44 protein-coding genes, 3 rRNA genes and 1 pseudogene (1 of these 48 only partly in view) are annotated in these 57,671 nt (G+C 57.7%); 28 read left to right on the top strand and 20 right to left on the bottom strand.

The genetic code is table 11. From position 1 onward, the window contains the following. Positions 1–890 carry the 3' portion of an AMP-binding protein gene (locus AB3G35_RS19270; protein ID WP_369781949.1) on the top strand. Its footprint begins 793 nt before the window's first position, so only the last 890 of its 1,683 coding nucleotides appear in the window; its start codon lies off the left edge, out of view; the stop codon is at positions 888–890. Between the two features lie 648 nt (positions 891–1,538). On the opposite strand, the gene AB3G35_RS19265 is transcribed toward AB3G35_RS19270, so the two are convergent. The 3 genes from AB3G35_RS19265 to AB3G35_RS19255 form a co-directional block, all read right to left on the bottom strand. Further along, on the bottom strand, positions 1,539–2,435 hold the full coding sequence (locus tag AB3G35_RS19265) for a hydroxymethylglutaryl-CoA lyase (RefSeq protein WP_169909661.1): 897 nt from the start codon (positions 2,433–2,435) through the stop codon (positions 1,539–1,541). Between the two features lie 134 nt (positions 2,436–2,569). Beyond that, positions 2,570–2,980, bottom strand: coding sequence for a MerR family DNA-binding transcriptional regulator (locus AB3G35_RS19260; RefSeq protein WP_016782358.1), 411 nt, complete (start codon positions 2,978–2,980; stop codon positions 2,570–2,572). A 26-nt stretch (positions 2,981–3,006) separates the two neighbouring features. Beyond that, positions 3,007–3,960, bottom strand: a complete 954-nt coding sequence (locus AB3G35_RS19255; protein WP_106116088.1) for a LysR family transcriptional regulator — start codon at positions 3,958–3,960, stop codon at positions 3,007–3,009. 156 nt (positions 3,961–4,116) lie between these two features. Here AB3G35_RS19255 and AB3G35_RS19250 point away from each other — a divergent pair, with 156 nt between their 5' ends. After that, complete coding sequence (locus tag AB3G35_RS19250; RefSeq protein WP_134050085.1) at positions 4,117–5,316, top strand: acyl-CoA dehydrogenase; 1,200 nt, start codon at positions 4,117–4,119, stop codon at positions 5,314–5,316. Positions 5,317–5,429: 113 nt separating this feature from the next. Here AB3G35_RS19250 and AB3G35_RS19245 read toward each other — a convergent pair whose 3' ends face one another. Together AB3G35_RS19245 and xthA are read right to left on the bottom strand one after the other, a co-directional pair. Continuing rightward, entirely contained in the window at positions 5,430–6,737 is a 1,308-nt protein-coding gene (locus tag AB3G35_RS19245; protein WP_134050087.1) for a substrate-binding domain-containing protein, read from the bottom strand. A 184-nt stretch (positions 6,738–6,921) separates the two neighbouring features. After that, positions 6,922–7,734 (bottom strand): exodeoxyribonuclease III, encoded by an 813-nt coding sequence (gene xthA, locus AB3G35_RS19240; RefSeq protein ID WP_016782361.1) that lies wholly within the window; start codon positions 7,732–7,734, stop codon positions 6,922–6,924. Between the two features lie 183 nt (positions 7,735–7,917). On the opposite strand from xthA, the gene AB3G35_RS19235 reads away from it, so the two are divergent. The 5 genes from AB3G35_RS19235 to AB3G35_RS19215 all read left to right on the top strand — a co-directional run bounded on the left by AB3G35_RS19235 (position 7,918) and on the right by AB3G35_RS19215 (position 15,545). Then, positions 7,918–8,568 carry a GNAT family N-acetyltransferase gene (locus AB3G35_RS19235; protein WP_029611591.1) on the top strand — a complete coding sequence of 217 codons (651 nt, stop codon included), beginning with the start codon at positions 7,918–7,920 and terminating at the stop codon, positions 8,566–8,568. A 64-nt stretch (positions 8,569–8,632) separates the two neighbouring features. After that, positions 8,633–10,360, top strand: coding sequence for an autotransporter assembly complex family protein (locus AB3G35_RS19230; RefSeq protein ID WP_369781948.1), 1,728 nt, complete (start codon positions 8,633–8,635; stop codon positions 10,358–10,360). Next, positions 10,357–14,031 carry a translocation/assembly module TamB domain-containing protein gene (locus tag AB3G35_RS19225; RefSeq protein WP_369781946.1) on the top strand — a complete coding sequence of 1,225 codons (3,675 nt, stop codon included), beginning with the start codon at positions 10,357–10,359 and terminating at the stop codon, positions 14,029–14,031. The genes AB3G35_RS19230 and AB3G35_RS19225 overlap by 4 nt, the downstream gene beginning before the upstream one ends. Before the next feature lie 297 nt (positions 14,032–14,328). After that, positions 14,329–15,246 carry a LysR family transcriptional regulator gene (locus tag AB3G35_RS19220; RefSeq protein WP_086798077.1) on the top strand — a complete coding sequence of 306 codons (918 nt, stop codon included), beginning with the start codon at positions 14,329–14,331 and terminating at the stop codon, positions 15,244–15,246. A 110-nt stretch (positions 15,247–15,356) separates the two neighbouring features. Further along, positions 15,357–15,545 carry a hypothetical protein gene (locus tag AB3G35_RS19215; protein WP_016782366.1) on the top strand — a complete coding sequence of 63 codons (189 nt, stop codon included), beginning with the start codon at positions 15,357–15,359 and terminating at the stop codon, positions 15,543–15,545. Here the strand turns inward: AB3G35_RS19215 and AB3G35_RS19210 are convergent. Beyond that, the gene (locus AB3G35_RS19210; RefSeq protein WP_016782367.1) at positions 15,542–15,928 is read right to left on the bottom strand and encodes a hypothetical protein; all 387 of its coding nucleotides are present in this window, start codon (positions 15,926–15,928) and stop codon (positions 15,542–15,544) included. The two genes, AB3G35_RS19215 and AB3G35_RS19210, sit on opposite strands and share 4 nt — an antisense overlap. 202 nt (positions 15,929–16,130) lie before the next feature. Then, positions 16,131–17,132: a FecR family protein gene (locus AB3G35_RS19205; RefSeq protein ID WP_203304212.1), complete on the bottom strand. Its 1,002-nt coding sequence runs from the start codon at positions 17,130–17,132 to the stop codon at positions 16,131–16,133. 164 nt (positions 17,133–17,296) lie between these two features. Between AB3G35_RS19205 and AB3G35_RS19200 the strand changes: the two genes are divergently transcribed. Then, the gene (locus tag AB3G35_RS19200) at positions 17,297–17,572 is read left to right on the top strand and encodes a PepSY domain-containing protein (protein ID WP_016782369.1); all 276 of its coding nucleotides are present in this window, start codon (positions 17,297–17,299) and stop codon (positions 17,570–17,572) included. Positions 17,573–17,657: 85 nt separating this feature from the next. On the opposite strand, the gene AB3G35_RS19195 is transcribed toward AB3G35_RS19200, so the two are convergent. The 3 genes from AB3G35_RS19195 to AB3G35_RS19185 form a co-directional block, all read right to left on the bottom strand. After that, complete coding sequence (locus AB3G35_RS19195) at positions 17,658–18,209, bottom strand: GNAT family N-acetyltransferase (protein WP_369781944.1); 552 nt, start codon at positions 18,207–18,209, stop codon at positions 17,658–17,660. Between the two features lie 112 nt (positions 18,210–18,321). Continuing rightward, the gene (locus AB3G35_RS19190) at positions 18,322–18,582 is read right to left on the bottom strand and encodes a DUF2790 domain-containing protein (protein ID WP_016782371.1); all 261 of its coding nucleotides are present in this window, start codon (positions 18,580–18,582) and stop codon (positions 18,322–18,324) included. Between the two features lie 286 nt (positions 18,583–18,868). Beyond that, a complete protein-coding gene (locus AB3G35_RS19185) occupies positions 18,869–19,123 on the bottom strand; it encodes a DUF2790 domain-containing protein (protein WP_369781943.1) in 255 nt (84 codons plus the stop codon). 304 nt (positions 19,124–19,427) lie between these two features. Between AB3G35_RS19185 and zapE the strand changes: the two genes are divergently transcribed. After that, positions 19,428–20,543 (top strand): cell division protein ZapE, encoded by a 1,116-nt coding sequence (zapE, locus tag AB3G35_RS19180; protein ID WP_169886202.1) that lies wholly within the window; start codon positions 19,428–19,430, stop codon positions 20,541–20,543. A gap of 180 nt (positions 20,544–20,723) precedes the next feature. Here zapE and dkgB read toward each other — a convergent pair whose 3' ends face one another. Beyond that, on the bottom strand, positions 20,724–21,527 hold the full coding sequence (gene dkgB, locus AB3G35_RS19175) for a 2,5-didehydrogluconate reductase DkgB (RefSeq protein ID WP_369781942.1): 804 nt from the start codon (positions 21,525–21,527) through the stop codon (positions 20,724–20,726). 296 nt (positions 21,528–21,823) lie between these two features. Here dkgB and AB3G35_RS19170 point away from each other — a divergent pair, with 296 nt between their 5' ends. The 6 genes from AB3G35_RS19170 to AB3G35_RS19145 all read left to right on the top strand — a co-directional run bounded on the left by AB3G35_RS19170 (position 21,824) and on the right by AB3G35_RS19145 (position 30,621). Then, positions 21,824–22,303 (top strand): sigma-70 family RNA polymerase sigma factor, encoded by a 480-nt coding sequence (locus AB3G35_RS19170; RefSeq protein WP_016782375.1) that lies wholly within the window; start codon positions 21,824–21,826, stop codon positions 22,301–22,303. A gap of 348 nt (positions 22,304–22,651) precedes the next feature. Continuing rightward, entirely contained in the window at positions 22,652–25,414 is a 2,763-nt protein-coding gene (gene mgtA, locus AB3G35_RS19165) for a magnesium-translocating P-type ATPase (protein WP_369781940.1), read from the top strand. A gap of 397 nt (positions 25,415–25,811) precedes the next feature. Continuing rightward, a complete protein-coding gene (locus AB3G35_RS19160) occupies positions 25,812–26,435 on the top strand; it encodes a response regulator transcription factor (RefSeq protein ID WP_016782377.1) in 624 nt (207 codons plus the stop codon). 18 nt (positions 26,436–26,453) lie between these two features. Beyond that, a complete protein-coding gene (locus AB3G35_RS19155; protein ID WP_369781938.1) occupies positions 26,454–29,702 on the top strand; it encodes a transporter substrate-binding domain-containing protein in 3,249 nt (1,082 codons plus the stop codon). Positions 29,703–29,712: 10 nt separating this feature from the next. Further along, positions 29,713–30,042, top strand: a complete 330-nt coding sequence (locus AB3G35_RS19150) for a hypothetical protein (protein WP_016782379.1) — start codon at positions 29,713–29,715, stop codon at positions 30,040–30,042. Between the two features lie 93 nt (positions 30,043–30,135). Beyond that, on the top strand, positions 30,136–30,621 hold the full coding sequence (locus AB3G35_RS19145) for a GNAT family N-acetyltransferase (RefSeq protein WP_016782380.1): 486 nt from the start codon (positions 30,136–30,138) through the stop codon (positions 30,619–30,621). Positions 30,622–30,803: 182 nt separating this feature from the next. Here AB3G35_RS19145 and AB3G35_RS19140 read toward each other — a convergent pair whose 3' ends face one another. Both AB3G35_RS19140 and AB3G35_RS19135 read right to left on the bottom strand, forming a co-directional pair. Continuing rightward, a complete protein-coding gene (locus AB3G35_RS19140; RefSeq protein WP_169909679.1) occupies positions 30,804–33,041 on the bottom strand; it encodes a TonB-dependent siderophore receptor in 2,238 nt (745 codons plus the stop codon). A 139-nt stretch (positions 33,042–33,180) separates the two neighbouring features. After that, positions 33,181–34,923: a phosphoethanolamine transferase CptA gene (locus AB3G35_RS19135; protein ID WP_134050099.1), complete on the bottom strand. Its 1,743-nt coding sequence runs from the start codon at positions 34,921–34,923 to the stop codon at positions 33,181–33,183. Between the two features lie 361 nt (positions 34,924–35,284). Between AB3G35_RS19135 and gnd the strand changes: the two genes are divergently transcribed. From gnd to nudC, 5 genes are all read left to right on the top strand, one after another. Next, on the top strand, positions 35,285–36,265 hold the full coding sequence (gene gnd, locus AB3G35_RS19130; protein WP_016782382.1) for a phosphogluconate dehydrogenase (NAD(+)-dependent, decarboxylating): 981 nt from the start codon (positions 35,285–35,287) through the stop codon (positions 36,263–36,265). Continuing rightward, positions 36,262–37,785: a glucose-6-phosphate dehydrogenase gene (zwf, locus tag AB3G35_RS19125; protein ID WP_134050103.1), complete on the top strand. Its 1,524-nt coding sequence runs from the start codon at positions 36,262–36,264 to the stop codon at positions 37,783–37,785. The genes gnd and zwf overlap by 4 nt, the downstream gene beginning before the upstream one ends. Next, positions 37,782–38,600 carry a Cof-type HAD-IIB family hydrolase gene (locus tag AB3G35_RS19120; RefSeq protein WP_369781937.1) on the top strand — a complete coding sequence of 273 codons (819 nt, stop codon included), beginning with the start codon at positions 37,782–37,784 and terminating at the stop codon, positions 38,598–38,600. Before zwf ends, AB3G35_RS19120 begins: the two co-directional genes overlap by 4 nt. 124 nt (positions 38,601–38,724) lie before the next feature. After that, positions 38,725–39,537 carry a crotonase/enoyl-CoA hydratase family protein gene (locus AB3G35_RS19115; protein WP_016782385.1) on the top strand — a complete coding sequence of 271 codons (813 nt, stop codon included), beginning with the start codon at positions 38,725–38,727 and terminating at the stop codon, positions 39,535–39,537. A 30-nt stretch (positions 39,538–39,567) separates the two neighbouring features. After that, positions 39,568–40,398, top strand: coding sequence for an NAD(+) diphosphatase (nudC, locus tag AB3G35_RS19110; protein WP_203304209.1), 831 nt, complete (start codon positions 39,568–39,570; stop codon positions 40,396–40,398). Here nudC and AB3G35_RS19105 read toward each other — a convergent pair. Both AB3G35_RS19105 and AB3G35_RS19100 read right to left on the bottom strand, forming a co-directional pair. Further along, positions 40,366–41,145 carry a TSUP family transporter gene (locus tag AB3G35_RS19105; protein ID WP_016782387.1) on the bottom strand — a complete coding sequence of 260 codons (780 nt, stop codon included), beginning with the start codon at positions 41,143–41,145 and terminating at the stop codon, positions 40,366–40,368. The two genes, nudC and AB3G35_RS19105, sit on opposite strands and share 33 nt — an antisense overlap. Positions 41,146–41,312: 167 nt before the next feature. Further along, the gene (locus tag AB3G35_RS19100; RefSeq protein ID WP_016782388.1) at positions 41,313–42,398 is read right to left on the bottom strand and encodes a sigma-54-dependent Fis family transcriptional regulator; all 1,086 of its coding nucleotides are present in this window, start codon (positions 42,396–42,398) and stop codon (positions 41,313–41,315) included. 329 nt (positions 42,399–42,727) lie between these two features. On the opposite strand from AB3G35_RS19100, the gene AB3G35_RS19095 reads away from it, so the two are divergent. Together AB3G35_RS19095 and AB3G35_RS19090 are read left to right on the top strand one after the other, a co-directional pair. Next, entirely contained in the window at positions 42,728–43,900 is a 1,173-nt protein-coding gene (locus AB3G35_RS19095; protein WP_086798051.1) for an aminotransferase class V-fold PLP-dependent enzyme, read from the top strand. 56 nt (positions 43,901–43,956) lie between these two features. Further along, entirely contained in the window at positions 43,957–45,774 is a 1,818-nt protein-coding gene (locus AB3G35_RS19090; protein WP_016782390.1) for an aminopeptidase P family protein, read from the top strand. 52 nt (positions 45,775–45,826) lie between these two features. Here the strand turns inward: AB3G35_RS19090 and AB3G35_RS19085 are convergent, their stop codons facing one another. Both AB3G35_RS19085 and rhtA read right to left on the bottom strand, forming a co-directional pair. Then, positions 45,827–46,108, bottom strand: a complete 282-nt coding sequence (locus AB3G35_RS19085) for a hypothetical protein (protein WP_029611594.1) — start codon at positions 46,106–46,108, stop codon at positions 45,827–45,829. 134 nt (positions 46,109–46,242) lie between these two features. After that, complete coding sequence (gene rhtA, locus AB3G35_RS19080) at positions 46,243–47,160, bottom strand: threonine/homoserine exporter RhtA (RefSeq protein WP_016782392.1); 918 nt, start codon at positions 47,158–47,160, stop codon at positions 46,243–46,245. Positions 47,161–47,761: 601 nt separating this feature from the next. Here rhtA and AB3G35_RS19075 point away from each other — a divergent pair. From AB3G35_RS19075 to rrf, 3 genes are all read left to right on the top strand, one after another. Next, positions 47,762–49,298, top strand: a 16S ribosomal RNA gene (locus AB3G35_RS19075). Between the two features lie 312 nt (positions 49,299–49,610). Then, a 23S ribosomal RNA gene (locus tag AB3G35_RS19070) occupies positions 49,611–52,504 on the top strand. 147 nt (positions 52,505–52,651) lie between these two features. After that, a 5S ribosomal RNA gene (gene rrf, locus AB3G35_RS19065) occupies positions 52,652–52,767 on the top strand. The 16S, 23S and 5S rRNA genes sit together here, the layout of an rRNA operon. Positions 52,768–52,922: 155 nt before the next feature. On the opposite strand, the gene queD is transcribed toward rrf, so the two are convergent. Continuing rightward, the gene (gene queD, locus AB3G35_RS19060; RefSeq protein ID WP_016781692.1) at positions 52,923–53,279 is read right to left on the bottom strand and encodes a 6-carboxytetrahydropterin synthase QueD; all 357 of its coding nucleotides are present in this window, start codon (positions 53,277–53,279) and stop codon (positions 52,923–52,925) included. Between the two features lie 196 nt (positions 53,280–53,475). On the opposite strand from queD, the gene AB3G35_RS19055 reads away from it, so the two are divergent. The 3 genes from AB3G35_RS19055 to AB3G35_RS19045 are packed head-to-tail and all read left to right on the top strand — an operon-like array spanning position 53,476 to position 55,789. Further along, the gene (locus tag AB3G35_RS19055; protein ID WP_095041150.1) at positions 53,476–53,790 is read left to right on the top strand and encodes a PepSY domain-containing protein; all 315 of its coding nucleotides are present in this window, start codon (positions 53,476–53,478) and stop codon (positions 53,788–53,790) included. Continuing rightward, positions 53,790–54,458, top strand: coding sequence for a response regulator transcription factor (locus AB3G35_RS19050; protein WP_095041151.1), 669 nt, complete (start codon positions 53,790–53,792; stop codon positions 54,456–54,458). Before AB3G35_RS19055 ends, AB3G35_RS19050 begins: the two co-directional genes overlap by 1 nt. Then, positions 54,455–55,789: a sensor histidine kinase gene (locus AB3G35_RS19045; RefSeq protein ID WP_369781935.1), complete on the top strand. Its 1,335-nt coding sequence runs from the start codon at positions 54,455–54,457 to the stop codon at positions 55,787–55,789. The genes AB3G35_RS19050 and AB3G35_RS19045 overlap by 4 nt, the downstream gene beginning before the upstream one ends. Before the next feature lie 20 nt (positions 55,790–55,809). On the opposite strand, the gene AB3G35_RS19040 is transcribed toward AB3G35_RS19045, so the two are convergent. Continuing rightward, entirely contained in the window at positions 55,810–56,565 is a 756-nt protein-coding gene (locus AB3G35_RS19040) for a methyl-accepting chemotaxis protein (protein WP_369782757.1), read from the bottom strand. Positions 56,566–56,667: 102 nt separating this feature from the next. Further along, positions 56,668–57,057: pseudogene (locus AB3G35_RS19035) on the bottom strand (HAMP domain-containing protein); the annotation flags it as partial. Positions 57,058–57,671: the final 614 nt, after the last annotated feature.

Below are 57,671 nucleotides of genomic sequence, written 5' to 3'. Positions count from 1 at the left end.
TGGGCTGTGTCACCCATGGCACCACCATGATTTACCCTGCAGAGGCCTTTGACCCGGGCCTGACGCTGCAAGCGGTGGCCGAGGAACGGGCTACCGGGCTGTACGGTGTACCGACCATGTTTATCGCCATGCTCGACCACCCGCAGCGTGCCGCGTTTGATCTGTCGAGCCTGCGCACGGGGATCATGGCCGGGGCCACCTGCCCGATCGAGGTCATGCGCCGGGTGATCAGTGAAATGCACATGGGCGAAGTACAAATTGCCTATGGCATGACTGAAACCAGTCCGGTATCAATTCAGACAGGTCCTGCGGATGAACTGGAAGTGCGTGTTACCACGGTAGGGCGCACCCAGCCACAGTTGGAGAGCAAGCTGATCGATGCTGCAGGCAATACCGTCGCACGGGGTGAGATTGGCGAGTTGTGCACCCGTGGCTACAGCGTGATGCTCGGTTACTGGAACAACCCGCAGGCCACCGCGGATGCCATCGACGGCGAAGGCTGGATGCACACCGGGGACCTGGCGCAGATGGATGAGCAGGGGTATGTGCGGATTGTGGGGCGCAACAAGGACATGATCATTCGCGGTGGTGAGAATATTTACCCGCGCGAGTTGGAGGAGTTCTTTTTCACCCATCCGGCCGTGGCCGATGTGCAGATTGTGGGCATTCCCGATGCCAGATACGGCGAGGAGATCGTGGCCTGGATCAAGTTTCATCCCGGCCATACGGCCAATGAGCTGGAGCTGCAAACCTGGTGCAAGGCGCGTATTGCGCACTTTAAAACGCCGCGATTTTTCAAGTTTGTCGATGTATTCCCGATGACCGTGACCGGCAAGATCCAGAAATTCAAGATGCGCGAGATCAGTATTCAGGAATGCCAACAGAAATAACCGAACCCTGTGGGAGCGGGCTTGCTCGCGATGGTAGCGACGCGGTTTGACTGGCTCACCGCAGCGCCTGTATCGCGAGCAAGCCCGCTCCCACAACAAACCCCAGACAACACAAAGGGGAGCCGAGGCTCCCCTTTAATATGTCGTTGCGTGCTCTTTTTTTATTATTGAAGGGCGGTTTATTGTTGTTTTTGGAACTCACCCTTTTGCTGCGTTTTTTTGCGATCCCCATCCGGGATCAAGAGCAAACGTATTTTTTTGAGCGCTGATCCACTTTTATCACTGGCTATCAAACCCGTGATCCAACCTGTGCATGTGCTACCTGAAGGTAGTTTTATTGTTCTCTGCCCGGTTGCGAGTGGCTTTTAGGCCCTCGGAAAAGCAAACCTTCTCCAAAAAAATCTGTTAGCTGCGTCTCTGCCGTGTTGTTTTTGTTATGTCAGAGTCGTTTCGTATTGTTTTTATTATGTTGCTGCGGTTTTTATTCTTGTTATGCCATAGAGATAGCAGGAGCCGTGCCAACTTTTAAAAAGCCTTATAAATCAATGGCTTATAAATTCAGGCAATAAAAAACCGGCCCTGGGCAGGGCCGGTTTGTTTCCGTGTTACTCGTTTGTGTGGCGGTGAGGTAACACCCCGGAACACTTTTTAGCCCTGGCGGGCCTTGGCCACCCGCGATCCGGTAACACGGCCCAGGACCTTGCAGATGTGCGCACCGGCCAGTAACAGCTTGTCCATATCGACGCCGGTCTGGATGCCCATGCCGTTGAGCATGTACAGCACGTCTTCCGTGGCCACATTACCGCTGGCGCCCTTGGCATAAGGACAACCGCCGAGCCCGGCAATTGAACTGTCGAATACCGCGATACCTTCCTGCAGGCTGGCGTAGATATTCACCAGCGCCTGGCCGTAGGTATCGTGGAAGTGCCCGGCGAGTTTCTCTCGTGGCACGAGTGCCGTGACGGCTTCGAACAAGCTGCGTGTGGCTGTGGGGGTGCCGGTACCGATGGTGTCGCCCAGTGACACTTCGTAACAGCCCATGGCGTATAGCTCCTGCGCGACCTGTGCCACTTGCTGCGGGCTGACCTGGCCTTCATAAGGGCAGCCGAGCACACAGGACACATAACCGCGCACGCTGATGCCGTGCTGTTTGGCCGCTTCGATGATGGGTACAAAGCGCACCAGGCTTTCGCTGATCGAACAATTGATATTGCGTTGCGAGAACGCTTCAGAAGCGGCGGCAAATACCGCGACTTCTTTTACCCCGGCGGCCACGGCATCTTCAAAGCCGCGCAGGTTCGGTGCCAGCGCGCCGTACACCACCCCCGGCTCGCGCCGGATTTGTGCAAAAACTTCGGCAGAGCCGGCCATTTGCGGCACCCACTTGGGCGAGACAAAACTGCCGACTTCGATATAGCCCAACCCGGCATCGGTCAGGGCGTCGACCAGTTGCACCTTGTCGGCGACGCTGATGGGTTGCGCCTCATTTTGCAAACCGTCGCGCGGGCCGACTTCGATCAGGCGCACATGGGTTGGAAATGTCATGGGGGGTCACCCTGTCTGTTGAAATATGTGTCTTGCCAAGCCCTCACCCCAACCCTCTCCCAAAGGGAGAGGGGGCAAATTGGTGGAGTTCTTGAGTTCGTATGCGGTCCGTTCCCTCTCCCTTTGGGAGAGGGCTAGGGTGAGGGGCTTTTAGTCGTTTGTTTTTTTATGGTCTGTTCCAGCGCCTGGAGGCACCGCTCTTCGGCGGTGTCGAGCTCCAGCTGCATCTGCTGGATATCGAGCAATTGCTGCTCCAGCTGTTCGCGGCGCTCGGCGATCTTGGCCAGCATGCTGTTGAGTTGTTTCTGGTTGCCGCTGGTGGGGTCGTAAAGCTCGATCAGTTCGCGGCATTCGGCCAGCGAAAAACCGATGCGCTTGCCGCGCAGGATCAGTTTCAGGCTGACCTTGTCCCGCGCCGAATACACCCGTTCCTGGCCGCGGCGTTCGGGGGCGAGCAGGCCTTGCTCTTCATAGAAGCGAATGGCGCGGGTGGTGATGTCCAGCTCGCGGGCAAGGTCGGAAATACTGTACGTCTGGCTGCTCATGGGCGGGCTCTGGAGGAATCGTATGACTAAACTAATCCGTGGTTGACGTATACGTCAAGCAAGCTGGCCTGTTCGGTTTTCTGTTGTTGCTGGCACAGCTCAATCAGTTGCTCGCGCATCCAGCGATTGGCCGGGTCTTGCTCGGTACTTTCGTGCCAGTACAGATGGGTTTCCACATTGGGCAGTTCAGTGAGGGGCAGGGGCACAAAGTGCAGGCCGTGGCGGCGGGCAAAACGCTCGGGCACGGTCATTGCCATGTCGGTCTGTTGCAGCACATTGGAGGCCATCAGGTAATGCTGCGAACGCAGGGTGATCTTGCGTTGCAGGCCCATTTTGCCCAGCGCCAGGTCCACTTCGCCCAAGCCATTGCGCCGGGTCGAGATATGGATATGGGTCAGTGCCAGGTAATCCTCAAGGCTCAGGGCGGCCTTGGCGGCCAACGGGTGGCCCTGGCGCATGGCGCACACATAACGGTCTTCCATCAATTTGACATGCCGCACCTGGGGGTCGGTATTGAGCGGGGCGTCCACGGCAAAATCCAGGCGTCCTGCGGCCAGATCACTGGTGGTCTCACGCCGATGGGAGAGAAAACTCTCGACCACCACCGATGGCGCCTGACGCCGTAGCCGCTGGAACAGCGGCGGCAGAATCACCGCTTCCGACAGGTCGGTCATGCTGATGCGGTAGGTCTTGTTGGCTTGCAGGGGGTTGAAGGTGCGGCTTTCCTGCACGGATACACGCAACAGTGCCAGGGCGCTGCGCACCGGGCTGATGATGTTCTGCGCCATCGGAGTGGGCACCATGCCCTGGGCAGTACGCACGAACAGCGGGTCGTTGAAGCTCTCGCGCAACCGCGCCAGGGCATTGGACACTGCCGGCTGGGTGATGCCGATAATCTGCCCGGCGCGGGTCAGGTTGGCTTCGGTGTAGATGGCGTCAAAGACGATAAACAGATTCAAATCGACCTTGTTCAGGTTCATGGCGCGGTGGCTCTTGTTGTTGGAAGGGGTGACGCGGCCCGATCATATATTGCTTATGAATGGTAATACACGTCGTTAATAGGTGGCGCAAATAAAGGGGGGCTGATCTAGCATCGGGTATCACTTTTCAGCATTCCCGGTAGAAGGTAGCCACTTATGGATTTCGCTTATTCCCCGAAAGTTCAGGCACTGCGCGAGCGTGTGACAGCGTTTATGGACGCCCATGTGTACCCGGCGGAGGCGATTTTTGATCAGCAAGTGGCTGAAGGCGACCGCTGGCAGCCGACGGCGATCATGGAAGAGCTGAAGCTCAAGGCCAGGGCTGAAGGCCTGTGGAATCTGTTTTTGCCCGAGTCCGAACTGGGGGCCGGGCTGAGCAACCTTGAATACGCGCCGCTGGCAGAAATCATGGGGCGCTCGATGCTGGGCTCCGAGCCTTTCAACTGTTCTGCACCGGATACCGGCAACATGGAAGTCCTGGTGCGCTACGCCAGCACGGCGCAAAAACAGCGGTGGCTGGAGCCGCTGCTGCGCGGTGAGATTCGCTCGGCGTTTGCCATGACCGAACCGGACGTTGCTTCGGCGGATGCCACCAATATGGCTGCCCGCGCCGTGCGTGACGGTGATGAGTGGCTGATCAACGGTCGCAAGTGGTGGACGTCCGGGGCCTGTGACCCGCGCTGCAAGATCATGATTTTCATGGGCTTGAGCAACCCTGAAAACCCGCGCCATCAGCAACACTCGATGATCCTGGTGCCGGTGGACACACCGGGGGTAACAATCGTGCGACCACTGCCGGTGTTCGGCTACGACGATGCACCTCATGGTCACGCCGAAGTGCTGTTCGACAATGTGCGTGTGCCTTATGAAAACGTCTTGTTGGGTGAGGGCCGGGGCTTCGAGATTGCCCAGGGGCGTCTTGGGCCGGGGCGGATTCACCACTGCATGCGCTCGATCGGCATGGCCGAGCGGGCCTTGGAATTAATGTGCAAACGATCGCTGGCGCGTACTGCGTTCGGCAAACCGCTGGCACGTCTGGGGGGCAATATCGACAAGATCGCCGACTCGCGCATGGAGATCGACATGGCGCGGCTGTTGACCCTCAAGGCAGCCTATATGATGGATACAGTAGGTAACAAAGTGGCGAAAAGCGAAATCGCCCAGATCAAGGTTGTCGCCCCCAACGTTGCCTTGAAGGTAATTGACCGGGCCATTCAGATGCATGGCGGGGCAGGGGTTTCGGGGGATTTTCCGCTGGCTTATATGTATGCCATGCAGCGCACGCTGCGCCTGGCGGATGGCCCGGATGAAGTGCACCGGGCGGCGGTGGGCAAGTTTGAGCTGGACAAGTGGTAGCGGGTTTGTGTGGGAGCGGGCTTGCTCGCGATGCGGTCAATGCGGTGTATCAGTAGTGCCGGGTCGATACTATCGCGAGCAAGCCCGCTCCCACAGGTTGATACGCTGCTGCTTCAATACACCCACACCTCAACCCGGCGATTCTTCAGGCGGCCTTCATCTTCGGTGTTGGCTGCCACCGGCATTTGCGCACCGTAACCGCGGATTTCCCTGAGTACCACGCCACTTTTCACCAGCTCGCGGCGCACCGCCATTGCCCGTAACCGGGACAGCAGTTGTGCCCGCTGCGGGTCATCCTTGGCATCGCCGAAACCCACCAGCGTGACCTGCTTGTCGAGCTTGCCGTGGGCGCTCAGGTAGTCGACCACGCGCAGCAAGTCCTGACGCGCCTTGTTGTCCAGCGAAGCGCTGCCTTCCTCAAAGCGAAAATTTACCGACAGGCGCTGCGCCTCGCGGGTCAGCGCCTGATACTGCTCCGGCATATGTGCCCCCGGCATCACGTTGTCCGCCTGGACGCTTTGCGCGACAAAGCCGTTTTGCCCGACGATGGCCTGGCCCTGCGGGCTTTGGGTAAAGGCCACCAACGCCTTGGCCCAGGGATTGTTCGTGGCCGGGGGCAAGTACAGGAACAGGCGGCGCGACAAGGGGTAATCTTCGCTGGCAATCAAGCTGGTAAGCGGCAACATCGGTTGCGATGCGCCGTCGACAATGGCCACGGCCTTGGCCTCACGGATATACGGCAGACCGATAAAGCCGATGGCTTGTGGGTCATGGCTGACTGCGTCGGACAGCTGCTCGCTGGATTCGAAGCGTTGCGCCGTACTGCTCAAGGGCTGCCCGTTGCGGTTCAATACCAGCTCCTTGAAGGTTTCCCAGGTGCCGGACTGGTCGTCGCGTGCATACAAGTGAATGGCCCCGCCGGTGCCGCCCAACTGTTCCCAGCGGCTGATCTGGCCGCTGAAAATCTGTGCCAGTTGCTCGGTGTTGAGCTGGTTAAGGGGGTTGTGCGGATGCAGGATGATTGCCAGGCCATCGATGGCGATGACTTGCTCGGCGTCGGGGCTTTTCAGGTCGCCCAGGGGCTCAAGGTCAACCAGTTCGCGGTCCTTGATGGGCCGTGATGAAGCCACCAGATCCGCAAGCCCTGCGGCCAGCGCAGTAAAACCGGTGCCCGAACCGTGGGCGGCGACATCCACGCGGATCTGCTGGCCCTGGGCCGTGGTGCCGACAATGCTGTGCTCGTTGGGCGGGATGACCGGGACGCTGTGGATATCATGCAGGCCCTGTTCGGCGAGCATGGCGCTGACCAGTGCCGGGCCCAGGTTGGCGCCGATGGTGTTGGAGCCCTGGATACGCAGGTCGGCCGCCGTCGCCAGGCCGGTGATGGCGCATAACAGGGTCAACGACAAAAAGCGCAGCATGGGAAGGCACCTTCCTGGGGCCGTAGAAAGGTCTGCAATTTAAGTCAGAAAGGTTTCAAGCCGATGACAGACCCCTCCGGTGTGGGAGCGGGCTTGCTCGCGATGCGGGCCACGCGGTCTGTCAGAAAACCGAGGTGAGGCCATCGCGAGCAAGCCCGCTCCCACAGCAAGCAAGCTCTCTTGCTCAGCTCAACTCCAACCAGATCGGCGCATGATCGGACGGTTTTTCCATGCCGCGCAGGTCGTAGTCCACGCCCGCTGCCTTGATGCGTGGCACCAGCCCCTGGGAGGCAAGGATCACGTCAATGCGCAGGCCACGCTTGGGCTCGTCTTCAAAACCGCGGCTGCGGTAGTCGAACCAGCTGAAACGGTCCGCCACGTCCGGGTGCAGGTAGCGGAAGCTGTCCACCAGGCCCCAGTTCTTGAGGCGCTCCAGCCACTCGCGCTCTTCCGGCAAAAAGCTGCACTTGCCGGTTTTCAGCCAGCGCTTGGCGTTGTCCGGGCCGATACCGATGTCGCAGTCCTGCGGCGAGATATTGATGTCGCCCATCACCACCAGCGGTTGTTCATTGCTGAACCGGCTTTCCAGCAACTGTTGCAGGTCGCTGTAGAAGCGTTGCTTGGCCGGGAACTTGGTAGGGTGGTCGCGGTTTTCGCCCTGTGGGAAGTAACCATTCATGATGGTCACCGGCTGGCCGTTTTCGTCTGCGAAAGTGCCCCAGATAAACCGGCGCTGGGCGTCTTCTTCATCGCTGGCAAAGCCCTTGTGCAGTTCCAGGGGGGGCTGGCGCGAAAGCAGGGCGACACCGTAATGGCCTTTTTGACCATGAAAGTGCACGTGATAGCCCAGGGCTTCGATGTCGGCGAGGGGGAACTGGTCATCATGGACCTTGGTTTCCTGCAGGCCGATTACGTCAGGCTGATGTTTCTCGATCAGCGCTGCCAGCTGATGCGGCCGAGCGCGCAGGCCATTGATGTTGAATGAAACGATTTTCATGGGCGGGCAGTCCTGAACAAAACTGCGATGCTAGCGGACTGACGCCCCGGCTGCCAGCGTGCAGTGGGCCGAATGCACTGCTAACGTAGGATGCATTCGGCCATGATTGAACTGTCATGGCCCTCGGGGGTTCGTACCCATTAGAAGCGCTGCTATCCAGGCCGCGCCCGGGAGGTTGATCGCATGACGCAAACGCCGAACGCTACCAGTGAGATCCGATTGCTCGACAGTGGCTATTCAAGAGAGGCGCGTTCGTTGCTGTACCAGGCTTATCGCCATGAGCCGACGTTTCGTTTTCTGTTCAACGCCGAGCGCAGCGGCTACGAGCAACGGGTCAGGGCCACGGTACGCGAACTGGTCAAGCAGCATTTTTTGCAGGATTTGCCAGCGCTGGGCCTGCTGGTCAATGACCGGTTGCTGGGCATTGCCCTGATCGCGCCGCCGCAACGGCGCCTGGGCATTACCGAGAGCTGGGCCTGGCAGTTGCGCATGGTGCTCAGCACCGGTTTGAGCTGCACGCGGCGCTATCTGGCCTATCACCAGGCGGTGCAGGCCTGCGTGCCGGGAGATGCGGTGCATATGCTGCCGCTGCTGGGTATTCACCCCGAATTCCAGGGCCAGCATTACGGCGAGCAGTTGCTTGAGGCGGTGCACAACTGGTGCGCCGAAGATGAGCATTCCGAAGGCGTGGTGCTCGATACCGGCAACCCGCATTACCTGGACTTCTACAAGCGCCAGGGTTATGTGGAGATCGGTGAAGTGGCCATCGGGCCGGTTGTGGAACATGTGTTTTTCCATGCCAATCCGCAGGTGTTACATACTGCAACGGCTTGAAGACGAACTTTTTGCCCTTTGGCGCGCTCTATGAGCCCCCCAGCCCGTGATAGCATCCGCGCCTATGACGTTCCCAGGAAGATTTACCAGTGGTGTTGTCCTGCTGCTCAGCAGTTTTGCGGCGTTTGCCCAAAGCGAGTTGGTGGTCAAGGTCAAACCGGCAAACGACGCCCTCAAGGCCAACGTGGAAGGCTATATAGGCAGCCTCGGCGACCGTGACGAGAAAGCGCTTTTGCGTTTTCAACGTGGCGCGCAGGAGCAGGCCTTAAAGGCTTCCCAGGCCTTGGGTTACTACCAGCCCTCCATAGAAACCGAGGTCAAGCCCGGCGATCCGCCGCGTCTGGTGTTGAGTATCGATCCCGGCGAGCCGGTGCATCTGCGCAACGTCAACGTGCGTATCGAAGGCCCGGCCGCTTCGCTCAAGGCCTTTCAGATACCGGCCAGCGATGACCTCAAACCCGGCGCGGTGCTCAACCAGGGCAATTACGAAGACGCCAAGCGTCTGATCCAGAACCGTGCCCTGCGTTACGGCTTTTTCAACGGCAAATTCACTCAGCACGAACTGCTGGTCGACCCGAAAGGCGGGTATGCCGATATCAATCTGGTCTACGAAAGCGGACCGCGTTTTTTACTGGGCAAAGTCAGCTTTGCCGGCGATGCTCCCTTCGACCAGACCTTGCTGCAACGCATGGTGCCGTTTACCCCCGATACCCCTTATGACTCGGAACTGGTCGCCGAGCTCAATCAGAATCTGCAAAGCAGCGGCTACTTTGAAATCGTGCGCGTGGATGCCGCGCCGAGCACGGCGGTGGGGCAGGTGATCCCGGTCGACGTCGACCTGGAAACCCGCAAGCCGCGCACCATGACCCTGGGCCTGGGTTATTCCACCGACACCGGAGCCCGCGGCAAGGCCAGCTGGATGCGCCACTGGGGCAACCCGCGTGGCGACAGCTACGGTTTTGAATCGGAAATTTCCCAGCCCAAGCAAAACGTCGGTGCCTGGTATGACATCCCGCTGAACCCGCCGCTGACCGACAAATTGCGTCTCGCCGCCGGTTATCAAAATGAAGAAATCGCCAACACCGACACCTTGAGCAAGCTGCTTACGGTCGGCCCCGAGTGGCACAGCAAGCTGGACAACGGCTGGACGCGCATTATCTCGCTCAGGTGGCAGCACGAAGAATATCGCCTGGGCGATGACTCGGGCCTGAGCACCCTGCTGATGCCAGGCGTCAGCTACTCGGTATTGCGCAGTGACAACCGCATCGACCCCAGCCACGGTTACAGCGTGAGCACGGACATGCAGGTGGCCAAGCAAGGGCTGATGTCCGACACCAACCTGTTCCATGGCGACGTGAAATTCAAGGCGCTGACCACCCTGTGGGAAAAACACCGCTTTTTGGGCCGCATTCAGTTTGGCGGCAGTGCCACCAATGGCTACAAGTCGATTCCACCGTCCTTGCGCTTTTTCGCCGGTGGCGACCAGAGCGTGCGCGGCTATGACTACCAGAGCCTGTCGCCGAAAAACTCCGACGGTGATCGCATCGGCGGGCGCTATATGCTCGCCGGCAGCCTGGAGTATCAATATCAGTTCGCCGAAAAATGGCGCTGGGCGACGTTTGTCGATCAGGGCAACGCCTTCAACACACTGGACTTCCCGAGTTTGAAAACCGGGGTCGGCGTGGGTATCCGCTGGATCTCGCCGGTTGGCCCGATACGTCTGGATCTGGCCCATGCGCTGGACGATGACGGCGGTGTCCGTTTGCACTTTTCGATGGGGCCAGAACTGTGATTCGTGGTTTGAAAATAGCCGGGCTGGTGCTGCTGGCATTGGTGCTGCTGGTGGTTGTCAGCGTCGGCGTGATTCTGGGTACGCAAGCGGGCAGCCGCTGGGTGCTGGGGCAAGTGCCGGGCTTGCAGGTTGATAATTTTGCCGGGCGCCTGGGCGGCCAGTGGGGCGCCGATCATTTGTTATGGGAGCAGGGCACCAGTCGGGTTGAGGTAAGCCGGCCGATCTTCGCCTGGTCACCGGGCTGCCTGACCCGCATGACGTTGTGTATCGATCAATTGCAGGCTGAGCAGATCAGCCTGCAGTTCCCGCCGAGCGAAGACAGCAGCAGCGGGCCGATCAGCCTGCCGGAGCTGAAATTGCCGCTGGCGATTGAAGTGGGCGTGGTCAAGGTCGGCAATGTGCTGTTCAACGGCATCGAGCAGCTCAAGGGCATGCAGCTGTCGGCACAGTGGACGGCCAAGGGCTTGCAGCTCGACTCGGTGCAGGTCGAGCGTGAAGACCTCAATGTGGAACTGTCCGGCCTGCTGCAGCCCAATGGCGACTGGCCGCTAACGGTGCAAGGCAATGTCAGCCTGCCAGCGCCGGATGGCAAACCCCTGGCTATCGCGCTAAAGGTTGATGGCAATTTGCGAACCAGCCTGAACCTGGCAGCCGACACCACGGGTTACATTAATGCGCACCTGACGGGCGAGCTTCAGCCCCTGGCCGACAACTTGCCGGCCCAGTTGAAAATCACCGCCGAGCCGTTCAAGGCCAGCCCCGATCTGCCAGATACCCTACAGCTTAATCAACTGCTGCTGACGGCCAAGGGCGATCTTAAAAGCGGCTATGAGTTGAATGGCAGCGCCACCTTGCCCGCCGAGAAAGAGCCGGTGAACCTGTTGCTCAAGGGCCGGGTGGATGCCAAGGGCGCGCAGATCGCCGCGCTGGATCTGAGCGCCAACCCGCAGCAGCGCCTGAAGCTGTCGGGGCAGGTGGACTGGCACGAAGGCTTGAGCGCCGAGGCCAAAATCGATTGGCTGGAATTTCCCTGGCACAACCTGTATCCGGTGATCGACAAGCCGGATGTGGATTTGCGCAAGTTTGTGGGGGAAGTGTCCTACCGTGACGGTAACTATCTGGGCAACTTCACGGCGGACCTCGATGGTCCGGCGGGCAAGTTCAGTCTCAGCAGCCCGTTCAGTGGTGACCTGGGCAAGATCTTTCTGCCGCAGTTGAAGCTGGTGGCCGGGCAGGGCAAGGCCGAAGGTCACGTCAATGTGCAGTTCGCCGATGGCGTGGTGTGGGACACGGCGCTGGACTTGAGTGCGCTCAACCCGGCGTACTGGGTGGCCGAATTGCCGGGTACGCTGGCAGGCCCGTTGCGCAGCAAGGGTTCGTTCAAAAACGAGCGCCTGGAACTGGATGCCAACCTTGACCTCAAGGGCCGTTTGCGCGGCCTGCCTGCGGTGCTGCAAGCCAAGGCCAACGGTGCGGGTGAAGCCTGGACGGTCAGTGCGCTGGATATTCGCCTGGGCGATAACCGCATCAATGGCACCGCCAGTTTGCAGGAGCAAATCAAGGCCCAACTTGATCTCAATATGCCGCGTCTGGGCCAGCTGTGGCCCGAACTGCGCGGTCAGCTCAAGGGCCGTGTCGATGTAGGCGGAACACTCAAGGCACCGCAAGGCAAAGTCGCGCTTAATGGCCAGCAATTGGCATTTGCCGACAATAATCTGCAAAACCTGACCCTGGATGCCAGCCTCGACCGCAACCAGCGCGGCCGCATCGACCTCAAGGGCAGTGGCATCCGCGCCGGTGACACAGAGCTGGGTGTACTGACTGCCAACGGCAGTGGCGATATCAAGCGCCAGCAGCTCAAACTGGATTTGCAAGGGCCCATGTTGCAACTGGCTTTGGCTCTGGATGGCGGGTTGGACAAGGACAACTGGCGCGGGCGCCTGGTCAGTGGTGACGTCAAGGCCGGCGGTCAGGCCTGGGTGCTGCAAAACCCGGCGCGTCTGGAGCGGCTGGCCGATGGCCGGCTCAACCTCGGGGCGCAATGCTGGCTCTCCGGCCCGGCGAGTTTGTGCAGCGAAGAACAACGCCTGGTGCCGGATCCGAAACTGCGTTTGCACCTCAAACAGTTCCCCCTCGACAGCCTGGCCGAATGGTTTCCCAAGGACTTCCAGTGGCAGGGGCAACTCAATGCCGACCTGACCCTGGACTTGCCTGCCAGCGGGCCCAAGGGCCAGGTCGTTGTGGACGCCAGTGGCGGCACGTTGCGCTTCAGAGACAAAGGTCAGTGGCTGGACTTCCCGTATCAGGCCTTCAAGCTGACCAGCAACCTGACCCCTAACCGGGTTGAATCGCGCCTTGATTTCGACGGTGGCAAGCTGGGGCAGTTGATGCTGGCAGCGCGGATCAATCCGCTGCCCAAGAGCAAGCCCATTACCGGCGAGTTCCGCCTCACCGGGCTGGATGTGTCGATGATTCGTCCGTTCGCGCCGATGGTGGAAAAATTCACCGGCCAGCTCAACGGCTCCGGCACGATCTCGGGTGCTTTGCTGTCGCCCCATGTCAACGGCACTGTGGCGCTGACCGGCGGTGAGATTTCGGGGCCGGAGTTGCCGACCAACTTTGAAAATGTGCAGCTTTCGCTGGCCATCAACGGTGAAACGGCGCTGATCAATGGCGGCTGGACCAGCGGTGACAAAGGCCAGGGCAGCGTCAGCGGCAATGTGGCCTGGGGCCAGGCGGTGGCGGTCAATGTGCTGGTCAAGGGCAACAATTTGCCGGTGACGGTCGAACCCTATGCCAAGTTGGAAGTGGCCCCTGACCTGAAAATCTCCCTCAATCCGGATAACACCCTGTTGATCGCCGGTACGGTGAACGTGCCCAAGGGCGAAATCGTGGTGCGTGAATTGCCGCCGTCGACGGTCAAGGTCTCGGATGACACGGTTATCGTGGGCCAGCAGGCAGCGGATGAAGCAGCGCCGATGCAGGTCGACATGGATATCAACGTGGTGGTGGGGCAGGAGCTGCTGACCTTCTCCGGCTTTGGCCTGAACGCCGATCTGGCGGGGCAGGTGCATATCGGCAACAACATGGACACCCGTGGCGAACTGCGCCTGAACAACGGCCGCTACCGGGCCTATGGCCAGAAGCTGACGATTCGCCGGGCGCGCCTGCTGTTTGCCGGGCCGATCGACCAGCCGTACCTGGACATCGAAGCCGTGCGCCAGACCGATGATGTGATTGCCGGGATTCGCCTCACCGGCAGTGCGGAGCAACCCACCACGCAAATCTTCTCGGAGCCGGCCATGAGCCAGGAACAGGCGTTGTCCTACCTGATTCTGGGGCGTCCGCTGACGGGTACCGGAGAGGATGAGAATCTGTTGGCGCAAGCGGCCCTGGGCCTGGGGTTGATGGGCAGTTCGGGGATTACCACCAGCCTGGCCAACCACCTGGGCCTCAAGGAGTTCGAGCTGGATACCGAAGGTACCGGCAACAGCACGGCAGTGGTGGCCAGTGGCAAGATCAACGAGCGTTTAAGCGTGCGTTACGGTGTCGGTGTGTTTGAACCGGCCAGCACCATTGCCCTGCGCTACAAGTTGAGCAAACGCGTGTATGTGGAAGTGGCCAGCGGCTTTGCCAGCTCGCTGGATATTTTCTACAAACGGGACTTCTGACCCACTGTCCCCCTGACTCTGTGGGAGCGGGCTTGCTCGCGATAGCCTCGGTGCGGTTGCCCTGAGGCACCGCGTCGATCCAGTCGCGAGCAAGCCCGCTGCCACAGGTTGCTACAGCCCCGGCACTTGCTTTTCCAGCCACTTGTGTCGCCTGGTGCGCTGGCCTGCGGGCCATTGATACCGAGCTGGCGCAGTGCTGCTGAGAGGGTGCAGGTCTATGCTTAAATCTGGACAGTGGCAAGATGAACCGGGTAAAAGCGCCATCACTGTTCAGATTTTCTTAACAATGGAGGGGCTATGGACCGTTTCAACGCGATGCTGGTGTTTACCCGTATCGTTGAGCTGGGCGGTTTTGCCAGGGCCGCGGACAGCCTGCAATTGCCTCGCGCGTCGGTCACGGTAATGATCAAGCAACTGGAAGCACACCTGGGCGTGCAACTGCTGCACCGCACCACGCGCCAGGTCAGCCCGACCCTGGACGGTGCCGCGTATTACCAGCGTTGCGTCAGCCTGCTGGCTGATCTGGAAGAAGCCGAGGGGGTATTCAGGAGCCGCCAGCCCAAGGGTACCCTGCGGGTCGAGATGCCGGCGGCAGTGGGGCGCCTGGTGGTGTTGCCGGCGCTGCCAGAATTCACCGATAGTTACCCTCAGCTCGAGCTGGAAATCGGCCTCAATGACCGCCCGGTAGACCTGATTCGTGACGGGGTGGATTGTGTGGTTCGTGCCGGCCTGACCGTTGACGATTCGCTGGTGGCACGCCCCCTGGTGCAGATGGATCAGGTGACGTGCGCCAGCCCCGCCTATTTGCAGGCCCACGGCGTGCCGCAATCGCTCGACGACTTGGGCGGGCATCAGGTAGTGGAGTATTTTTCCAGCGCGTCGGGCAAGCGCTACGGGCTGGAGTTCCAGATCGGTGACCAGGTGCATCTGCCCGACTTGCCCAAACGGCTTGCGGTCAACAGTGCAGAAGGTTACCTGGCGGCGTGTGTGGCGGGGTACGGGCTGGTGCAAGCGCCCCATTACCATGTTGCGCAACTGCTGCGTGAGGGGCGTTTGCAGGAAGTGCTCAGTGACTGCTTGCCACCGCGTCTGGCGCTCACCGCCCTGTACCCGCAGCATCGGCAGTTGTCGCCACGGGTGCGGGTGTTTGTGGACTGGCTGGTGGACCTTTGCGCGCGACCCGCAAGCGGGTTTCGTCGACCCGTGGGCAGCTAAAACCCGTTTGCAGTGTAATATGGCCCGCGGTTCAAGGCGGGCCAGCTCGCCATCTCGAAATATTGACTACATTTTTCGAAATGTTTTTGCCCTACTTTCAGGAACAGGTTATGACCCCTTCGCAGCGCTTGAAATACTCGATTTTGATTTCACTGGTAGTTCTTGGAATCATGTTTGGTCTTTCGTACATGCAAAACGCCGGCATGATCACCGAGAAAATGTTCCAGTACATTGCCATCGGCGTGGCCGTGATCGTGGTCGTGATCAATGGCGTGATGCGCCGCAAAACCAAGATCTAAGCCTCGATCTTGCCGGTCAAAACGGCTTCAGCCTGTGGATGCAGGCTGTAGCTCTTGTCACTGTTGAGCACCACCACCCCTTCGCTGCACAAGCGCTTGAGCACCTCGCGCACACTCAGGAACGACAGCGGTATATCCAGCGCCTGCAGGTGGCTGTGCATGCCGCGCACCCCCAGCCTGCGATCGTTGCCGGCAGCCGTCAGCAGCGCATCGATGACCTTGAGCCGCACCAGGCTGGTACGCAGCCCGAAACACTTGAGCAAGTGGCGGATCCGCTCGTTGCCTTGCAAGGGCGCGAGCGCTTCCAGCAGCCCGGGATCGGGCTGAAAAGCGGCTTCGCGATGCGGGTTTCTACCATCCGTTGGTATTTGCTGGTTATGCATGCAAAAAACTCCTTTTCAGAGCCTGATCAGGAAAAGAAAAAAATGCTCTTACTTAACTAGACGAATGAGCGACAGAAATCATGAACATTCAAATGTAGAAATTTTGTCGTGAATTAGTCTCAATCGCGTTCGCGATCAGTGTGGCCGGGGGTTTTAGGCGATTATTAAATTTTTTTAATCGTCACGGCCGTACCCTGTTGTTCTACAGGGCCGGGCGGGTGCCCAGCACCGTTCGACCTTCGGCATTGCGGCTCAGGTAAACCGGCAGCACTTTGGGCAGGGAGCTCACCAGACGGTCGATTTGCCGGGTGTTGAACACGCCGCCAATACGCAGTTTGCCGGTGGCGCTGTCTGCCAGGGAGAGAGGGGAATCAAGGTAGCGGTTGATCAGGGGCAGGGCGTCGGCCAGTGCCAGGTTGTCCAGCACCAGCTTGCCGTTGCGCCAGGCCAGTTCGGAACTGACAGCCGCGGTCGGGTTGATTTGCGCGGCGTAATCGCCCGCTTTGTAACGCGCCTGCATGCCAGGCTCCAGTCGCAGGCCGTCGCCACTCAGGCGCTTGTTGCTGGTGACCAGCACCGAGCCTTCGAGCAGCGTGACCCGCACCTGGTCTTCGTACATCCACACATTGAACTGGGTGCCTGTAACGCGAACCTGACCTTCTGCCGCCTGCACCAGAAACGGGTGCGATGCATCGTGGCTGACCTTGAAAAACGCTTCGCCCTTGCCCAGGGTCACCCGGCGCTGATCCTTGTAATTACTGAAGGTCAGCTGGCTGCCCAGGTTGAGTTCGACCTGGCTGCCATCGGGCAGGGTCACCGTTCTGGCGCTGGCGTCAGCGCTGTAGCGTTCATGGGCATTGGGCACCCAGCCCAGTTGCCAGCCGCTGTAGGCCGCCACGGGGAGAGCGAGCAGGGTAACGGCGGCGGCCACGGCAAAACGCTGCCAGGTGCGGCGACGCGTGGCAGAAGGTAGTGCCACCCCCCGGGCTGCAGCAGGGGCCGGGCGTGCCAGATGCTCGCTGACCCCCCAGATCTCCAGCATCGCATCATATTCCAGCGCGTGCAGGGGATTGGCGTTCAGCCACACAGCAAAAGCTTCACGTTCCTGACGGGTGCAGTCGGGCTCGTGCAAACGCATGCACCACTGAGCCGCAGCTTCGGTGATGGCATCGTTTTGGGCTTCTGTGAGGCGTGCTTGACTCATTGGTTATTCCTGGTTTTGCGCATTCTAACCCCGCGCCAGACCTAACGAGAACATGAGCCATGTCAAAAGCCTGTCATTTAGCCCGATGGCCTGGATTTTCTCTGCTACGGTTGTTCCAGTCACATTGAGTACCAGACGCAACATCAATTAATGGAGTTAAGACAATGTTGAAGAAAACCTTTGCTGCTGTGATCACTACTGCTGCTTTGTTGAGTGCCGGTGCAGCGATGGCTCAGCCTGTTGATCCGAACTGGGCATTCTCCAAGGAATTGGTCGAAGTTCTCAAGAACAAGAACGGCTACACCGTGATCAAGAAAATCGAAGCCCAGGACCCGGCTGCCGGCATCTGGAAAGCCGAAGGCATCAAGAAGGTCGACGGCCTGGAATACGAAATTATTTTCGATTCGACCGGTAAGGTAATTTCCGAGAAGAAAGACTGATTCTCGGTACCTGAAACGAATCGTGCACTGAGCGTTTCTACCCGGCCCTGATCGGTTTTTTTGACAGGGTCGGGTGTTTTTCACCTTAGATTTTCTGCCGGGTCAACCATTGCTCGCGGGTAATTTCCCACAGGTCGCATACAAACCTGCCGCTGACAAAGTCTTTCTCCTCGCTGCTGATCAAGCGCATCCCGCCCCGCTCCGAAATACGTCGTGAACCCGTATTGGGCGCTGCTTTAGGCACGCGCATGCAGGCGCGGCGCAAACTCTGGAACCAGTAGGCATCCACTACTTCGCAAGCTTCGCTCATCAACCCCTGGCCTTGCCATTGTGGCGCCAGCCAGAAGCCCCGGTTGTTGTCGGCGGCATCCATCAGGCTGATGCTGCCAATCAGCTCATCTGGCTGCGCTAACAGGCGAATCGTCCAGTGCCACTCTTCACCGCGGGCCATGGCCGGCAGCGCCACGTCGCGCACATAACGCTGTGCGCCATCGTCGGGGTAGGGCCAGGGCACGACTGCGTTCAGGTAGCGCACCACCTGCCAGTGGGCAAAGCGTTGCTGAATGGCCGGGGCGTCGCTGAGCTGCAGGGGTTGCAGCACGAGGCGCGGCGTCTGGAGTGTGGGTGGAGGCTGCATAAGGGGTGGCTCCTTGCCATTGATTTGTGTCGAGAGTAACGCGCAATGCCGTCCATAAAAAAGCCCCCGTTAAACGGGGGCTTTTTCGCGATAGTTGCGCCTGGCGATAATATCAGCCGTTGCTGCAACCATTACCCATCACGCGGTACTCAAGAATATGACGTTGGCCCTGGTGGTCTTCGTAGGTCATTTGTGCCGGTACTACTTCACACACGTCGGCTGCCGGTGACACGCTGATAACTTTGGCAATGTCCAGGTCGGTGGCATAAGTGTAATGCTCGACGGCGGGTTGCTGTTGTGGCGTAACCTGAAGTTCGTCAGCAGCCGCCAGGGTAGAAAAGCCAATAAGTGCAAGAGCGATCAAACGTTTCATTTATGAGACCTTAAAACAATCACGAATAACTGACTTCAATTGCCATGGTGGCGGTCGAAGTTGCTACGCCTTCGAGGAAGTGGCGTAACACGAAGTACCGTGCCCTGTTTCAGTGTTGCGTTGAGGGATGTACATAGAATACGCGCAGCGTGTATTGATTAAAGTCAAAAGATTGCCAAGCAGTCTTTCCGGATCAGTAACAATCGCCGCACTTTCTCGGGGCACCACGAAAAAGCCCCCTCAAAGAGGGGGCTGGGGTCGCATCCGTGCGTGCAACCATTAAACTTTAGTGGGTACTGCAACCGTCGCCCATCACCTGGTATTCAAGGGTGTGGCGCTGGCCCTGGGAGTCTTCATAGACCATGGTCGCAGGTACGACTTCACACACTTTGGGAATGGCAGACAAACTGACCACGCGGGCAATATCCAACTTAGTGCCGTAACTGTAGTGCTCTACAGGATAAGGCTGGGTCGTGGATGTTTCACCAGCAACTGCCAGTGTGGCAAAACCGGCGAGAAAGAGTGCAATAAGGTTTTTCATATAAATGGCCTCTAAAGTAATCAAGAGTTAACACTGACTGACTTCATTTGCCGATCAGGCGGGAAGAAGTTACGGCGCACGGCAACAGGGCCGTGTGCGTACGAAGTACCGGACTGTGAAGTGCAACAGATGTTTAAGTCATGTGAGCAAGGTTACGCTGTTTTGTAAAAGTAAAAATAGCTGATGGCAAAATGCTCTGTTACCACATGGGTAACAATGTGTGGGCACTTGGGGTTTTTTCAAGTGCCTGGCGGGTGTGCGAACTGGCATACTGATAGCTCTGCTTCAGGAGCCGCCTATCGGTATGAATGTCGAGTCCCCCCTTAATGCCTACCAGCAAGCCATCGAACACAAGGGCTTTGTCCATGACCCTGCCCAATGGGTGGCCGTCCAGGCCTTGCAGCGCTGCCATGAGGCCCTGCACTCGGGAGCACAATCGGTCAATGGCGTGTATTTGTGGGGGCCGGTAGGGCGCGGCAAGACCTGGTTGATGGATCAGTTCTACCAAAGCCTGCAGGTGCCGGCCCGGCGTCAGCATTTTCATCACTTTATGCAATGGGTGCATCAGCGCCTGTTTCAACTGACCGGTACAGCGGACCCACTCAAGACACTGGCTAAAGGCCTGGCCGCAGAAGTGCGGGTGCTGTGTTTTGATGAATTGTTCGTCAATGACATTGCCGACGCGATCATTCTGGGGCGTCTGTTTCAAGTCATGTTCGATGAGGGCGTGGTGCTGGTTTGCACCTCCAACCAGCCACCGGACGACCTCTACGGCCACGGCTTTAACCGTGACCGTTTTGCTCCCGGTATCACCGCGATCCTCAAGCATATGGAGGTGGTGGCGGTGAACGGTATTGAAGACCACCGCCTGCATCCTGGCATTGCCCATCAGCGCTATTGGGTGACCGGGCCGGGCCAGCCGAGTGCGATAGAACCGGTGTTCAGGGCCTTGACCGAGGGCCAGGCGGTGTCTGACCAGCCCATTGCTGTGGGCCATCGCTCGCTGAACGTGGTGCAGGCCAGTGGTGGGGTGCTGTGGTGCAACTTTCATGAGTTGTGCGAGCAACCGCTGGCGGCCACTGAGTTTATGGAGATTTGTGATCGCTACACAGTCATGTTGCTCAGTGACGTGCCGTGCCTGAGTGCCGAGCAGCGCGAAGGCAAAATCGCCCGGGGTACGGAAGACGGAGCGGTGAAAGTAGAGGCGGGGGATCGCGAGCTGCCGCAGTTATCCAAATACGACGACAGCGTGCGACGTTTCATCGCCCTGATCGACGAATGCTATGACCGCAAGGTGCCGGTATGTATTGAGGCGCAGGTGCCAATGGATCAGCTCTATACCCAGGGTTACCTTGAGTTTGCCTTCCGCCGCACCTTGAGCCGGCTGCAGGAAATGCAATTGCAGCGGTTTGGCCTGTAAACATAACCAAACCCGTAGCAGCTGCCGAAGGAACGAGGCTGCGTTCGAGCGCGAAGCGGTCGTAAAGCTGAGTTCTAAGGTGTATCAGACACACTGCACCCATTGATTTCATGACTGCTTCACAGCCGAACGCAGCCTCGTTCCTACGGCAGCTGCTACGAGGGCTTCACTCAGGCAGAATCAATCCCACACAGGTGCAACGCTTTGCGGGTTGGTCAGGCGCTGGCCGCGATCCAGCGCGGCGATTTGGGCCATGTCGCTATCAGTCAGTTTCAGCGTGCAGGCCTTGAGGTTGCTCTCAAGGTTGCTGCGCTTGGTCGATGACGGAATCACCGAGTACCCCAGCTGCATGGCCCAGGCCAGGGTCACTTGCGCCGGTGTAGCGCCATGACGCTCGGCAATGGCCATGATCACCGGGTCTTTCAGCACTTCGCCGTAGGCCAGGGTCATGTACGAGGTGATATGGATGCCCTGGCTTTTTGCGAATTCCACTACTTTGCGATTTTGCAGGTAGGGGTGCAATTCGATCTGGTTGGTAGCGATGTGTTCGGCACCCACGGCGGCAATGGCTTCTTGCATCAGCGCGATGGTGAAGTTCGACACGCCAATCTGCCGGGTCAGGCCGCGTTGTTTGGCTTCGAGTAAAGCCCCCATGAATTCGGCCACCGGCACGGCATTGTCCGGTGACGGCCAGTGGATCAGGGTCAGGTCCAGGTGATCGGTGCGCAGTTTTTTCAGGCTTTCTTCAAGGCTTGGGATCAGTTTCTCGCTGGCAAAGTTGCTGACCCAAATCTTGCTGGTGATAAACAGTTCGTCACGCGCCACGCCGCTGTCGGCAATGGCCCGGCCGACGTCTGCTTCGTTTTCATAGATCTGCGCGGTGTCGATGGCGCGGTAGCCCAGGTCCAGGGCGTTGTTGACCGAGTCGATGACCACTTGGCCCTTGAGGCGGAAAGTGCCGAGGCCGAATGCTGGAATTGTCATGGGTGACATCCTTGATGTGCGTAAGAGTGAGGTTGAGTATCCCCGTCCTTATCCTTGGGAAAAACCGCTACTCAAGCAAAGCACTCTTGACGGCAAATCATGAATCGCCGTCGCAAGCGGAGGCTATCGAGGGTGCCGTAGCAAAGGGTGAGGAGTGATCGAGCCTTGGGGGCTAAATCTATATGAGAATTACTATAAATTACATCTGCAAAAGTGCCATCATCACGCCGCTATCCCATTAGATCGGTTGTCGCACTCATGGAGTGTTGCCGCAGCGGTTGCGGCCAGGAGTTCTGTTGGAAAACTACTATCGCGAACTGGTGGGCTTTTTGAGTGCCAGGCTGGGCAATGCCCAGGCGGCCGAAGATGTGGTGCATGACGCTTATGTGCGGGTGCTGGAGCGTGTCGGCGACGAGCCGATCGAACAACCGCGGGCGTTTTTGTATCGCACAGCGCTCAACTTGGTGATCGATGGCCACCGGCGCAGCAACCTGCGCAAGGCCGAGCCCCTGGAGGTACTGGATGGCGAGGAACGGTTTTTCAGCCCCTCGCCCCAGGTGCTGATGGACCACGACCAGCGCCTGGACATGATCCAGAAGGCCCTGGCCGAGCTGCCGGCGGCCTGTCGCGAGTGTTTTCTGTTGCGCAAGATCGAAGGCCTGTCGCACCCCGAAATCGCCGAGCGCCTCGGGGTGTCGCGCAGTGTCGTGGAGAAGCATATCGTCAACGCCATGAAGCATTGCCGGGTCCGTATCCGGCAATGGGACAACGCATGAATCGCGCTAGAAAATCAGGCTGCATGACATTTCAGTGATGAACCTGAACTCTGCCTGAAGAACTTCCTGATTTGCAAAACGCAAACATTTCCAGGGTTTAATCTTCAACACGTCGCGCATAAGCAGCTGGCATTTTGATCGGGCTGTGGCGGCCTGATTGCGCAAGTCCACTTATAGACACACAAGCGTATGTGATCAACGCCCCCCCAGTGGCAGGTCGCAACACGTTGCATGCGCGTGCCTTTTGGCTCGCCCTCGAGATTCAACCCATGAACGACGGTCCCAGATCAATGCCGGCTGCGCAGGTACTCTGCATGGGGTGAGCGCGGGCGGCGCAGGAGCAGCACCATGAAACTCTCCCTGAAAGAATTCTTCGCCGGCTTTTTGCGCACCCGCCATATCGGCCGGCACTTCCGGCGGCTGGCCTTGCTCGACAGCCTGACCAACACCACGGTCAGCCGTGAAGTGCCACCGACGCTGGCCCAAACCCTGGTGGTGGCGGCCAACTGTGACAGCGCGGTCCTGATCGACAATCTAGGCACCCATACCGACGGCCTGAGTGAAGCCGAAGTCGACGCGCTGCGCCAGCAACACGGGCTCAATGAGGTTGAACATGAGCAGCCGCTCAGCCCCTGGGTGCATCTGTGGCATTGCTACAGGAATCCCTTCAACCTGCTGCTGACCTTGCTCGCAGCAGTCTCCCTGGCCACCGATGATATTCAGGCCGCCGTGGTGATCAGCACCATGGTGGTGCTGTCGACCTTGCTGCGCTTCTGGCAGGAGGCCAAGTCCAACAAGGCCGCCGATGCGCTCAAGGAAATGGTCAGCAACACCGCCACGGTGATGCGCCGTGACTTCAGTGCCGATACTTCGCCCATGTTCGGCAAGTTCTCCGGCGCAGCGCGGCAAATCAGGGGCGCGCAGCGTATCGAACTGCCGATCAAGCAGTTGGTGCCTGGCGACCTGATCGTGCTGTCAGCCGGTGACATGATCCCGGCCGATTGTCGGGTGCTCAGCGCCAAGGACCTGTTTGTCAGCCAAGCGGCGATGACCGGCGAATCGATGCCGGTGGAGAAATTCGCGCATCAGTTTGACAGCCAGACCAGCAACCCGCTGGAGCTGGACAATATCCTGTTCATGGGCACCAACGTGGTCTCAGGGGCAGCCACGGCGGTGGTGTTGACCACCGGCAACAACACTTACTTCGGCGCGCTGGCGCAACGGGTCGGGGTGACGGATCGTGGTGAAACCTCATTCCAGTCCGGGGTCAACAAGGTCAGTTGGTTGCTGATCCGCTTTATGTTTGTGATGGCCCCGCTGGTGCTGTTTATCAACGGCTTTACCAAGGGCGACTGGACTGAAGCCTTGCTGTTCGCGCTGTCGGTTGCCGTGGGCTTGACCCCGGAAATGCTGCCGATGATCGTGACGTCGACCCTGGCCAAGGGCGCGGTGTTTCTGTCGCGTAAAAAAGTCATCGTCAAGCGTCTGGATGCCATCCAGAACTTTGGGGCGATGGATGTGCTGTGCACTGACAAGACCGGCACCCTGACCCAGGACAAGATTTTTCTGGCCCGGCATGTGGATGTATGGGGACAAGAGTCTGACGATGTTCTGGAAATGGCCTACCTCAACAGCTACTACCAGACCGGTTTGAAAAACCTGCTGGACGTGGCGGTGCTGGAGCATGTCGAGGTCCACCGTGAATTGAACGTGGGTACGGCCTTCAGCAAGGTCGATGAAATCCCGTTCGACTTCACCCGTCGGCGCATGTCCGTGGTGGTGGTCGAACAGGGCAAGCCGCATGTGTTGATCTGCAAGGGCGCTGTGGAAGAAGTGCTGTCCGTGTGCAAGACCGTGCGTCATGGCGAGCAGGAAGAAGCCCTTGGTGACGAACTGCTGGCGCGTATTCGCCAGGTTACCGCTGCCTTCAACGAAGAGGGCTTGCGCGTGGTGGCCGTGGCTGCGCGGTCCATGACCGAGGGGCGCGAGACTTACAGCCTGAGTGATGAACAGGAACTGACGTTGATCGGTTATGTGGCGTTCCTTGACCCGCCCAAAGAGAGCACTGCGCCGGCGCTTAAAGCCCTGGCGGAGCACGGGGTTGCGGTCAAGGTCTTGACCGGTGACAACGAGCTGGTCACGGCCAAGATCTGCCGTGAAGTGGGCCTTGAACAGCAAGGTTTGCTGATGGGCAACGACATTGAGCGTATGAGCGACAGCCAGTTGGCGGTGGCCGTGGAGACCACCAACGTGTTTGCCAGACTGACGCCGACGCACAAGGAACGTATCGTGCGCTTGCTCAAGGCCAATGGCCATGTCGTGGGTTTTATGGGCGACGGCATCAACGATGCCCCGGCGCTGCGTACGGCGGATATCGGCATCTCGGTGGACAGTGCCGTGGATATCGCCAAGGAAGCGGCTGACATCATCCTGCTGGAGAAAAGCCTGATGGTGCTGGAGGAGGGCGTGCTGGAAGGGCGCAGGACCTTCGCCAATATGCTCAAGTACATCAAAATGACGGCCAGTTCGAACTTCGGCAATGTGTTCTCGGTGCTGGTGGCCAGTGCGTTCATCCCGTTTTTGCCGATGTTGCCGATGCACCTGCTGGTTCAGAACTTGCTGTACGACGTGTCCCAAATCGCCATTCCGTTCGATAACGTCGATGAGGAAATGCTGAAAAAACCACAGCGCTGGCAGCCAGCGGACGTAGGCCGTTTTATGCTGTTTTTTGGCCCGATCAGTTCGCTTTTTGACATCCTGACCTTTGGCTTGATGTGGTATGTGTTCAAGGCCAATACCCCCGAGCACCAGACCCTGTTCCAGTCAGGCTGGTTTGTGGTCGGGCTGCTCACGCAAACGCTGATCGTGCACATGATCCGCACGCCGAAAATCCCGTTCCTGCAAAGCCGCGCGGCAATGCCGCTGATGGTCATGACGGGGGTGATCATGGCGGTGGGCATCTTCCTGCCGATGGGGCCGTTGGCGGGCTACTTCAAGCTGCAGGCGCTGCCGCCGCTGTACTTTTTGTTCCTGCCGATGATTTTGCTGGCGTACATGCTGCTGACCCAGGCAGTCAAAGGCTTCTACATTCGCAGGTTCGGCTGGCAATAACGGTTGTGCACGGACAGTTGATGGCCAAGGCTGCAGTTTTTTTGATGTCGGTGTGAACCCTGTGGTGGGGTCACAGGCTGGCAGAAGAAAAGACTGCAGTGGTTTGGCGTTTTCCATAAAAAATTTTAAGGATATTCCTACAAGAAAGATCGCTTAATCCCTTCTCGTGAGTCGAACCCGATTGGCGATCATTCGCGGCTCGACTTTCAACGGGTATCAATATGTTGCACTCTAATAGTGTGGGATCTTCGGGTGCTGATTGCGGGATTTATCCTATACTTTCGGTACTGTTCATTAGGTTGTTGTTAATGGTTCACCAGCCGTTGGACCTATTCAAAACGATGTATTTGCGCCTGATATACGCCGACGCTCGGCTTGCTGTCAGAGGACTAAGGGTATGAAAGTGTTGATTGCCGACGATCATTCACTTATTCGCTCAGCGATGAAAGTACTCATGGAAAGTAATGGGTATGAAGTCGTGGCTGAAGCTGCCAACGGTACTGATACGGTTCAGTTGGCGCGCAAGCATGAAGTTGACCTGATCATCCTGGATATCACCATGCCCGGCCTGGATGGCCTTGAGGTGATCAATAGAATCAGGGCATCGGGGATTGAAACCCGCATCCTGGTACTGACGTCCCAGTCGCCGCTGTTTTACTCACAGCGCTGCATGAAGGCCGGGGCGGCCGGGTTTATTACCAAGAGCCAGGACCTCACCGAATTGTTGCGGGCGGTAAAAATAATCATGGATGGTTACACATTCTTTCCTTACTTGGCCGCCAGTTCGGTGCGTAGCAGTGATGCAAGTATGAGTGACATAGAATTGATTCAGCATTTGTCTGCGCGCGAGTTGTACATCTTGCAACAGCTTGCTCGTGGTTTGAGTAATAAAAAAATTGCCGAAGACATGATTTTGAGCAGTAAGACCATCAGTACTTATAAGGCGCGACTGATCGAAAAGTTGAATATCAAGTCGGTGGTTTACCTGGCAGATTTTGCCAAACGCAATGATTTGATTTAATTGAAAACCCTTCCATGTATGGGGCTCATCGGGCTGTTGCTGGCCCAGGGTCTGGCTGTTGCGGCGGCTGAACCACAGGTGCAAACGTTGCACCTGATGGGGCGCTCCAGTGTCGAAGCCTACAGCGTGGTACTTGAGCCGTCTGACAGGCAATGGCTCAAGCAACATGGGCCCTTGCGCCTGGGAATCTCTGCACCTGACTACGGCCCGTTTGATCTGACGGTAAACGGGCAGGATTTCGAAGGTCTGACCGCCGACTATGCGCAATTGCTGTCGCAGTTGCTGCATGTCGATATTGAGGTCAAGCGCTACCCATCGAGGCCGCAGGCGATAGAGGCACTCAAGCTCGGCGAGCTGGACTTGCTGAGCAGCTCCAATGGTTTTGAGGCGCAGTATCCCGAGCTGGTGTTGAGCCTTGCCTATGCCGACGACTCGCCTGCGCTGGTGACGCGCAGCAGCAACCGGCAGCGTCCGCCAGTTGATCTGGCGGGGTTGCGGGTTGCCATGCTTGATCACTATCTGCCGCCACAAAAGGTCAAGGATTTCTATCCGAAGGCTACCTTGCAGTTGTACCCCTCAACCCTGACCGCTATCGGTGCCGTGGCATTTGGCCAGGCCGACATTTATCTTGGGGATTTCATCAGCGCCAGCTACCTGATTCATAAAAACTACTTGAACAATGTGCAGCTGGCCGACTTTTCGCGTCTGGAAGACAACCCGTTTTCATTTGCCCTGCGCCGCGACAACCCCGGCTTGCTGCGCATGGTCAATGCGGCCCTGGTAGCGATACCCGCCAGTGTCCGCATGACCATTTTACAGCGCTGGAGCGCCGATGGGCCGCAAATCAACAATCCCTGGCACTTTAAACCCACGGCCGGTGAGCTGCGCTGGATGATTGAGCATCCGCGGATAAAAGTGGCGATCAATGATCAGTTTATGCCGCTGTCGTTTGTTGATGAGCAGGGTGAGTTCAAGGGCCTGGTTGCCGATCTGTTGGCCACCCTCAGTGTACGCACAGGCATCGAGTTCGAAGCGGTGCGTGCGCATACCGTGCTGGAGGTGGTGGCGCTGGTCAAGTCAGGCAAGGCCGATATGCTGGGTGGCATTACGCGCAGTACCGCTCTGGAGAACAAGCTGACGTTCACTCGGCCTTATCTGATTACTCCTTTTGTACTGACCACCCCCATTGGCCCTGACGGCCCGCAAACCCTGGATGACATGGCGGGCCTGCGGGTGGCATTGGTGCGTGGCAATGCGTTGCGCGAGTTTATTGTGCAGAATCACCGGAATGTTACGGTGGTGGACGCTGACAACGCGCCAGCAGCCCTTGAGATGGTGGCCAAAGGCAAGGCCGATGCCGCGATTAGTACACTGGCCAGCGCGCGCTTTCTGGTTTCGCGACGCTTTGCCAAGCAGTTGAAAATCACCAGCACGGTGGGCACACAACCTGAACAGATCGGCTTTGCTACGGCTGACGACAACCCGCACTTGAGCGCCATATTGAGCAAGGCATTGCTCAGCCTGACACCTGGAGACATGAGCGAGCTGAGCAGCCGTTGGCGGACTGACACCTCACCTGTCGAGAGTTTCTGGCTGCGCAATCGGGCTGAAATCATCCAGGGCTTTACCATTGCCGCTGCCTTGTTGCTGGTGGCGATTGCCTGGATTACCTACCTGCAGCGGGTCATCGCGCGGCGCCAGCAATTGGTCAACGAGTTGAATGCCGCCAAGCAGAGGGCCGATGAGGCAAATCGGGCAAAGACCACTTTTCTGGCGACCATGAGCCATGAAATCCGCACACCCATGAATGCGGTGATCGGCATGCTTGAATTGGCCATGAAAAAAGCCGATCAAGGCATCATTGATCGTTTCGCCATTGAGGTGGCGTCGGTTTCAGCGCGCGAGTTGCTCGATTTGATTGGCGATATTCTGGATATAGCGCGCATTGAGTCCGGCCATCTGTCATTGAACCCCAAGCGTTCGAATATCAAGTCACTGGTTGAGGCCGTGACACGCATGTTTGATGGCCTGGCGCGGCAGAAACAACTGAGTCTGGTGTGTGAGTCGAGCCCGGCGGCTGATGTGGATGTGCTGATTGACCCGATACGCTTCAAGCAAATTGTCTCCAACCTGTTGAGCAATGCCATCAAGTTCACCAACAAGGGCGAGGTCAGGCTGACCTTGACGGTGCAGCCCGCCCACGATGCGCAGCATCTTTCGGTGTGCTTGCGTGTGGCGGACACTGGCGTGGGCATCTCTGTGCAGGATCAGAGCCGCTTGTTCAGCCCTTTTGTGCAGGCCAGCAACAACACCCAGTCGGCCCGCCAGGGGTCAGGCCTGGGGCTGGTGATCTGCCGCGAACTCTGCGAAATGATGGGCGGGCAGTTGCACCTCAACAGTGTGGAGGGGCTCGGTACGCAGATTGACATCGTGATGGTAGTGCCTGTGCTTGAGCATGAAGAGCACGCAGTTGATGGCCATGAACCAGAACCGGGCATTGGTCGGTCGTTGAACATTTTGGTGGTGGATGATTACCCGGCCAACAGAATGTTGCTGGCCCAGCAATTGAGTTACCTGGGGCACCGCGTCACGGACGCCGAAAATGGTGTGCTGGGCCTCAAGGCATGGCGGCTGGGGTATTTCGATGTGGTGATTACCGACTGCTCAATGCCGCTGATGAACGGCTATCAGTTGGCCCAGGCAATACGCGCCGAAGAGGCGCAACTGGCGCGGGCGGCTTGCCAGATTTTTGGTTTTACCGCCAACGCACAGCCAGGTGAAGTTGAGCGTTGCCTGGAGGCGGGCATGGACCGGTGCCTGTTCAAGCCCATCAGCCTCAAGGACTTGAGTGCTTGCCTGGCCACAGGCCAGGTGCAAAGCCTGAAAGGCATCAATGGCGACGAATCTGGCAGAGACGATGAGATTGACCTGACTTACCTCAAGCAGTTGAGTCAGGGGGATGAGTCGATGATTCAGGGGCTGCTTTCGGAACTGGCGACCCGAAACCGTCAGGACCTTGCCGCTCTGATCGAGCTTTTTGTCAAGGATGATTATGCCGGCATGGCGGCGTTGGCCCACGGCATCAAGGGGGGCGGCAGGCTCGTTCGAGCCAGGAAGCTGATTGAGTGTTGCGAACAACTGGAAGCGGTTTGCCAGGCCGGCGAACCACAGGGACTCACTGTCGCAGTCGATGCACTTCACAGCAGTATGGAGCAGTTGGCGGACGAACTTGAACGTTATGCGCAAGCGAATCAATCACAGGGATGATGAGGTCAGGATGCCAACAAAATCGCTACGAATACTGATTGCCGATGCAGACCCCAACCAGGCCCTGAAAATCGAAAGGGCGCTGAATATTCTGGGTTATTACCGGATCGCGCCTTTGTATCATGGCGAAGCGCTGGTCAGCCTGAAGGCCGCCCCCAGCAATGAGTATGACGTGCTGCTGGTCAGCCAGGGCATGGTGGGTGCAGGGGCTTCGGATGAAGCCGAATATCGCAAGGACAATGCCCAATTTCGCCATGTACTGATTTACACCGATGCCGACAGCTTTGTGAACCAACTCGCCAGCCTGATGCCGCTGCTGGACGCTTCTGCTGGTCCGTGAAGCCGGTACTTGTGGGCCTGACCGGGCCCGCGCTAAGGTCTGAGGCTGTGATCAACAGATACTAATGACCAGATTCGTCGAGGAATGCGCGTAATGTCGGATGTCGTGGTAGTGCAAGCAGACTATACAAACCCGGTTCATGCTCAAGCGCTCAGAGCCGTCTTGAACCACTACGCCCAAGACCCTATGGGGGGTGGCGAAGCGCTGGCGCCGGACGTGCTGGAGCAGTTGCCCGCAGAACTTGCCAAACGGTCCCATGCCTTCAGTGTGCTGGCGTTCGTCAATGGTGAGGCGGCGGGGCTGGTCAATTGCTTCGAAGGGTTTTCGACCTTTGCCGGCAAGCCGCTGGTCAATGTGCATGATGTGTCAGTGGTCGATACCTTTCGCGGTCTGGGCCTTAGCCAGAAGATGCTGCTCAAGGTGGAGGACATTGCCCGGGAACGAGGCTGCTGCAAGATCACCCTGGAGGTGCTCGAAGGCAACCCGGTGGCACAAGGCTCTTACCGCAAGTTCGGCTTCAGCGATGGCCAGCTCGACCCGGCGCACGGGCGCATGTTGTTCTGGAACAAATATTTGTAACTGCAGAAAAACCTGTAGCAGTTGACGAGCAACGCGAGGCTACGTCCGGCTGCGAAGCAGTCGTAAAACCATTCAACCGTGGTGTTTCAAAAACATCATGGATTGCGGATTTACAACGGCTGCGCAAGCGGACGTAGCCTCGCGTTGCTCGTCAACGGCTACAAGGTTTGCGCGCCTCCTGCCTACAGTGTCCACTCCAGGCCAACACTCACCGTCCGCGGGTCACCCCAGAACACGCCGTTATAAAACCCTACGTTTTCGTAGTACTTCTCATCGAACAGGTTTTTGACGTTCAGGGACGCCGAAACGTGCTCGTCAAACTTGTAGCGGGCCATCAGGTCGACCAGGGTGTAGGACTTCTGGGTTATGTCTTCCTTGAAGGTGATCGGGTTGCCCTTGTCATTTTTCTCGCCGGTAGGGCGATTGGCAGCACGATAGATATCGCTTTGCCAATTGACTGCCGCACCCACGGTCATGGCATTCCAGTCTCCTGGCAGGCGGTAGGTGCTTGAAACCTTGAGCAGGTTCAATGGCGCAGCAGTATTCATGCGCTGGCCCGCGGCGTTGCGCGAATGGGTGTAGGTGTAGCCTGCGACCATGTTCCAGTCACGCATCACCTCACCGCCCAGCTCGACTTCGAAACCGTTGATTTTGTTGCCCTTGCCACCGGATTTGTAATATTCCTCGCCCTTGGGTCCGCGAGGCACGGAATCGTCGATTTCCGGCACGTTGTCCTGCTTGCTCCAGAATACTGCCGTCGACAGGTTGAGGCGCTCCTGCAGGAAACTGCCCTTCAGGCCCAGTTCATAGTTACTGCCCACCACCGGCTCAAGGTAGGAGTTGCTGGCATCCTTGTTGGTGGTTGGCTTGAAGATATCGGTGTAGCTGGCGTAGACCGTCAACTCGTCGGTGAAGTCATAGAGCACGCCGGCATAGGGCGTAATGATGTCATTTTGGGTCTGGGAAACTTTGGTCCTGCCGAGCGCTCCCGGGTTGTTTTCAACGAACGCCGTGGCGGTGTTGGTGCTCTGCCAACTGCCATACCGGGTGCCCAGTACGGCATGCCATTGATCGGTCAGGTTAAAGCGCGTGGCCAGGTAACCGGACTTCTGCTTGATGACGTCATGACTTCCTTCAATGCCGGTATTGAGGTCCTGATACTTGGGGATCGAACTCATGTCTCGCCAATCGGGAATTTTGTAGTAATCATCGGCGTTGAGATCAACCATCAGCGGCGAGGTGTTGTCGTTCTTGGCCTGGCCGTAACCCACCATCAATTCGTGATCACGCCCGAACAGGGGGTAAGTGCCCGAGATATTGACGTCGACGGCGGTCATTTGCTCTTCGCCGATAAAATGGCTGGCATAGGCCGACATCCCCGTGCCATCGGGGTTGGGGAAACCGCCGCCAGCGTAATACACCTTGCCCTCGGCATCGCTGGTGCGATGGGTATAGGCCGCTTTCAGATGCCAGTCATGGGCCAGTTGCTGGTCCAGGGTGGCGAAGGCGGTCTTGTCTTTCATCGGCCATGAACTCCAGGACGTGGCCAGGTTGGTTGAGCGACCAAAGTTGGCTTTATCGCCCGATCCGGTCCAGTAGGGCGTAGTGCCCCAGGACGACCCCTTAACCTGTTTGTCCTGATAGTCATAACCCACTGCCAGGACGGTGCTGTCGGTCAGGTCGGCTTCCAGAATGCCGTAAGCCACTTCGCGCTTGAGGGCATAGATATCGCGAAACGATTGGCTGTCGCGATAGGCCAGCACGGTACGCCCGCGCAGGCGGCCGTCGAAGGCAAGCGGGCCGCCCACATCGACATAGCTGTAATAGTTGTCGTAGCTGCCGCCCGAGGCGCCAGCCTTGGCCTGCAACTGGTGGGTGGGGCGCTTGCGGATCATGTTGATGGTGCCCGACGGGTCGCCCGCGCCGGTAGTCAGGCCGGTGGCGCCGCGTACCACTTCAATGCGGTCGTAGATGATGGTATCGGCATCGGTCTTCATAAAGCTGAAGGTGTTGAGCATGCCGTCAATCTGGAAGTTATTGATGGTGTAGCCACGGGACGAATAGCTGACCCGGTCCGAGTCGTTGTGTTGCACCACAATGCCGGTGGTATGGCGCATGGCTTCGGTCAGGGTGTTGAGGTCGAAGTCGTCCATCTCCTGGCGGGTGACCACCGAGATCGATTGCGGGGTTTCGCGAATGCTCAAGTTGAGTTTGGTCGCGGTGCTGGTCGAGCCGGTGGTGTAGGAACCGGTGTTTTCTGTCGTGGCACCCAGGCCCTGGGCGGTGACGCTGGTGCTGCCCAGCTCCAGTGAGCGGGTCGTTTTTTCCGAGGGCTCGGTATCGGCGAGTAATTGCGGGCTTGCGGCGCTGCTGATCAGGCCGAGGGTGAGGGTCATGGAACGGGTGATGGGCGCGAACATCGCTGCCGACTCCTTGTCGTTGTTATGAAGTTGTCCAGTGCTTCAAACGAATGACAAGGCGCGGAGTTAGGCTAAACGAGAATTATTTGTAATTATGTGTCGGGCATGTGTGGGGCGCGCCGGGCGCCCCACAGCCAGGTTATTGCTGGACCACATTTGCAGGGATGGGGTGTTTGGGCTTGATCAGGCTGAAGTCGATCAAGGCTTTTTGCGGGCGCGAGTACGGGTCGCCAATCAGTTGCGGGCGAGCGACAAACTGGTCGCTGACCAGGCTTTTCTTGTCGTCCAGCTCGTCGGCACTCAGGCCCGCCAGGTCGGTCCAGGTGTGGATAAACTGCGAGCTGCTATAAGGGCGAGCGAGGTCGCCAGCGAAATTCCACGCGTGGCTTTCACGCCATTTGGGTGAAGCCCAGGCCATGAATGGAATGGTGTACATCGGTGCGGTCGGCTTGGCCTCGTTGCGGCCCAGCGTTGCGTGGCCGACCGAGTCAAACACGTCTTCACCGTGGTCGGACAGGTACAGCAAAAAGCCATTAGGGTCGGTTTTGGCGAAGTCCTTGATCAGGCTCGATACCACAAAGTCGTTGTACAACACGGCATTGTCGTAACTGTTGTAGGTCGGTACTTGAGCATCGTTCAGGCCGGCAGGCACACCGGTGCGGTCGACGAATTTGTCGAAAGTCGGCGGGTAGCGATACTGGTAGCTCATGTGGGTGCCGAGCAGGTGAATGACGATCAGTTTGCGCGGGGCACTGTCAGCCAGGATCTTGTTGAACGGCTCGATCACGTCACCGTCGTACTGACGGGCGTTCTGGTTGCGGTTGTTATTGAGGTAGACCTGTTCATCAGCCTGCTCGGAGAAGGTGGTGAGCATGGTGTTGCGCTTGGTCATGGTCTGCTGGTTGGTGACCCAGAAGGTCTTGTAACCGGCTTGCTTCATGACGCTGACCAGGGACGGGGTGCTGAGGTACAGGTCGGGGTTTTCTTCGTCGGCAAAGGTCAGCACTTGTTGCAGCGCTTCGATGGTGTAGGGGCGCGGCGTCACTACGTTGTCGAAAATGGCCAGTTGGTCGCGCAATTTGTCGAGGTTGGGTGTGGTTTCACGCTGATAGCCATAGAGGCTCATACGCTGGCGGTTGGTGGACTCGCCGATGACCAGCACCAGGGTAGTCGGCTTGCCGGCCTCGTTGTCCTTGAGGTTGGTCAGCGGCGGGATCTTGCTGACGCTGGCTAGCATGCCTTGCATGTTATCCAGTTGCTCCAGGTAGCGGCGATAGGCAACCACCATTTGCCACGGCACTGCAGGTTCTACGCGGCTTTCAAAGCTTTCCAGGGCTGTCGCCAGGTTGTCGTGCTTGATTGACTGTTTGATCAGCGGGTAGCCGATAACCGCGACGAGGATGGCCACGGCTGCGGCCCAGGCTTGCACGCGGGGCAAATACACCGGGCGCAGGCGGGTCCACAGGAACACAGCAAAAGCGGTATGCGCCAGGAAGGCCAGCACCATCCACCAGGCAAAGTACTGGGTCATGTATTCGCCGGCTTCAGAGATGTTCGATTCGAACATGATGAAGATGACGCTTTGCGAGAACTCCTGCTGATAGATAAAGAAGTAGCCCAGGCTGGCCATCGAGCAGGCCCACAGCACGACGCCAATGACCGCGGCCATTACGCGGGTCTGCTTGGGGAACATCAGCATCGGGGCCAGCCAGATGGCGCTCATCACAAAGGCTTGGCGAAAGCCTGAAAACCCTGAGGTGCCTGTCAGCTGGATCAGCAGTTGGGTGATGCCGGAAAAATACCAAAAGAACAGGAACAGCCAGCCGAGGCCTGCCCAATCGAATCCCTTCGCAGATGTGTTACTGCGTTTAAACATCCCCATACAGCGCTCCAGCTGATAACTACTTGAATGGCCCGTGCCGTGTAGCCAGGCACACCACATGAGGACTGCCTCAAGAATGAGCAGTCACAAAGTGTTTAAGTATCGCCAAGGGGATGTGAAAACTTTGTCACCCATCACCGGCCTGGTGGGGGTGAGACAGCCTTGCCAGGCACAGAATGTTGATGTTTTTTGCAGTCTTTACTGCTTCGTCCGTCTGTTGAGTGTATTGAATCGGGAATCTGCACTGCAGCTTGTGCGAAACTATGCAACATGTGTCAGGGCTGATCCTGATCGGGCACCTTGGGCAATGCTGCACCAAGGTGCTGTACACCTATTTATTTGTCGTTGGGAGCAACAGTACATGCAGTTGGGAATTATTGGATTGGGCCGTATGGGCGGGAATATCGCGCGGCGTCTGATGCTCAATGGGCATACAACCGTGGTTTTTGACCGCAATACCGACTTTGTCAGCGCTCTGGAACAGGAAGGCGCCACCGCCGTTGCCGATTTGCCAGCGCTGGTCGCCGGCCTGGCCAAACCCCGCGCTGTGTGGGTGATGCTGCCTTCCGGTGCGCCGACCGAAGATACCATCGAGACCTTGAGCGAACTGCTGGACGCCGATGACATCATCATTGATGGCGGCAACACCTTCTACAAGGATGACATTCGTCGTTCGCAGTCGTTGGCCGAAAAAGGCATCCAGTACGTTGACGTCGGCACTTCGGGCGGCGTATGGGGCCTGGAGCGTGGTTATTGCATGATGATCGGCGGAGACAGCGCTGTCGTGAAGCACCTGGACCCGCTGTTTGCAGCGCTGGCGCCGGGCATGGGCGATATCCCGCGCACCAAGGACCGTGTATCTGACGATGACCGTGCCGAACGTGGTTACATCCACGCAGGCCCGGCAGGTGCAGGCCATTTCGTCAAAATGGTGCACAACGGTATTGAATACGGTTTGATGCAGGCTTATGCCGAAGGCTTCAACCTGATGAAGATGAAAGGCGGTGAAAACCTGCCTGAAGAGCAGCGCTTTGACCTGAACCTGGGTGATATCGCTGAAGTCTGGCGTCGTGGCAGCGTGGTGTCGTCCTGGTTGCTGGATTTGACCGCCGATGCCCTGGCCACCGATGAGCCGCTCAATGGCTACTCGGGCGCCGTGGCAGACAGCGGTGAAGGCCGCTGGACCATCGAAGCCGCCATGGAGCAGTCGACCCCGGTACCGGTGCTGTCGCAAGCCCTGTTTGCCCGCTACAGTTCACGCCAGCAAAGCCTCTATGGCGACAAATTGTTGTCGGCCATGCGCTTTGGTTTCGGCGGCCATGTGGAGACGCCTAAAAAATGACCGATCTGTCCAGTAAACCTGATGCCAAGCCTGCGCCGCCCACCACTCTGTTTCTGTTTGGTGCCCACGGTGATCTGGTCAAGCGCCTGCTGATGCCGGCGCTGTACAACTTGAGTCGTGATGGTTTGCTGGACGGTGGCCTGCGCATTGTGGGCGTGGACCACAATGCGATCAGTGATGAGGGTTTTGCCAAAAAACTGGAGGACTTCATTCGCACTGAAGCCTCCAGCAAGGTGGATCATCCTGAGGGCCAGGGCTTGAATGCCCAACTATGGGCCTCGCTGGCGAAGAACATCAGCTATGTGCAGGGCGATTTTCTCGATGACAGCACCTATGCGGCGCTGGAACAGAAGATCTTTGCCAGCGGTACCGCCAATGCGGTGTTCTACCTGGCCACTGCACCGCGCTTTTTCAGCGAAGTGGTGCAGCGCCTGGGCGCCAGCGGGTTGCTCAAGGAAACCCCGGAAGGCTTTCGCCGGGTAGTTATTGAAAAACCTTTTGGCTCCGACGTACAGACGGCACAAGCATTGAATGAATGCCTGCTGAGCGTCATGAGCGAGAAGCAGATCTACCGGATTGACCATTACCTGGGCAAGGAAACAGTCCAGAACATTTTGGTCAGCCGTTTCTCCAACGGGCTTTTCGAAGCTTTCTGGAACAATCACTACATTGACCATGTGCAGATCACCGCGGCTGAAACCGTCGGGGTCGAGACCCGTGGCAGTTTTTACGAACATACCGGGGCCTTGCGCGACATGTTGCCCAACCATCTGTTCCAGCTGCTGGCGATGGTGGCGATGGAGCCGCCCGCGGCTTTTGGCGCCGATGCGGTGCGCGGTGAAAAGGCCAAGGTGATCGGCGCAATCCGCCCCTGGTCCAGGGACGATGCGCTGAAAAACTCGGTACGCGGGCAGTACACCCAGGGTGAGTCCGGTGGCAAGCCGGTCGTGGGTTATCGCGAAGAGAACAATGTGGCGTCCGACAGCAATACCGAAACCTTTGTCGCGCTCAAGGTGATGATCGACAACTGGCGTTGGGTTGGCGTGCCGTTTTACCTGCGCACCGGCAAGCGCATGAGTGCACGGGACACCGAAATCGCAATCTGCTTCAAGCCTGCGCCTTATGCGCAGTTTCGCGACACTGAAGTTGAACGCTTGCAGCCCAACTATTTGCGCATCCAGATCCAGCCCAACGAAGGCATGTGGTTCGACCTGCAGGCCAAGCGCCCGGGCCCGGGGCTGAAGATGGCCAATATCGAGCTGGGGTTTGCGTACAAGGACTTCTTCGAGATGCAGCCATCTACAGGCTACGAAACGTTGATTTATGACTGCCTGACCGGCGATCAGACCTTGTTCCAGCGTGCTGACAACATTGAAAACGGCTGGCGTGGCGTGCAGCCTTTTCTGGATGCCTGGCGCGAACATTCAGACGTACAGCCCTACAAAGCCGGGGAAGATGGCCCGCAGGCGGCCAAGGATTTGCTGGCGCGCGATGGTCGCGTCTGGCTCGACATAGGATGAGTGACGTGAAGCAAGACCCCATTGAACTGGTGCTGTGTGACATGGATGGCACCTTGCTATTGCCCGACCACAGCATCAGCCCGCGCAACCTGGCGGCAGTCAAGGCACTGCAGGCAGCAGGCATTCACTTCACCCTGGCTACCGGTCGCCCGCCCCGGGCCATGCGTGACTATATAAAGCAGTTGGGTGTTGAACTGCCGACTGCCGGGTTCAATGGCGGGGTGCTGGTCAACGCGGATGGCAGCGTGCTGCAGTCCCATTATGTGCCGTACCAGGCCGTCCTCAAGACACTGGCTTTTTTGGCCGGGCACGACGTTGAAGTCTGGGTGTTCGCTGACGATGAGTGGCTGTTGCGCGACCCGCTGGGGCCGATGGTTGCCCATGAACAGCAGGGCCTGGGTTATGCGCCGCTGGTGGTCGATAGCTTTGAGCCTTATCTGCATCGGGTGGACAAGATTGTGGCCACCACGAGCAATGCGCCATTGCTCGTAGCGCTTGAGCAGCAGTTGCAACTGTTGTTGAGCGGCGAGGCTTCGGCCAGCCGTTCGCAGGCCCGATACCTGGATATCACTGCACTCAAGGCCAACAAGGGCGATGCCCTTGCCACGCTGGCCGAGCACTTGGGTGTGCCGCTTGCGCGTACGGTGGCGATCGGTGATGGCGGCAATGACCCGGCCATGTTTCATCGTGCCGGGTTGTCGATTGCCATGGGCCAGGCCGATGCGCACATTCGCGAGCAGGCCATGCATGTGACTGGCAGCAATGTCGAAGATGGCGTTGCCCAGGCGATTGAGCAATTGATCCTGCCACGCTGATGGCGGGGCAGGCAGGTCATTTTGTCCGTATTTTGGCGTTATCGCGGCCTGCCTGGGCCCTGCAAGGCTTGTTATAGTCCGCCGCCTATCGACCGGCGACGGTGCCCTACAAAGGATTCAGGTTATGTCCGACTACCAGGCTTTTCAGGTTGAGTTGAACGGCAATATTGCCCATGTACAAATCAATCGACCTGAGAAGGTCAACGCGATGAATGCTGCGTTCTGGACAGAAATCATCGAGATATTCCAGTGGATTGATGAAAACGACGCGGTGCGGGTGGTGGTCCTCAGTGGGGCGGGCAAGCACTTCTCGGCCGGCATCGACCTGATGTTGCTGGCTTCGGTGGCCAACGAGCTGGGCAAGGATGTGGGGCGCAATGCCCGCATGCTGCGGCGCAAGATCCTGCAGATGCAGGCTTCGTTCAATGCCGTAGACCAGTGCCGCAAGCCGGTCCTGGCGGCGATCCAGGGTTATTGCATTGGCGGGGCGATTGACCTGATTGCTGCCTGCGACATGCGCTATGCCGCCGAGGATGCGCAATTCTCGATCAAGGAAATAGACATGGGCATGGCCGCCGACGTGGGTACGCTGCAACGCCTGCCGCGTATTATCGGTGATGGCATGCTCCGTGAGCTGGCCTATACCGGGCGCATGGTCGCGGCGGATGAAGCCCGTGCCATCGGCCTGGTAAACCGGGTCTACAGTGATAATCAGGCGCTGCTCGATGGCGTCATGGCGATTGCCCATGAAATCGCCAGCAAATCGCCCATTGCCATTGCAGGTACCAAGCAGATGATCGGTTACATGCGTGATCACCGCGTGGATGATGGCCTGGAATATGTTGCGACCTGGAATGCGGCGATGCTTCAATCCAGTGACTTGCGGCTGGCGATGACGGCGCACATGACCAAACAGAAACCTGAATTTCTGGATTGATGGCTTTGTAACCTGAACAAGGAACACCTGATGACACCGCGTTGGATCACGGCAGTACTGGATGCAGACCTGACTGGTGGCTGGGCCGTGGCGCGCGGCCCCGACGGGTTTTTGATCGATGCCAATGGCCCGCTGTTCCCCCGCGAATGGCTAAAACGCCAAGGCTTGCCGGTGCTGGCCGAGCATGGCATCGGCCACCTCGACGGCGAGCCGGTTTACTTGCTGGAACTCAAGGCTGCGGCGCAGGTAGAAGGCTGCCATTGGCAGGGCTTGCGGGCCTTTATGCTGGGCGACGATCACACCCTGTATAAAGTGCTGGGCTATGCCGCGCAAATCGGCACCTGGGCCCGTGAACACCGGTTTTGCGGCAGTTGCGGGCAGGCCATGACGCAGGTGCCCGGGGAGCGGGCGATGTACTGTGCCACCTGCGACTTGCGCAGCTACCCGCGCATTTCGCCGAGCATGATCGTGTTGATTACCCGCGGTGATGAAGTGCTGCTGGCCCGTTCGCCGCGTTTTGTGCCAGGGGTATACAGCACCCTGGCGGGCTTCGCCGAGCCAGGCGAATCTGCCGAGGATTGCCTGATCCGCGAAGTGCGTGAAGAAGTGCAGGTAGAGGTCAAGAACATCCAGTATGTGGGCAGCCAGTGCTGGCCGTTCCCGCATTCGATGATGCTGGGCTTTCACGCCGAATATGCCGGGGGCGAGATCGTGCCCCAGGCCGACGAGATAGAAGATGCGCAGTGGTTCAATGTGCATCAATTACCGCCGTTGCCGGCGTCGCGCTCGATTGCGCGCTATCTCATCGACCTGTATGTGGCCAGGCGTTTAGGCCATGCCGAACCAGTGCTGCCAGGCTAGGCGCACGGTCAGGCCCAGGACCACGGTAATAAACACCGGGCGAATAAACTTGGCCCCGCCGCTGATCGCGCTGCGGGCGCCAAAGAAAGCCCCGACCATGACCGCAAAGCCCATGGTCAGGCCGATCACCCAGTCCACATGTCCGGAAAAGATAAACACCGACAGCGCTGCAATGTTGCTGACGAAGTTCATGCTGCGGGCCACGCCGCTGGCCTTTACCAGGTCGATGGGATACATCAGCATGCTGCTGACGGTCCAGAATGCACCGGTGCCCGGCCCGGCCACGCCATCATAAAAGCCCAGGCCCAGACCTTGGGGTAACTGCCATTTCTTCTTGATCGGCGCATCGTTGTCGATGGGGGTTTTGGGCGTGCCGCCAAACAGCAGGTAGAGCCCGCAACCGAAAACAATCACCGGCAACATTTTGTTAAGCCATTCTGCAGGCATGTAGTGAGCGGCGGTTGCGCCGATCAGCGCACCTGCCAGGGTGCCGAAAATGGCCAGCTTCCACTCGCGGGGGTGGAACAGTTTGCGGCGGTAGAACGTGAGGCTCGCCGTGGCCGCGCCGAAGGTCGAGCTGAGTTTGTTGGTGCCCAGCACCAGGTGGGGTGGCAGGCCCGCGGTGAGCAGGGCAGGGGTGGTGAGCAGGCCACCGCCGCCGGCAATGGCGTCGATAAATCCGGCAACAAAAGCAACGGCCGCCAGAATGGCGAGGGTGGTCAAATCTACGCTGAGTTCAAAAGGCATGGGATCGGCTTAGTTCGGCAGGACGTACAGCGCAGGCGCGCGGGAAGGACGTCATCTTACCCATAAGCACGAACAGCGGCGACAGGCCTTTTGCTCGGCGATGGCCCGACGTTGTGTTTAACCCCGGGTCAACCAGTTGCTGCTGTGGCCAGGCATTGTTGCGCGGGTCAATAGGCGAGGGCGTCCGCCTCCGTGCGCCGGGTGTTGACCGAGAGTGCGCCCAACTTGATCAGGCGGGTGCGGGTGACATTGCGGCTCAAGCCCAGCAGCTTGGCGGTGTGGACCTGATTGTGATGGCAGAACTCATAGGCCGCACGCAACAGGGCGTCTTCAACCGTTTCATGCAAGGCGCCCGGCTCCTCTTCAAACAACTTGCGAAAGGCCCGCTGCAACAATTCACGGGTACTGTGTGTGCCCGGCTGCGGCGCCGCGAAGTCCTGGCGCCTGTTGCGCGGTTGCGGCAAGCGCAGGTCCTGCACGGTGATGGACTGATTGCGGCACAGCAGCAGACTGTGGTGTACGACGTTTTCCAGTTCGCGAATATTGCCCTGCCAGGGGTGGTGGACGAGCACTTGCTCGGCGCATTCGCTCAGAGCGGTTGGCCCGTGGGGCAAGCGTTGGCGGTAGACTTTAAGAAAGTGCCGGGCCAGTGGCAGGATATCACCAGGGCGCTCACGCAACGGCAACAAGCCCAGGCTGACGACATTCAGGCGGTAGTACAGGTCTTCGCGAAAGTGCCCTGCATCGATGGCCTGCTCCAGGTTGACATTGGTGGCAGCCAGGACGCGCACGTTGATCGGCGTGCTCTTGCGCGAACCCAGGCGCACCACTTCCTGCTCTTGCAGCACACGCAGCAGCTTGACCTGGATGGTCAACGGCAAGTCGCCGATTTCATCCAGAAACAGCGTGCCGCCATCCGCCTCTTCAAACCAGCCGGCCTTGGCGGCCAGTGCGCCGGTAAACGCGCCTTTTTCATGGCCAAACAGTTCGGCTTCAACCAGTGACTCCGCAAACGCGCCGCAGTTGACGGCCACAAATGGCTTCTGATGCCGGTGGCTGAGCTGGTGGATATGGCGGGCGACCAGTTCCTTGCCGGTGCCGGTCTCGCCAATGATCAGCACGCTGGCATCACTGGGGGCGATTTGTTGCAGGTGCGCCAACAGGGCCCTGGACGCCGGATCTTCAAAGACCTGGGCGGTGGCGCGTATGGACGTGGCCAGTGCCGGGGTGGCAGGTAATGTTAAAAGCTGCATTGACAGCTCCTTTTAACAGGGGCTCTGCCCACAAAAGGAAAGCCGGAGGCAGCTTTATAAAGTCATTTTGTTATTCCGTAAACTAACCTAATTCCATATTTATATATCGATATTGCATATCGGACTTGCGTCGACACCGGTTTTTAGCGCTTTATAAGACCCTGCATGGCAGGAGGGCCGAATTTGGGATTTATCCTACGGCCTTTCTTTTAAATGCATCTTTTTTCACCTGGCTCAATCGGGTATTTCTAACGGCCGCATTTCAAGTGGCTTACTATCCTCGAAGCAGGCACTGCCTGATTCCGGAATGCGCTCAGTGGGTTTTGACAATGAACAAGCGACCTCTTTATTTCGATTACGCGGCCACCACACCTGTGGACGCTCGTGTCATTCAGGTGATGGTCGAGTGCCTGGGTTTTGACGGCAACTTTGGCAACCCGGCCTCGGGCTCCCATGTTTTTGGCCAGCAGGCCCGGCTTGCAGTAGAGCTGGCGCGCCAGCAGGTCGCGCAACTGATCAATGCGCAACCCGAGCAGATTATCTGGACCTCGGGCGCAACCGAGTCCAACAACCTGGCCCTCAAAGGTGTTGCCCAGGCCAGTGGCCAGTCCCGTGGGCATATCATTACCAGCCAGATCGAGCACAAGGCCGTACTGGATACGGCGCGCTTTTTACAGGATTCGGGCTTTGAGGTGACGTACCTGGCACCCGATGCCAACGGCCTTGTCAGCGCTGATCAGGTCAGCGCCGCACTGCGTGCCGATACACTGCTGGTGTCGTTGATGCTGGTCAACAACGAGCTGGGTACGGTCAATGATATCCCGGGCATCGGCCGTCGGGTGCGCGAGCATGGTGCATTGTTCCATGTTGATGCCGCGCAAGGTGCAGGCAAGGTGGCCATTGACCTGGCTGAATGGGCGGTAGACCTGATGTCGTTCTCGGGGCACAAGATCTATGGGCCCAAGGGGATCGGTGCCTTGTATGTGGGGCCGCGGGCGCAGGATCGCCTGCAGGCGCAGATTCACGGGGGCGGGCATGAGTCCGGTTTGCGGTCAGGCACGCTGGCGACACATCAAATTGCCGGTATGGGCGCAGCTTTTGCATTGGCCAGTGAGTCGTTTGCCCAGGAGCTGGCGCATATTGGCGGCTTGCGCCAGCGTTTGCTGGAGCAATTGGCCGATGTGCCGGGGCTGCTCTGCAATGGTTGTCCGACCCAGCGAATTCCCCACACCTTGAGCCTGACCTTCAGCGAAGGGTCGTTTAACAGTGCAGCCCTGAGTGCCGAGCTAGCATATTCGGCAACCTCGGCGTGCAACTCGGCCAGCAATGCACCGTCCCATGTGCTGCTGGCGCTGGGGCACGATGCGCACAAGGCCGGGCGTACCATTCGCCTGAGCCTTGGCCGTTTCACCCGTGAGCAGGATATAGATGTGGCGGTAAAGGCCATCAAGGCTTCCCTGGCGGCACCCGCGCCGTTCTGGGCGGTTGCCCAGCCCTTGTAGCTGAGCCATCATCCTTGGCAACACATAATAATTATCAGTGATCAGCAGGAGACAAGATGAGTACTCAGTCGTTGCATTCGGGATCGGTTGTGGAGCGTTTGGCCCGCACCCGGGCGTTGATGAGCCAGCGCGGCATTCATGCCCTGCTGGTGCCCTCGGCCGACCCCCATCTTTCCGAGTACTTGCCTGCTTACTGGCAGGGCCGTCAATGGCTGTCGGGGTTTTACGGCTCTGTAGGCACCTTGATCGTGACGCCAACCTTTGCCGGCGTATGGGCTGACAGCCGTTACTGGGAGCAGGCTGCCAAAGAGCTCAGTGGTAGCACCATTGAGCTGGTCAAGCTGTTGCCTGGCCAGCCCGGCCCTCTGGAGTGGCTGGCCGAACAGGCGCCCGAAGGTGCAACCGTTTGCGTGGATGGCGCGGTACTCGCACTGGCCTCGGCCCGCACCCTTGAAAGCAAGCTCAAGGACCGCGGTGCTGTGTTGCGTACCGATATCGATCTGCTGGGCGAGGTATGGCTTGATCGCCCGGCATTGCCGGTGCAGCCGGTCTATGAACACTTGCCACCGCAAGCGACCGTCAGCCGGGTGAGCAAGCTGGCGCAGTTGCGCGAAACACTCAAGCAGCGCAACGCTGACGCTCACTTTATTGCGACCCTGGATGACATCGCCTGGTTGTTTAACCTGCGTGGCTCGGATGTTTCCTTCAATCCGGTATTCGTTTCGTTTGCCCTGATCGAAGATGCGCGGGCGACCCTGTTCCTTGACCTGGGCAAAGTCAGCCCGGCATTGCGCGAGACCCTGGCCGGTGACGGTGTTGAGCTGCGTGACTACGCCCAGATCAGTGCTGCGCTGGCATCCTTGCCGGCTACCACCCGTTTGCTGGTGGACCCAGCCCGTGTGACCTGCGGGCTGCTCGGCCATCTGCAGGCCGATGTGAAGCTGGTTGAAGGCCTGAACCCGACCACCCTGGCCAAGTCGCAAAAGAGCCTGGAAGACGCGGTGCATATCCGTCAGGCGATGGAGCAGGATGGCGCTGCGTTGTGTGAGTTCTTCGCATGGCTGGAAACAGCCTTGGGGCGCGAACGAATTACGGAGTTGACCATCGATGAGCAACTGACTGCGGCGCGTGCCCGTCGTCCGGGGTTTGTGTCCCTGAGCTTTAATACCATTGCCGCTTTCAATGCCAATGGCGCAATGCCTCACTACCATGCAACCGAACAGGAACATGCGCTGATAGAGGGCGACGGCCTGCTGCTGATCGACTCCGGCGGGCAGTACCTGGGCGGCACGACCGATATCACGCGAATGGTGCCGGTCGGGACGCCCACCCAGGAACAGAAGCGCGACTGCACCCGTGTATTGAAGGGGGTCATTGCACTCTCCAGGGCTCAATTCCCCCAAGGGATCCTGTCACCGCTGCTGGACTCGATTGCCCGGGCACCGATCTGGGCCGAGAACGTCGATTACGGGCACGGCACCGGGCATGGCGTCGGCTACTTTCTGAATGTACACGAAGGCCCCCAGGTAATTGCCTATCAGGCTGCAGCGGCACCGCATACGGCAATGCAGCCGGGGATGATTACGTCGATTGAACCGGGGACCTATCGTCCGGGTCGCTGGGGGGTGCGAATCGAGAACCTGGTGTTGAACCGCGAAGCGGGGTCTTCGGAGTTCGGGACGTTCCTCAAGTTTGAAACCTTGACCCTGTGCCCGATTGACAGTCGCTGCCTGGAGCCTTCATTGCTGACCCGCGAGGAACTGGCGTGGTTTGATGCTTATCACCAGCAGGTTCGTGAGCGCTTGAGCCCGCTGCTTGCCGGGGCGGCTCTGGAGTGGTTGCTGGCGCGCACGGCGCCGCTTTCGAACGGTTGAGCCACTAGCCATGCAGTTGCAGACGCAAACTGCATGGCCTTCGGTCCGGCTACTACTTGCAGATGACGATCATGCTGCGACTGGTGTAGCCGGCCGGGTTCAAGCCGAACGGGTAATCCCCTGGCTCTTCGGCAGCATCACCGGATTTGGCAATGACCCGGTAGCCTTTGGTGCCACAGGCCTTGTCAGCTTCGGCGAAGCACTTGTTCCACGATGAGGACAATCCAGAGCAATTGATATGTAAACCTCTTTTGCCATGTTTGACGGCGGTTTCCGAGGTTGCAGCGCAGCCGGTTACTGCCAGAACGGCTAAAGCTACCAAAATTCGTTTCATTCCTGTCCTTAAGCGTTTGCGTCGGATGTACGGGATGCGGAAATCGATGGCCATCTATCCTTGGCACCTGTGGACATCCTTATCCAGAATCAGCCCTAGTGATTCACAAGCGACAAACATCCCCTAAATGAGAGTCAATTACCAGAACTGTGTCCATTAACAGGCTTTTTGTCTGCTACAACAGGTGTTGAGTGGTTGCGCATGGTCAGGGTCGCACCGATCGAAGCCATGATGATGCAAGAGATTGCCATCCATTGTGTGAATGACAGGATCTCATTCAAGAACAACAACCCCGACAGGGCCCCGAAGGCTGGCTCTATGCTCATAAGGGTGCCGAATGTGCGGGTGGGCATCCGTGTCAGCGCAATCATCTCCAGCGTGTAGGGCAATGCCGTAGACAATAAGGCTACGCCAATGGCTATCGGGATCAGGCCCGGGGTCAGCAATGCGGCCCCTGCGTGATAGATACCGATAGGTGCGAAGAATAAAGCTGCAATTATCACGCCCAAAGCAGCTGTCTGAACGCCGTTATCGGCTCCGGCCCGTTGCCCGTAGAGAATGTACAGCGCCCAGCAGACCCCGGCACTGAGTGCGTAACCCGCGCCGACCGGGTCGATACCGTCAGTACTCTCACCGGTGGGGATGAGCAGCATCAGGCCGGTGATGGCCAGGCCTATCCAGATAAAGTCGATGGGGCGGCGCGAGGTGTAAATCGCTACGGCCAGAGGCCCGGTAAATTCCAGGGCCACAGCGATACCCAAAGGAACACTGCGCAGTGACATATAGAAGAGGAAATTCATTCCCCCCAGGGCAATCCCGTAAACGATGACGGTCTTCAAGGACTTGGCGGTGAGCTTGGCACGCCAGGGGCGCAGAATCAGCAGCATGATGATACTGGCGAATGTCAGGCGCAGGCTGGTAGTGCCCTGGGCCCCAATGATCGGGAACATGCTTTTCGCCAGCGATGCGCCAGATTGGATCGAGGCCATTGCAATCAGCAGCAAACCAACAGGGAATAGCGACGCTACGAGGCTATGGGGGTGCTTTGTCATTAAGAAGTGTGCCTGGGAGTAGGGGGGGCTAAAGGCCGCTATCATGCTTAAGTAATGGCGCATGTGCAATATAGTGCGCACTGCATGTGGCTTTTCTCTCTATAGGAGCTTCTTGAACGATAGTTTTGATTAATGCTTGACTCCCCTGTGCAACTGTCTATAATTCGCCCCACTTCCGGCGCAGTCGAAACGGAAAACTCCTTGAGTTTCAATGAGTTGGATGGTTTTCGGCGGTACCAGCTTCAAGTCATCGAAGCAGGAAATGAGGTGTTGACAGCAGCGTGTAACGCTGTAGAATTCGCCTCCCGCTAACGAGAGATCGAAAGCGCAAGTGGTTGATGTTACAGAGGAAACTTTGAAAACATCTTAAAATAACCGCTTGACAGCAACAGAGGCTGCTGTAGAATGCGCGCCTCGGTTCAGCGAAAGCTAAACCAACCGCTCTTTAACAATTGAATCAAGCAATTCGTGTGGGTGCTTGTGGAGTCAGACTGATAGTCAACAAGATTATCAGCATCACAAGTTACTCCGCGAGAAATCAAAGATGTAACCAACGATTGCTGAGCCAAGTTTAGGGTTTCTTAAAAACCCAAAGATGTTTGAACTGAAGAGTTTGATCATGGCTCAGATTGAACGCTGGCGGCAGGCCTAACACATGCAAGTCGAGCGGTAGAGAGAAGCTTGCTTCTCTTGAGAGCGGCGGACGGGTGAGTAATACCTAGGAATCTGCCTGATAGTGGGGGATAACGTTCGGAAACGGACGCTAATACCGCATACGTCCTACGGGAGAAAGCAGGGGACCTTCGGGCCTTGCGCTATCAGATGAGCCTAGGTCGGATTAGCTAGTTGGTGAGGTAATGGCTCACCAAGGCTACGATCCGTAACTGGTCTGAGAGGATGATCAGTCACACTGGAACTGAGACACGGTCCAGACTCCTACGGGAGGCAGCAGTGGGGAATATTGGACAATGGGCGAAAGCCTGATCCAGCCATGCCGCGTGTGTGAAGAAGGTCTTCGGATTGTAAAGCACTTTAAGTTGGGAGGAAGGGCATTAACCTAATACGTTAGTGTCTTGACGTTACCGACAGAATAAGCACCGGCTAACTCTGTGCCAGCAGCCGCGGTAATACAGAGGGTGCAAGCGTTAATCGGAATTACTGGGCGTAAAGCGCGCGTAGGTGGTTTGTTAAGTTGAATGTGAAATCCCCGGGCTCAACCTGGGAACTGCATCCAAAACTGGCAAGCTAGAGTATGGTAGAGGGTAGTGGAATTTCCTGTGTAGCGGTGAAATGCGTAGATATAGGAAGGAACACCAGTGGCGAAGGCGACTACCTGGACTGATACTGACACTGAGGTGCGAAAGCGTGGGGAGCAAACAGGATTAGATACCCTGGTAGTCCACGCCGTAAACGATGTCAACTAGCCGTTGGGAGTCTTGAACTCTTAGTGGCGCAGCTAACGCATTAAGTTGACCGCCTGGGGAGTACGGCCGCAAGGTTAAAACTCAAATGAATTGACGGGGGCCCGCACAAGCGGTGGAGCATGTGGTTTAATTCGAAGCAACGCGAAGAACCTTACCAGGCCTTGACATCCAATGAACTTTCTAGAGATAGATTGGTGCCTTCGGGAACATTGAGACAGGTGCTGCATGGCTGTCGTCAGCTCGTGTCGTGAGATGTTGGGTTAAGTCCCGTAACGAGCGCAACCCTTGTCCTTAGTTACCAGCACGTAATGGTGGGCACTCTAAGGAGACTGCCGGTGACAAACCGGAGGAAGGTGGGGATGACGTCAAGTCATCATGGCCCTTACGGCCTGGGCTACACACGTGCTACAATGGTCGGTACAAAGGGTTGCCAAGCCGCGAGGTGGAGCTAATCCCATAAAACCGATCGTAGTCCGGATCGCAGTCTGCAACTCGACTGCGTGAAGTCGGAATCGCTAGTAATCGTGAATCAGAATGTCACGGTGAATACGTTCCCGGGCCTTGTACACACCGCCCGTCACACCATGGGAGTGGGTTGCACCAGAAGTAGCTAGTCTAACCTTCGGGAGGACGGTTACCACGGTGTGATTCATGACTGGGGTGAAGTCGTAACAAGGTAGCCGTAGGGGAACCTGCGGCTGGATCACCTCCTTAATCGACGACATCAGCTGCTCCATAAGTTCCCACACGAATTGCTTGATTCATTGTAGAAGACGAGAACTGCAGAGTTGATCTGCGGTTTGTCTGTCGTAAAGCTTAGAAATGAGCATTCCATCAGATGATGGTGAATGTTGATTTCTGATCTTTTGATTAGATCGTTCTTTAAAAATTTGGGTATGTAATAGAAAGTTAGACTGGATAGCACTTTCACTGGTGTTTATTCAGGCTAAGGTAAAATTTGTGATTGAAAGCAAATTTTCGGCGAATGTCGTCTTCATAGTATAACCAGATTGCTTGGGGTTATATGGTCAAGTGAAGAAGCGCATACGGTGGATGCCTTGGCAGTCAGAGGCGATGAAAGACGTGGTAGCCTGCGAAAAGCTTCGGGGAGTCGGCAAACAGACTTTGATCCGGAGATGTCTGAATGGGGGAACCCACCTAACATAAGTTAGGTATCTTAAGCTGAATACATAGGCTTAAGAAGCGAACCAGGGGAACTGAAACATCTAAGTACCCTGAGGAAAAGAAATCAACCGAGATTCCCTTAGTAGTGGCGAGCGAACGGGGACCAGCCCTTAAGCTGTATTGATGTTAGCGGAACGCTCTGGAAAGTGCGGCCATAGTGGGTGATAGCCCTGTACGCGAAAACATCTTTGCAGTGAAATCGAGTAGGACGGAGCACGAGAAACTTTGTCTGAATATGGGGGGACCATCCTCCAAGGCTAAATACTACTGACTGACCGATAGTGAACTAGTACCGTGAGGGAAAGGCGAAAAGAACCCCGGAGAGGGGAGTGAAATAGATCCTGAAACCGTATGCGTACAAGCAGTGGGAGCCCACTTTGTTGGGTGACTGCGTACCTTTTGTATAATGGGTCAGCGACTTATTTTCAGTGGCAAGCTTAACCGAATAGGGGAGGCGTAGCGAAAGCGAGTCTTAATAGGGCGTCTAGTCGCTGGGAATAGACCCGAAACCGGGCGATCTATCCATGGGCAGGTTGAAGGTTGGGTAACACTAACTGGAGGACCGAACCGACTACCGTTGAAAAGTTAGCGGATGACCTGTGGATCGGAGTGAAAGGCTAATCAAGCTCGGAGATAGCTGGTTCTCCTCGAAAGCTATTTAGGTAGCGCCTCATGTATCACTGTAGGGGGTAGAGCACTGTTTCGGCTAGGGGGCCATCCCGGCTTACCAAACCGATGCAAACTCCGAATACCTACAAGTGCCGAGCATGGGAGACACACGGCGGGTGCTAACGTCCGTCGTGAAAAGGGAAACAACCCAGACCGTCAGCTAAGGTCCCAAAGTTATGGTTAAGTGGGAAACGATGTGGGAAGGCTTAGACAGCTAGGAGGTTGGCTTAGAAGCAGCCACCCTTTAAAGAAAGCGTAATAGCTCACTAGTCGAGTCGGCCTGCGCGGAAGATTTAACGGGGCTCAAACCATACACCGAAGCTACGGGTATCATCTTAGGATGATGCGGTAGAGGAGCGTTCTGTAAGCCTGTGAAGGTGAGTTGAGAAGCTTGCTGGAGGTATCAGAAGTGCGAATGCTGACATGAGTAACGATAATGGGTGTGAAAAACACCCACGCCGAAAGACCAAGGTTTCCTGCGCAACGTTAATCGACGCAGGGTTAGTCGGTCCCTAAGGCGAGGCTGAAAAGCGTAGTCGATGGAAAACAGGTTAATATTCCTGTACTTCTGGTTATTGCGATGGAGGGACGGAGAAGGCTAGGCCAGCTTGGCGTTGGTTGTCCAAGTTTAAGGTGGTAGGCTGGAATCTTAGGTAAATCCGGGATTCTAAGGCCGAGAGCTGATGACGAGTGTTCTTTTAGAACACGAAGTGGTTGATGCCATGCTTCCAAGAAAAGCTTCTAAGCTTCAGGTAACCAGGAACCGTACCCCAAACCGACACAGGTGGTTGGGTAGAGAATACCAAGGCGCTTGAGAGAACTCGGGTGAAGGAACTAGGCAAAATGGCACCGTAACTTCGGGAGAAGGTGCGCCGATGGAGGTGAAGCATTTACTGCGTAAGCCCCTGTCGGTCGAAGATACCAGGCCGCTGCGACTGTTTATTAAAAACACAGCACTCTGCAAACACGAAAGTGGACGTATAGGGTGTGACGCCTGCCCGGTGCCGGAAGGTTAATTGATGGGGTTAGCTAACGCGAAGCTCTTGATCGAAGCCCCGGTAAACGGCGGCCGTAACTATAACGGTCCTAAGGTAGCGAAATTCCTTGTCGGGTAAGTTCCGACCTGCACGAATGGCGTAACGATGGCGGCGCTGTCTCCACCCGAGACTCAGTGAAATTGAAATCGCTGTGAAGATGCAGTGTATCCGCGGCTAGACGGAAAGACCCCGTGAACCTTTACTATAGCTTTGCACTGGACTTTGAATTTGCTTGTGTAGGATAGGTGGGAGGCTTTGAAGCGTGAACGCCAGTTTGCGTGGAGCCAACCTTGAAATACCACCCTGGCAACTTTGAGGTTCTAACTCAGGTCCGTTATCCGGATCGAGGACAGTGTATGGTGGGTAGTTTGACTGGGGCGGTCTCCTCCTAAAGAGTAACGGAGGAGTACGAAGGTGCGCTCAGACCGGTCGGAAATCGGTCGTAGAGTATAAAGGCAAAAGCGCGCTTGACTGCGAGACAGACACGTCGAGCAGGTACGAAAGTAGGTCTTAGTGATCCGGTGGTTCTGTATGGAAGGGCCATCGCTCAACGGATAAAAGGTACTCCGGGGATAACAGGCTGATACCGCCCAAGAGTTCATATCGACGGCGGTGTTTGGCACCTCGATGTCGGCTCATCACATCCTGGGGCTGAAGCCGGTCCCAAGGGTATGGCTGTTCGCCATTTAAAGTGGTACGCGAGCTGGGTTTAGAACGTCGTGAGACAGTTCGGTCCCTATCTGCCGTGGACGTTTGAGATTTGAGAGGGGCTGCTCCTAGTACGAGAGGACCGGAGTGGACGAACCTCTGGTGTTCCGGTTGTCACGCCAGTGGCATTGCCGGGTAGCTATGTTCGGGAAAGATAACCGCTGAAAGCATCTAAGCGGGAAACTTGCCTCAAGATGAGATCTCACTGGAACCTTGAGTTCCCTAAAGGGCCGTCGAAGACTACGACGTTGATAGGTTGGGTGTGTAAGCGCTGTGAGGCGTTGAGCTAACCAATACTAATTGCCCGTGAGGCTTGACCATATAACACCCAAGCAATTTGCTTAGAGCGAATTGCGGTGTGTGAAGACGATACAAACCGAAAGTTTGCGGTTCACAAAACACCAAATCTATTACATACCCATTCGCTGGAGCGTGCGCCGCAAGGCAAACGAGCTGGCTACCGAATTTCTTGACGACCATAGAGCATTGGAACCACCTGATCCCATCCCGAACTCAGTAGTGAAACGATGCATCGCCGATGGTAGTGTGGGGTTTCCCCATGTGAGAGTAGGTCATCGTCAAGATTAAATTCCAAACCCCCTGTCTGCTAACGCAGACAGGGGGTTTGTTTTTGCGTCGAGAAAAGTTTAGGCACGTTCAGTGCTCAATTTGCCGCTTACCATGCTTTTTCCAGAGCAAAAAAAACCACCTCGCAAGGTGGTTTTTTTTAGCCTGCGATTCAGTCACCGTAGTAGATACAGCCACTGGTGCAGGTTTCATGAATGCGTATCGCCGACAGTTCAGGAAGCAGAGGTTTGAGCTGCTGCCAAATCCACTTGGCCAGCACTTCGCTGGTTGGGTTTTCCAGGCCAGGGATATCGTTCAGGTAGTTATGATCAAGCTGCTCATAGAGCGGCTTGAAAATCGCCTTGATTTCCGAAAAGTCCCGGATCCAGCCAGTGGCAGGGTCGATATCGCCGCTTAAATGAATGGCCACTTTGAATGAGTGACCATGCAGGCGGCCGCATTTGTGACCTTCAGGCACGAAAGGCAGGCGGTGTGCAGATTCGAAGGTAAACTCTTTGAAAATTTCCACAATATTTATAGCTCTTGAAGAAGTGACTATCGCCAGAGCGATAAATACAGGGCTGCAGTTTAACAGCTAACGCCGGGTGCAGGTGCATACCTCCCGGCTGCGCGGGGCTATTCAGTTTCACTTAAGCCAGTAGCGTTATGCTGCAGGCTTTTGCTATCGCACAAATGACGTTGAGTGGAGGCCATAGAGGCAAGTGATGACAGTGAGCCTGAGAATGGGCGGATGTGTCGTGGTATTGCTCTGTGCTGTTTGTTCTTTGGCCTTGGCCCGGGATCTGGGGCAAGACGAGGCCCTGCGCTTGCGTGAGCAAGGGCTTATCCAGCCGATGGAGCAATTGCTGCAAAAAGCCCTCGAGCGCCATCCGGGTGCAAAGCTGCTGGAGGTGGAGCTGGAGGAGGACGACGACGTTTATGTTTATGAGTTCGAGCTGCTGACGCCAGGTGGCGTTGTGCGCGAGATCAAGCTGAACGCCAGTAATGGGCAGTTGCTCAAAGATGAGGTAGATGATTAATGCGGTTGTTGCTGGTTGAAGATCATGTTCCGTTGGCCGACGAGCTAATGGCCAGCTTGACCCGTTCGGGCTATGCGCTCGATTGGTTGGCCGATGGCCGTGACGCGTTGTATCAGGGGCAAAGTGAGCCCTATGACCTGATTATTCTTGACCTGGGTTTGCCCGGCATATCGGGGCTTGACGTCCTCAAGCAATGGCGGGCCCAGGGGCTGGCCACACCGGTATTGATTCTGACTGCCCGCAGCTCCTGGTCGGAACGCATCGATGGCCTTAAAGCCGGTGCCGATGATTATTTAACCAAGCCCTTTCATCCTGAAGAGTTGTTGTTGCGGGTTCAGGCGCTGTTGCGCCGCTCTCACGGGCAGGCGAACCAACCTTTATTGAAGTGCGCTGGGCTGCATCTGGATGAGGCGCGTCAGTGTGTGGTCAACGATGGCGCGCAGGTGCAATTGACCGCGGCCGAGTTTCGTCTCCTGCGCTACTTTATGCTGCACCCGCAGCAGATCCTCTCCAAAAGCCACTTGGCAGAGCATCTCTATGACGGCGAGACCGAGCGCGACTCCAATGTGCTTGAGGTTCATGTCAATCATCTGCGTCGCAAGCTTGGCCGCAGCGTGATCGAAACCCGGCGTGGCCAGGGGTATATTTTCGGCGCTGCCAGCCAGTGAGATCCATTCAGAGGCGTTTGAGCCTGGGTTTGGTCAGTGTGCTTTTGATTGCCGGCCTGGTGGTAGGGCAGGTCAGTCTCTGGTTGTTTGAAAATGGCCTTCAACGTTATCTGGAGTCAGGCCTGCAAAATGACAGCGAAAATCTGCTGATTGCCTTGAGCCGCGGCCCCCAGGGCTTGCAGCTGGATGAGCGGCGTTTGTCACCGGCCTATCAACGGCCTTTTTCGGGGCACTATTTCAGTATTGAATTCGGTGATACTCACTGGCGTTCACGCTCGCTGTGGGACGCTCAATTGCCGCGCCCCGATCAGCCGGGCTTGAGCCGTGAGTTACAACCTGGCCCGGAAGGGCAGATGCTGTTGGTCTTGCGCAGCGACTATCAGCGCCTTGGCCAGGCGGTCTCGATCACTGTAGCTCAGGACTACACGCCAATACGCGAAAGCTTCCGTCAAGTGCAGCGGATCGGCCTTGGCATGGGGGTTTTGGCCCTGATCGTGATTTTGCTGCTGCAGCGTGTCACTGTCCGCCGTGCCCTGCGCCCATTGGAAAGGGCGCGCCAACAAATCTCTCAACTTCAGTCTGGGCAACGTTCGCAGCTGGATGCCCGGGTGCCCATTGAGCTTGAGCCGCTGGTGACGCAGATAAACCATTTGTTGGCTCACACCGAAGACAACCTCAAACGCTCGCGCAATGCGCTGGGCAACCTGGGGCATGCACTAAAAACGCCGTTAGCGGTGTTGATCAGCCTGGCCAACGATCCGCGGCTTGCTGGTTATCCCCAGATACAAACCACATTGCGTGAGCAGTTAGAGCAGATACAGCAACGCATGAGCCGCGAGCTCAACCGTGCGCGCCTGGCGGGTGATGCCTTGCCGGGTGCGCAATTCGATGCGGATGCAGAGTTGCCGGGGCTGCTGTCGACCCTGGGGATGATCCACGGCGAGCATCTGCAACTGACGCACAGCGTTGCGCCGGGCCTGCTGCTGCCCTGGGATCGCGAGGACATGCTCGAGTTGCTCGGCAACCTGCTGGACAACGCCTGCAAATGGGCCGATGCCCAGGTAGAGCTGAGCCTGTGCCAAACCCCGCAAGGGTATGTGATTGAGGTGCAGGACGATGGCCCGGGCATTCCTGAAGGCGAGCGTGATCAGGTGTTCAGCCGCGGCACCCGTCTGGATGAGCAAATCAGCGGCCACGGCCTGGGTTTGGGGATTGTGCGAGATATCGTCGAGGCCTGGGGAGGGCAGATGCAGCTTGAAACAGGGGCTTTGGGCGGGCTGCTTGTAAGAATCAAGCTTCCAGGGCGTGCGCAAAAGGCGACGACGGCGTGATGCCGTCATCGCCGCTCAGGTCAGACGCGGAACTGATCCATCAGTTTTTGCTGCTGGTTGGCCAGCGCGTTCAGTGACTGGCTGACCCGCGCCGATTCATTGGCTTGCTCGGACAATGACTCGGTGACATCGCGAATAGTGGCAACGTTGCTGTTGATCTCTTCGGCCACGGCGCTCTGTTCTTCTGCGGCACTGGCAATTTGCAGGTTCATGTCGGTGATTACGGTCACCGCATCACCGATTTGCTGCAAGGCCGTGACCGCTTGTTCGACTTGCTCCACGCTGCCCTGTGCCTGGCGATGGCTGTTGCTCATGGAGTTCACCACTTCCTGGGTGCCCACTTGCAGTTGCTCAATGACCTGGCGGGTTTCTTCGACCGACTCCTGGGTGCGGCGTGCCAGGTTGCGCACCTCATCAGCGACCACGGCAAAACCGCGCCCGGCTTCGCCTGCCCGCGCCGCTTCGATCGCCGCATTCAGGGCGAGGAGGTTGGTCTGTTCGGCGATTGCACGAATAACCTCCAGCACCGAGCCGATTTTCTCGCTGTTGGCCGCCAGCCCTTCAACCTGGGTCATGGCCACGCTCATGTCGGCGGCCAGATGGTCGATGCTGGTGGTGGTGCGGTCGATGATGGTCAGGCCCTGGCGTGTGGCCTGATCGGCATCCCGGGCGGCCTGGGCGGCTTGTGCTGCGCTGCGTGCCACATCCTGTGCAGTGGCACTCATCTCATGGGAAGCGGTGGCGGCCTGATCGACCTGACGGTATTGCTGCTCCATCCCGGCACTGGTCTGGGTGGCAATGGCCGCTGATTGGTCGGCGGTGCTGCGGGCATCCTGCACCGAGCGCTTGACCTCGGCGATGGTGGGTTGCAGCTTGTCGAGAAAGCGGTTGAACCAACTGGCCAGTTGCCCCAGTTCGTCTTTTTTGTCGTAGGCCAGGCGACGGGTCAGGTCACCTTCACCGCTGGCAATATCTTCCAGCATATGGGCCACGCCGAGGATCGGCCGCGTCACGCTGCGCGCCAGCAGCCACACCAGCAACAGGCCGATTATGGCGGCGAGCGAACCCCAGGCCAGCTCAACCAGGGCCCCGGCCTTGTTGCGTTCGTCCAGTTCGGCCTGCAGTGCCTGGGCCGGCCCTACCAGTACTTTTTCGGGTACATCGAGCAATACCCCCCAAGGCTTGCTGCCCGGGATCGGCAGGAAAGGCGTGAGCACTTTCAAGCGCTGCTCGCTACGGATGCTTTGGGCCTGGTCGCCACTGCTCATGAGGCGGGTCAGCTCGGCACCGTCTTTGGCATCGACCTGATCAAGGCGCTGGGCAAGTTTACCGGCATCGGCGCTGAAACCGGCCAGGATCCCGGCCGAGCTGATAATGCCCACCCGGGTTTCGCCGTTGTACAGTTTCTGACTGGCTTGCAGGCTAAGGGCTTGCAAACTGTTGAGGTTGATATCCACCGACAGCGAGGCGATGACTTTGCCATTGACCGTCAGCGGAAAAACGATGCTGGTCAGCAATACGTTTTGCCCGTCGATCTCATAGAAATACGGTTCGATAATGCACGGCTTGAGCGTGGTGCGCGGGCAGGTGAACCAGGCGTTATTGGCCTGGCCGCTGGGGCCGGTGCTGGTGTCGGACATATCCGATTCGGGCAGGGCCATCGAGGTCAGCTTGCCGGGTGTCGGTTGTGACCAGTACAGGGCAAAGCGGCCCTTGTCGTTGCTGCCCAGTTCTTTTTGATGGTCGAACAACTGATCCTTGCCATCCAGTGCGTTGGCTTCGAATACCAGCGATAACCCCAGCAGGTCAGGGTTGGCCTGCAGCGCGGCCTTGACCTGGCGGGTCAGGTCTTCACGCAGGTCGAAGGCATCCAGAAAGCGTT

Origin of the sequence: Pseudomonas sp. WC2401 (assembly GCF_041200115.1) — a bacterium.
Taxonomy (GTDB): Bacteria; Pseudomonadota; Gammaproteobacteria; order Pseudomonadales; family Pseudomonadaceae; genus Aquipseudomonas; species Aquipseudomonas fragi.
This window is presented reverse-complemented; position numbering and strand designations above follow the sequence as displayed.

Coding starts and splice junctions, on each gene's coding strand:
- nudC (WP_203304209.1), top strand. CDS start 39,568: ATGACACCGCGTTGGATCACGGCAGTACTGGATGCAGACCTGACTGGT.
- AB3G35_RS19100 (WP_016782388.1), bottom strand. CDS start 42,398: ATGCAGCTTTTAACATTACCTGCCACCCCGGCACTGGCCACGTCCATA.
- AB3G35_RS19115 (WP_016782385.1), top strand. CDS start 38,725: ATGTCCGACTACCAGGCTTTTCAGGTTGAGTTGAACGGCAATATTGCC.
- AB3G35_RS19160 (WP_016782377.1), top strand. CDS start 25,812: ATGAAAGTGTTGATTGCCGACGATCATTCACTTATTCGCTCAGCGATG.
- AB3G35_RS19260 (WP_016782358.1), bottom strand. CDS start 2,980: ATGAGCAGCCAGACGTACAGTATTTCCGACCTTGCCCGCGAGCTGGAC.
- AB3G35_RS19140 (WP_169909679.1), bottom strand. CDS start 33,041: ATGTTCGCGCCCATCACCCGTTCCATGACCCTCACCCTCGGCCTGATC.
- AB3G35_RS19040 (WP_369782757.1), bottom strand. CDS start 56,565: ATGGAGCAGCAATACCGTCAGGTCGATCAGGCCGCCACCGCTTCCCAT.
- AB3G35_RS19230 (WP_369781948.1), top strand. CDS start 8,633: ATGACGTTCCCAGGAAGATTTACCAGTGGTGTTGTCCTGCTGCTCAGC.
- mgtA (WP_369781940.1), top strand. CDS start 22,652: ATGAAACTCTCCCTGAAAGAATTCTTCGCCGGCTTTTTGCGCACCCGC.
- AB3G35_RS19050 (WP_095041151.1), top strand. CDS start 53,790: ATGCGGTTGTTGCTGGTTGAAGATCATGTTCCGTTGGCCGACGAGCTA.
- zwf (WP_134050103.1), top strand. CDS start 36,262: ATGACCGATCTGTCCAGTAAACCTGATGCCAAGCCTGCGCCGCCCACC.
- AB3G35_RS19095 (WP_086798051.1), top strand. CDS start 42,728: ATGAACAAGCGACCTCTTTATTTCGATTACGCGGCCACCACACCTGTG.
- AB3G35_RS19235 (WP_029611591.1), top strand. CDS start 7,918: ATGACGCAAACGCCGAACGCTACCAGTGAGATCCGATTGCTCGACAGT.
- AB3G35_RS19245 (WP_134050087.1), bottom strand. CDS start 6,737: ATGCTGCGCTTTTTGTCGTTGACCCTGTTATGCGCCATCACCGGCCTG.
- AB3G35_RS19210 (WP_016782367.1), bottom strand. CDS start 15,928: ATGCATAACCAGCAAATACCAACGGATGGTAGAAACCCGCATCGCGAA.
- AB3G35_RS19145 (WP_016782380.1), top strand. CDS start 30,136: ATGTCGGATGTCGTGGTAGTGCAAGCAGACTATACAAACCCGGTTCAT.
- AB3G35_RS19190 (WP_016782371.1), bottom strand. CDS start 18,582: ATGAAACGTTTGATCGCTCTTGCACTTATTGGCTTTTCTACCCTGGCG.
- AB3G35_RS19205 (WP_203304212.1), bottom strand. CDS start 17,132: ATGAGTCAAGCACGCCTCACAGAAGCCCAAAACGATGCCATCACCGAA.
- AB3G35_RS19255 (WP_106116088.1), bottom strand. CDS start 3,960: ATGAACCTGAACAAGGTCGATTTGAATCTGTTTATCGTCTTTGACGCC.
- zapE (WP_169886202.1), top strand. CDS start 19,428: ATGAATGTCGAGTCCCCCCTTAATGCCTACCAGCAAGCCATCGAACAC.
- gnd (WP_016782382.1), top strand. CDS start 35,285: ATGCAGTTGGGAATTATTGGATTGGGCCGTATGGGCGGGAATATCGCG.
- AB3G35_RS19150 (WP_016782379.1), top strand. CDS start 29,713: ATGCCAACAAAATCGCTACGAATACTGATTGCCGATGCAGACCCCAAC.
- xthA (WP_016782361.1), bottom strand. CDS start 7,734: ATGAAAATCGTTTCATTCAACATCAATGGCCTGCGCGCTCGGCCGCAT.
- AB3G35_RS19155 (WP_369781938.1), top strand. CDS start 26,454: ATGGGGCTCATCGGGCTGTTGCTGGCCCAGGGTCTGGCTGTTGCGGCG.
- dkgB (WP_369781942.1), bottom strand. CDS start 21,527: ATGACAATTCCAGCATTCGGCCTCGGCACTTTCCGCCTCAAGGGCCAA.
- AB3G35_RS19250 (WP_134050085.1), top strand. CDS start 4,117: ATGGATTTCGCTTATTCCCCGAAAGTTCAGGCACTGCGCGAGCGTGTG.
- AB3G35_RS19200 (WP_016782369.1), top strand. CDS start 17,297: ATGTTGAAGAAAACCTTTGCTGCTGTGATCACTACTGCTGCTTTGTTG.
- AB3G35_RS19185 (WP_369781943.1), bottom strand. CDS start 19,123: ATGAAAAACCTTATTGCACTCTTTCTCGCCGGTTTTGCCACACTGGCA.
- AB3G35_RS19090 (WP_016782390.1), top strand. CDS start 43,957: ATGAGTACTCAGTCGTTGCATTCGGGATCGGTTGTGGAGCGTTTGGCC.
- AB3G35_RS19265 (WP_169909661.1), bottom strand. CDS start 2,435: ATGACATTTCCAACCCATGTGCGCCTGATCGAAGTCGGCCCGCGCGAC.
- AB3G35_RS19135 (WP_134050099.1), bottom strand. CDS start 34,923: ATGGGGATGTTTAAACGCAGTAACACATCTGCGAAGGGATTCGATTGG.
- AB3G35_RS19055 (WP_095041150.1), top strand. CDS start 53,476: ATGACAGTGAGCCTGAGAATGGGCGGATGTGTCGTGGTATTGCTCTGT.
- AB3G35_RS19120 (WP_369781937.1), top strand. CDS start 37,782: ATGAGTGACGTGAAGCAAGACCCCATTGAACTGGTGCTGTGTGACATG.
- AB3G35_RS19215 (WP_016782366.1), top strand. CDS start 15,357: ATGACCCCTTCGCAGCGCTTGAAATACTCGATTTTGATTTCACTGGTA.
- rhtA (WP_016782392.1), bottom strand. CDS start 47,160: ATGACAAAGCACCCCCATAGCCTCGTAGCGTCGCTATTCCCTGTTGGT.
- AB3G35_RS19085 (WP_029611594.1), bottom strand. CDS start 46,108: ATGAAACGAATTTTGGTAGCTTTAGCCGTTCTGGCAGTAACCGGCTGC.
- AB3G35_RS19220 (WP_086798077.1), top strand. CDS start 14,329: ATGGACCGTTTCAACGCGATGCTGGTGTTTACCCGTATCGTTGAGCTG.
- AB3G35_RS19195 (WP_369781944.1), bottom strand. CDS start 18,209: ATGCAGCCTCCACCCACACTCCAGACGCCGCGCCTCGTGCTGCAACCC.
- AB3G35_RS19105 (WP_016782387.1), bottom strand. CDS start 41,145: ATGCCTTTTGAACTCAGCGTAGATTTGACCACCCTCGCCATTCTGGCG.